The sequence below is a fragment of the Phytobacter sp. V91 genome, from assembly GCF_965644225.1.
In the GTDB taxonomy this organism is placed as follows: domain Bacteria; phylum Pseudomonadota; class Gammaproteobacteria; order Enterobacterales; family Enterobacteriaceae; genus CBFFRJ01.
Genome location: NZ_CBFFRJ010000018.1, coordinates 1 through 53,080, shown reverse-complemented (window position 1 = coordinate 53,080; position 53,080 = coordinate 1). Strand labels below are relative to the sequence as shown.

The 53,080-nt window shown below is 50.3% G+C and carries 46 protein-coding genes and 1 riboswitch; of the genes, 20 read left to right on the top strand and 26 right to left on the bottom strand.

The annotated features are described in order from the left end of the window. Positions 1 to 213: 213 nt before the first annotated feature. On the top strand, positions 214 to 1,617 hold the full coding sequence (gene uxaC / locus ACSZO4_RS05910) for a glucuronate isomerase (RefSeq protein ID WP_437887936.1): 1,404 nt from the start codon (positions 214 to 216) through the stop codon (positions 1,615 to 1,617). A gap of 23 nt (positions 1,618 to 1,640) precedes the next feature. Beyond that, positions 1,641 to 3,173, top strand: a complete 1,533-nt coding sequence (locus tag ACSZO4_RS05905) for an MFS transporter (RefSeq protein WP_437887935.1) — start codon at positions 1,641 to 1,643, stop codon at positions 3,171 to 3,173. A gap of 49 nt (positions 3,174 to 3,222) precedes the next feature. On the opposite strand, the gene parE is transcribed toward ACSZO4_RS05905, so the two are convergent. Genes parE through nudF form a run of 5 tightly spaced genes read right to left on the bottom strand, consistent with a single transcriptional unit; the run spans position 3,223 to position 7,636 of the window. Then, on the bottom strand, positions 3,223 to 5,115 hold the full coding sequence (gene parE / locus ACSZO4_RS05900; RefSeq protein ID WP_437887941.1) for a DNA topoisomerase IV subunit B: 1,893 nt from the start codon (positions 5,113 to 5,115) through the stop codon (positions 3,223 to 3,225). Positions 5,116 to 5,156: 41 nt separating this feature from the next. Continuing rightward, on the bottom strand, positions 5,157 to 5,732 hold the full coding sequence (yqiA, locus tag ACSZO4_RS05895; protein ID WP_437887934.1) for an esterase YqiA: 576 nt from the start codon (positions 5,730 to 5,732) through the stop codon (positions 5,157 to 5,159). After that, positions 5,732 to 6,559 carry a 3',5'-cyclic-AMP phosphodiesterase gene (cpdA, locus tag ACSZO4_RS05890; protein WP_437887933.1) on the bottom strand — a complete coding sequence of 276 codons (828 nt, stop codon included), beginning with the start codon at positions 6,557 to 6,559 and terminating at the stop codon, positions 5,732 to 5,734. Before cpdA ends, yqiA begins: the two co-directional genes overlap by 1 nt. Positions 6,560 to 6,584: 25 nt before the next feature. Beyond that, complete coding sequence (locus tag ACSZO4_RS05885) at positions 6,585 to 7,007, bottom strand: DUF1249 family protein (protein ID WP_437887932.1); 423 nt, start codon at positions 7,005 to 7,007, stop codon at positions 6,585 to 6,587. After that, complete coding sequence (gene nudF / locus ACSZO4_RS05880; protein WP_437887931.1) at positions 7,004 to 7,636, bottom strand: ADP-ribose diphosphatase; 633 nt, start codon at positions 7,634 to 7,636, stop codon at positions 7,004 to 7,006. Before nudF ends, ACSZO4_RS05885 begins: the two co-directional genes overlap by 4 nt. A 204-nt stretch (positions 7,637 to 7,840) precedes the next feature. On the opposite strand from nudF, the gene tolC reads away from it, so the two are divergent. The 3 genes from tolC (at position 7,841) to ACSZO4_RS05865 (ending at position 11,259) form a co-directional block, all read left to right on the top strand. Then, positions 7,841 to 9,262 (top strand): outer membrane channel protein TolC, encoded by a 1,422-nt coding sequence (gene tolC, locus ACSZO4_RS05875; RefSeq protein WP_437887930.1) that lies wholly within the window; start codon positions 7,841 to 7,843, stop codon positions 9,260 to 9,262. Between the two features lie 153 nt (positions 9,263 to 9,415). After that, the gene (locus ACSZO4_RS05870) at positions 9,416 to 10,093 is read left to right on the top strand and encodes a DUF1190 family protein (protein ID WP_437887929.1); all 678 of its coding nucleotides are present in this window, start codon (positions 9,416 to 9,418) and stop codon (positions 10,091 to 10,093) included. A 5-nt stretch (positions 10,094 to 10,098) separates the two neighbouring features. Then, positions 10,099 to 11,259, top strand: a complete 1,161-nt coding sequence (locus ACSZO4_RS05865; protein ID WP_437887928.1) for a glutathionylspermidine synthase family protein — start codon at positions 10,099 to 10,101, stop codon at positions 11,257 to 11,259. 60 nt (positions 11,260 to 11,319) lie between these two features. On the opposite strand, the gene ACSZO4_RS05860 is transcribed toward ACSZO4_RS05865, so the two are convergent. From ACSZO4_RS05860 to ygiD, 4 genes are all read right to left on the bottom strand, one after another. Next, a complete protein-coding gene (locus ACSZO4_RS05860; RefSeq protein ID WP_437887927.1) occupies positions 11,320 to 12,606 on the bottom strand; it encodes a TRAP transporter large permease in 1,287 nt (428 codons plus the stop codon). A 26-nt stretch (positions 12,607 to 12,632) separates the two neighbouring features. Further along, on the bottom strand, positions 12,633 to 13,142 hold the full coding sequence (locus tag ACSZO4_RS05855) for a TRAP transporter small permease (RefSeq protein ID WP_437887926.1): 510 nt from the start codon (positions 13,140 to 13,142) through the stop codon (positions 12,633 to 12,635). Positions 13,143 to 13,227: 85 nt separating this feature from the next. Beyond that, positions 13,228 to 14,205: a TRAP transporter substrate-binding protein gene (locus ACSZO4_RS05850; RefSeq protein ID WP_437887925.1), complete on the bottom strand. Its 978-nt coding sequence runs from the start codon at positions 14,203 to 14,205 to the stop codon at positions 13,228 to 13,230. Between the two features lie 319 nt (positions 14,206 to 14,524). Next, positions 14,525 to 15,313, bottom strand: a complete 789-nt coding sequence (ygiD, locus tag ACSZO4_RS05845) for a 4,5-DOPA dioxygenase extradiol (protein WP_437887924.1) — start codon at positions 15,311 to 15,313, stop codon at positions 14,525 to 14,527. 196 nt (positions 15,314 to 15,509) lie between these two features. Here ygiD and zupT point away from each other — a divergent pair, with 196 nt between their 5' ends. After that, entirely contained in the window at positions 15,510 to 16,289 is a 780-nt protein-coding gene (zupT, locus tag ACSZO4_RS05840) for a zinc transporter ZupT (RefSeq protein ID WP_437887923.1), read from the top strand. On the opposite strand, the gene ACSZO4_RS05835 is transcribed toward zupT, so the two are convergent. After that, complete coding sequence (locus ACSZO4_RS05835) at positions 16,286 to 16,468, bottom strand: hypothetical protein (protein ID WP_437887922.1); 183 nt, start codon at positions 16,466 to 16,468, stop codon at positions 16,286 to 16,288. The genes zupT and ACSZO4_RS05835 overlap by 4 nt on opposite strands. A 202-nt stretch (positions 16,469 to 16,670) precedes the next feature. Further along, positions 16,671 to 17,324: a 3,4-dihydroxy-2-butanone-4-phosphate synthase gene (gene ribB, locus ACSZO4_RS05830; protein WP_437887921.1), complete on the bottom strand. Its 654-nt coding sequence runs from the start codon at positions 17,322 to 17,324 to the stop codon at positions 16,671 to 16,673. A 95-nt stretch (positions 17,325 to 17,419) separates the two neighbouring features. Beyond that, positions 17,420 to 17,569: riboswitch (FMN riboswitch) on the bottom strand. Between the two features lie 122 nt (positions 17,570 to 17,691). Here ribB and ubiK point away from each other — a divergent pair. The 3 genes from ubiK (at position 17,692) to ACSZO4_RS05815 (ending at position 20,468) form a co-directional block, all read left to right on the top strand. Then, positions 17,692 to 17,997, top strand: coding sequence for a ubiquinone biosynthesis accessory factor UbiK (gene ubiK, locus ACSZO4_RS05825; RefSeq protein ID WP_437887920.1), 306 nt, complete (start codon positions 17,692 to 17,694; stop codon positions 17,995 to 17,997). A 164-nt stretch (positions 17,998 to 18,161) separates the two neighbouring features. Beyond that, positions 18,162 to 18,791: an OB-fold-containig protein gene (locus ACSZO4_RS05820; RefSeq protein ID WP_437887919.1), complete on the top strand. Its 630-nt coding sequence runs from the start codon at positions 18,162 to 18,164 to the stop codon at positions 18,789 to 18,791. An 18-nt stretch (positions 18,792 to 18,809) separates the two neighbouring features. Next, positions 18,810 to 20,468 (top strand): flotillin domain-containing protein, encoded by a 1,659-nt coding sequence (locus tag ACSZO4_RS05815; RefSeq protein WP_437887918.1) that lies wholly within the window; start codon positions 18,810 to 18,812, stop codon positions 20,466 to 20,468. A 55-nt stretch (positions 20,469 to 20,523) separates the two neighbouring features. Here ACSZO4_RS05815 and hldE read toward each other — a convergent pair whose 3' ends face one another. Genes hldE through ACSZO4_RS05800 form a run of 3 tightly spaced genes read right to left on the bottom strand, consistent with a single transcriptional unit; the run spans position 20,524 to position 26,178 of the window. Then, a complete protein-coding gene (hldE, locus tag ACSZO4_RS05810) occupies positions 20,524 to 21,957 on the bottom strand; it encodes a bifunctional D-glycero-beta-D-manno-heptose-7-phosphate kinase/D-glycero-beta-D-manno-heptose 1-phosphate adenylyltransferase HldE (protein ID WP_437887917.1) in 1,434 nt (477 codons plus the stop codon). Positions 21,958 to 22,003: 46 nt separating this feature from the next. Further along, positions 22,004 to 24,856: a bifunctional [glutamate--ammonia ligase]-adenylyl-L-tyrosine phosphorylase/[glutamate--ammonia-ligase] adenylyltransferase gene (gene glnE / locus ACSZO4_RS05805; RefSeq protein ID WP_437887916.1), complete on the bottom strand. Its 2,853-nt coding sequence runs from the start codon at positions 24,854 to 24,856 to the stop codon at positions 22,004 to 22,006. Between the two features lie 20 nt (positions 24,857 to 24,876). Next, on the bottom strand, positions 24,877 to 26,178 hold the full coding sequence (locus ACSZO4_RS05800; protein ID WP_437887915.1) for a CYTH domain-containing protein: 1,302 nt from the start codon (positions 26,176 to 26,178) through the stop codon (positions 24,877 to 24,879). Positions 26,179 to 26,417: 239 nt separating this feature from the next. Here ACSZO4_RS05800 and ACSZO4_RS05795 point away from each other — a divergent pair, with 239 nt between their 5' ends. After that, a complete protein-coding gene (locus ACSZO4_RS05795) occupies positions 26,418 to 27,038 on the top strand; it encodes a TIGR04211 family SH3 domain-containing protein (protein ID WP_437887914.1) in 621 nt (206 codons plus the stop codon). Between the two features lie 117 nt (positions 27,039 to 27,155). Next, positions 27,156 to 28,397 (top strand): multifunctional CCA addition/repair protein, encoded by a 1,242-nt coding sequence (locus ACSZO4_RS05790; protein ID WP_437887913.1) that lies wholly within the window; start codon positions 27,156 to 27,158, stop codon positions 28,395 to 28,397. A gap of 11 nt (positions 28,398 to 28,408) precedes the next feature. Here the strand turns inward: ACSZO4_RS05790 and bacA are convergent, their stop codons facing one another. Both bacA and folB read right to left on the bottom strand, forming a co-directional pair. Next, positions 28,409 to 29,227 carry an undecaprenyl-diphosphate phosphatase gene (gene bacA / locus ACSZO4_RS05785; protein WP_437887912.1) on the bottom strand — a complete coding sequence of 273 codons (819 nt, stop codon included), beginning with the start codon at positions 29,225 to 29,227 and terminating at the stop codon, positions 28,409 to 28,411. A gap of 104 nt (positions 29,228 to 29,331) precedes the next feature. Beyond that, complete coding sequence (gene folB, locus ACSZO4_RS05780) at positions 29,332 to 29,700, bottom strand: bifunctional dihydroneopterin aldolase/7,8-dihydroneopterin epimerase (RefSeq protein ID WP_437887911.1); 369 nt, start codon at positions 29,698 to 29,700, stop codon at positions 29,332 to 29,334. Between the two features lie 107 nt (positions 29,701 to 29,807). Here folB and plsY point away from each other — a divergent pair, with 107 nt between their 5' ends. Then, the gene (gene plsY, locus ACSZO4_RS05775) at positions 29,808 to 30,422 is read left to right on the top strand and encodes a glycerol-3-phosphate 1-O-acyltransferase PlsY (protein WP_437887910.1); all 615 of its coding nucleotides are present in this window, start codon (positions 29,808 to 29,810) and stop codon (positions 30,420 to 30,422) included. Positions 30,423 to 30,473: 51 nt separating this feature from the next. Here the strand turns inward: plsY and tsaD are convergent, their stop codons facing one another. Next, entirely contained in the window at positions 30,474 to 31,487 is a 1,014-nt protein-coding gene (gene tsaD / locus ACSZO4_RS05770) for a tRNA (adenosine(37)-N6)-threonylcarbamoyltransferase complex transferase subunit TsaD (protein ID WP_437887909.1), read from the bottom strand. Between the two features lie 237 nt (positions 31,488 to 31,724). On the opposite strand from tsaD, the gene rpsU reads away from it, so the two are divergent. The 8 genes from rpsU (at position 31,725) to ACSZO4_RS05730 (ending at position 43,667) form a co-directional block, all read left to right on the top strand. After that, positions 31,725 to 31,940, top strand: a complete 216-nt coding sequence (gene rpsU, locus ACSZO4_RS05765) for a 30S ribosomal protein S21 (protein ID WP_001144069.1) — start codon at positions 31,725 to 31,727, stop codon at positions 31,938 to 31,940. Positions 31,941 to 32,054: 114 nt separating this feature from the next. Beyond that, positions 32,055 to 33,800, top strand: a complete 1,746-nt coding sequence (dnaG, locus tag ACSZO4_RS05760; RefSeq protein WP_437887908.1) for a DNA primase — start codon at positions 32,055 to 32,057, stop codon at positions 33,798 to 33,800. A 158-nt stretch (positions 33,801 to 33,958) separates the two neighbouring features. Next, positions 33,959 to 35,797, top strand: coding sequence for an RNA polymerase sigma factor RpoD (rpoD, locus tag ACSZO4_RS05755; protein ID WP_437887907.1), 1,839 nt, complete (start codon positions 33,959 to 33,961; stop codon positions 35,795 to 35,797). Between the two features lie 563 nt (positions 35,798 to 36,360). Next, the gene (locus tag ACSZO4_RS05750; RefSeq protein ID WP_437887906.1) at positions 36,361 to 37,329 is read left to right on the top strand and encodes a KpsF/GutQ family sugar-phosphate isomerase; all 969 of its coding nucleotides are present in this window, start codon (positions 36,361 to 36,363) and stop codon (positions 37,327 to 37,329) included. Between the two features lie 73 nt (positions 37,330 to 37,402). Next, positions 37,403 to 38,554, top strand: a complete 1,152-nt coding sequence (locus ACSZO4_RS05745) for a capsule biosynthesis protein (protein WP_437887905.1) — start codon at positions 37,403 to 37,405, stop codon at positions 38,552 to 38,554. A gap of 33 nt (positions 38,555 to 38,587) precedes the next feature. Then, a complete protein-coding gene (locus tag ACSZO4_RS05740; RefSeq protein WP_437887904.1) occupies positions 38,588 to 40,264 on the top strand; it encodes a polysaccharide biosynthesis/export family protein in 1,677 nt (558 codons plus the stop codon). Between the two features lie 108 nt (positions 40,265 to 40,372). Beyond that, complete coding sequence (locus ACSZO4_RS05735; protein ID WP_437887940.1) at positions 40,373 to 42,397, top strand: capsular polysaccharide biosynthesis protein; 2,025 nt, start codon at positions 40,373 to 40,375, stop codon at positions 42,395 to 42,397. A 16-nt stretch (positions 42,398 to 42,413) separates the two neighbouring features. Next, positions 42,414 to 43,667: a capsule biosynthesis protein gene (locus ACSZO4_RS05730; RefSeq protein WP_437887939.1), complete on the top strand. Its 1,254-nt coding sequence runs from the start codon at positions 42,414 to 42,416 to the stop codon at positions 43,665 to 43,667. Between the two features lie 161 nt (positions 43,668 to 43,828). Here the strand turns inward: ACSZO4_RS05730 and ACSZO4_RS05725 are convergent, their stop codons facing one another. From ACSZO4_RS05725 to ACSZO4_RS05685, 9 genes are all read right to left on the bottom strand, one after another. Further along, positions 43,829 to 44,926, bottom strand: a complete 1,098-nt coding sequence (locus ACSZO4_RS05725) for a glycosyltransferase family 61 protein (protein ID WP_437887903.1) — start codon at positions 44,924 to 44,926, stop codon at positions 43,829 to 43,831. Between the two features lie 148 nt (positions 44,927 to 45,074). After that, a complete protein-coding gene (rfbC, locus tag ACSZO4_RS05720) occupies positions 45,075 to 45,623 on the bottom strand; it encodes a dTDP-4-dehydrorhamnose 3,5-epimerase (protein WP_437887902.1) in 549 nt (182 codons plus the stop codon). Between the two features lie 15 nt (positions 45,624 to 45,638). Next, the gene (gene rfbD / locus ACSZO4_RS05715) at positions 45,639 to 46,529 is read right to left on the bottom strand and encodes a dTDP-4-dehydrorhamnose reductase (protein ID WP_437887901.1); all 891 of its coding nucleotides are present in this window, start codon (positions 46,527 to 46,529) and stop codon (positions 45,639 to 45,641) included. Positions 46,530 to 46,556: 27 nt separating this feature from the next. Beyond that, positions 46,557 to 47,423 carry a glucose-1-phosphate thymidylyltransferase RfbA gene (gene rfbA, locus ACSZO4_RS05710; protein ID WP_437887938.1) on the bottom strand — a complete coding sequence of 289 codons (867 nt, stop codon included), beginning with the start codon at positions 47,421 to 47,423 and terminating at the stop codon, positions 46,557 to 46,559. Between the two features lie 14 nt (positions 47,424 to 47,437). After that, complete coding sequence (rfbB, locus tag ACSZO4_RS05705; protein WP_437887900.1) at positions 47,438 to 48,526, bottom strand: dTDP-glucose 4,6-dehydratase; 1,089 nt, start codon at positions 48,524 to 48,526, stop codon at positions 47,438 to 47,440. Positions 48,527 to 48,639: 113 nt separating this feature from the next. Beyond that, positions 48,640 to 50,163 (bottom strand): stealth conserved region 3 domain-containing protein, encoded by a 1,524-nt coding sequence (locus tag ACSZO4_RS05700; protein WP_437887899.1) that lies wholly within the window; start codon positions 50,161 to 50,163, stop codon positions 48,640 to 48,642. A gap of 8 nt (positions 50,164 to 50,171) precedes the next feature. Continuing rightward, positions 50,172 to 51,179, bottom strand: coding sequence for a galactosyltransferase-related protein (locus ACSZO4_RS05695; RefSeq protein WP_437887898.1), 1,008 nt, complete (start codon positions 51,177 to 51,179; stop codon positions 50,172 to 50,174). Next, positions 51,176 to 51,841 (bottom strand): ABC transporter ATP-binding protein, encoded by a 666-nt coding sequence (locus tag ACSZO4_RS05690; RefSeq protein WP_437887897.1) that lies wholly within the window; start codon positions 51,839 to 51,841, stop codon positions 51,176 to 51,178. Before ACSZO4_RS05690 ends, ACSZO4_RS05695 begins: the two co-directional genes overlap by 4 nt. Continuing rightward, positions 51,838 to 52,614, bottom strand: a complete 777-nt coding sequence (locus ACSZO4_RS05685) for an ABC transporter permease (RefSeq protein WP_437887937.1) — start codon at positions 52,612 to 52,614, stop codon at positions 51,838 to 51,840. Before ACSZO4_RS05685 ends, ACSZO4_RS05690 begins: the two co-directional genes overlap by 4 nt. Positions 52,615 to 53,080 lie beyond the last annotated feature (466 nt).

Sequence of the window (53,080 nt, the reverse complement as noted above, 5' to 3'; positions counted from 1 at the left end):
ATACAGCTCAGCTAAGGTAAGGCTAATACAGATAAGGACTCCACTGAACCCCACCGATTAAATCGCACCTTCCTTAATACACGATCTTTCTCACATTATTAAAAATAAACATTGTATGGTAGTAGACTAATATTTTTATAGATATACCGTAAAAACTCCAAGGTCATTTCAATCATTAAAAATGGACAAGCAAAAATTCAGGAGAGAATCGAAATGTCACTGATTAATGACAATTTTATGCTTACCAGCAAAGCAGGTCAGACCCTTTACAGGTGTTATGCGAAGAACCAACCCATCATTGATTACCATTGTCACCTGGAAGCCAAAGATATATTTGAAAACAAACCTTTTCGCGATATAACTCAACTTTGGCTCGCAGGCGATCATTACAAATGGCGGGCAATGCGTGCTAATGGTATTCATGAAAAATATATAACAGGCACGGAATCCGCTGAAGAAAAATTTGCCGCCTGGGCCAAAACCGTTGAGTCGAGCTTTGGCAATCCATTATATCACTGGACACATCTTGAACTTGAGGCTTATTTCGGAATTCATCAAACACTTAGCCATAAAAACTGGCGGGAAGTGATGGATGAATGTAATGAAAAAATAGCCAGTGATGATTTCCTACCAAGAGCATTAATAACGCGCTCACGCGTTGAAGTAATTTGCACCACTGATAAACCCCTGGATGATTTAAAATATCATCAACTTCTTCAGCAGGAAGAAGGGTTTAAGACCAAAGTACTTCCCACGTTTCGCCCGGATGAACTCTTTGAAGCTGACCCTACGCGCTTTAGTCAATTCGTCTCTCAGCTTGCTCAGGCCACAGAAATTCCTGTCAGGAATCTGGCTTCGTTTATCGCCGCTATCAGCCTGCGCATTGACTACTTCCATGACGCTGGCTGCCGTATCTCGGATCATGGCCCGGTAGAGATAGTTTACCGCCCGCTGACTGATGAGCAGGCCAATGCCCTGTTTGTCGCACGACTGGAGCGTGAACTCACCCATACTGAAATGCAGGCATGGAACAGCGTGATACTCATAAAACTTGCTGCGTTGTACAAACAAAAAGCGTGGGCGATGCAAATTCATTTTGGCGCGCTACGTAATAACAATGTTCGCCAGTATCACGCCATCGGTATTAATAGCGGATTCGACTCCATTGCCGATCAGGAAAATCTGGCGGCCAGTCTTAATGCTCTGCTTAATACTATGGCAGAAAATAACGGGCTACCTAAAACGATTATTTATAACCTGAATGCAAGCTACAACGATATTGTGGCATCCGCACTGGCTAATTTCCAGAATGGCGATGACGGTATTAAATCCCCGATGCAATTAGGTTCCGGATGGTGGTTTAACGATACTCATCGAGGCATGGTCAATCAGCTCATTACGCTCGCCGACCAGGGTTTGCTTTCTAATTTTATTGGCATGCTGACAGACTCACGAAGTTTTGTCTCTTATACCCGCCATGATTATTTCAGAAGAATACTTTGCAACCTTATTGGAAGCTGGGTTGACAGAGGTGAATTGCCAGAAGATATGGATATTTTATCCAGCATGATCAAAGGGATTTGTGTCAACAACGCCCGCTCTTATTTCAATTTCTGATTAATTTAATCGTGAGAGAAAATATGACAGGTACAAAGAGAAAAATTACTATTCCCGTCAGCATCGGCTATGGCCTGACTGACATTATGGGTGGCGGCGCCTTTACGGTTATTGGCGCATGGTTATTGTTTTATTACACTACATTTGTCGGTTTGTCTCCGCTTGAAGCGGCATCCATCGTGGCCATAGCGCGAATCGTCGATGCCATTATCAGCTTGTTTGTGGGAACCTTCACCGATCACTTTTATAAAAATACCCTCGGAAAGAAATTTGGTCGCCGACGCTTTTTCTTACTGATTGGCTCACCATTGATGCTGGTTTATGCCCTGCTTTGGCTCAACGGGATGAACTACTGGTTCTATTTAAGCGTGTATCTCGCCTTCGAAATTATCGCCGCAATGGTGCTCATTCCCTGGGAAACCTTGCCTTCAGAGATGACCAAAGATTTCAATGCCAGGACAAAACTCTCCACCGGACGTATGTTTCTCTCCGCGACTGGTACGTTTTTAGCCACCTTTATACCAGGGCTCCTGATTGGCTATCTGGGCGAAGATAGCGCAGAAGCCTATCTGATCAACGGTATCGTCTTCGCCGTAGTCTTTATGATTTGCGTACTGATCTCCTGGAAGGTCACCTGGGAACGTGAATTAACCCCGGAAATGCTCGCGGAACTGGAACAGGCTCGCTCCGCTTCACGCATCAATATCCTCGGGCTGTTTAAAGAATATCTCTCAACGCTGAAAGTCCGGGCATTTCGTAAACATCTGGCTATCTACCTGCTCTCTTTTACTGCCAAAGATATCTACAACACCGTTTTCGTTTTCTTCTGTGTTTACTGCCTGCAGGTTTCGTCTGCATTTGCCGGCAGCCTGCTCTCAATGAGTATTATCGGTCTGCCGGTCACCCTGGTCGCCGGGTTTGCCATCATCAAGTTTGGTCCGTCCAAATTGTATGTGTTTGCCTACAGTCTGATGATGCTTTGTCTGGGTGGATTCCTGCTGATTTATCTCTTCCCTAGCGAACAAAAAGCCCTGTTGCTTATTATCCTTGCCGGGATTTACCAGATCGGGCGCTGTGTTCTGGAGTTCACGCCGTGGAACGTTTTCCCATTCATTCCGGACATTGACGAGATGATCACCCGCGAACGTCGTGAGGGGCTGTTCGCTGCCGTCATGACCTTCTCCCGGAAAACGACCGTGGCGATTGCTACCTTTGTTGTCGGTTTTATCCTCCAGGAAGGCGGCTTTGTGAAGGGCAGCCAAATCCAGCCGCAGGAAGCGGTGCAGACCATCGCCATGACATTGTTTATTGGCACCGCAGGTTTGTTGATCCTGGCGCTCTGGCAGGCTCTGACCTTCCATCTGAACAAGCAGACGCACAAAATCTTTGTCGATGAAATCGAGAGACTGAAAAACAAAGGGGCACGTGAAGCCGTTACGCCTGAAACACGCAAAATTGTGGAAGACCTGACGGGCGTAAGTTATGAGAAGCTATGGCCGGACATGGACGCGCAAAATGCGAAAAGCCCGCGCGCAACGCATCCATTAGCAGAGTAAACAGTAAGACACACGCTTCAGGCTTTGCGGCCTGAAGCGTTTCGCAACATCAGGCCTCAATATCCGCCATATCGCCCTTATCCTGTAGCCAGTTACGCCTGTCTTCAGAGCGTTTCTTGGCCAGCAGCATATCCATCATGGCATTTGTCTGCTGTTCATCTTCGTCGCTGATAATCAGCTGCACCAGGCGGCGAGTGTTAGGATCGAGCGTTGTCTCGCGCAGTTGCAGCGGGTTCATCTCACCCAGACCTTTAAAGCGCTGCACGTTCGGTTTGCCTTTCTTGCGCTTGAGCTGCTCCAACACACCGGTTTTCTCTTCTTCTGTCAGCGCGTAATAGACCTCTTTACCCAGATCGATACGGTACAACGGCGGCAGCGCAACATAGACGTGGCCCTGTTTTACCAGCGCGCGGAAATGTTTGACGAACAGTGCGCACAACAAAGTGGCAATGTGCAGACCATCGGAATCCGCATCCGCCAGGATACAGATCTTGCCGTAACGAAGCTGACTCAGATCTGCGCTGTCCGGATCGATGCCGATCGCCACCGAAATGTCATGCACTTCCTGCGAGGCCAGCACTTCATCGGAGGAGACTTCCCAGGTGTTAAGGATCTTGCCTTTTAACGGCATGATCGCCTGATACTCACGATCGCGGGCCTGTTTGGCGGATCCGCCTGCGGAGTCCCCTTCCACCAGGAAGAGTTCCGTGCGGTTAAGATCCTGCGCGGTACAATCTGCCAGCTTGCCAGGCAGCGCCGGGCCGCTGGTCAGTTTTTTACGTACCACTTTTTTAGCTGCGCGCAGACGGCGCTGGGCGCTGGAGATCGCCATTTCGGCCAGCATCTCTGCGGCCTGAACGTTCTGATTGAGCCACAGGCTGAAGGCATCTTTCACCACGCCCGACACAAAGGCCGCGCACTGACGGGACGACAGGCGCTCTTTGGTTTGCCCGGCAAACTGCGGATCCTGCATTTTAACCGACAGCACATAGGCGCAGCGTTCCCAGATATCTTCCGCAGAAAGCTTCACGCCACGCGGCAGAATATTGCGGTATTCGCAGAACTCACGCATGGCATCCAGCAGCCCCTGACGCAAGCCGTTAACGTGTGTACCGCCCTGCATGGTGGGGATCAGGTTGACGTAGCTTTCGGTCAGCATCTCTCCGCCTTCCGGCAGCCAGAGCAGCGCCCAGTCCACCGCTTCAGTTTCAGCAGCGAAATTACCGACAAAGGGTTTTTCCGGCAGCGTCGGCAGGCCATTCACCGTTTCCATCAGGTAATCGGTCAGACCGTCCTGATAGCACCAGCGCTGCTCGGTGTTATTCACTTCATCTTTGAAGGTGATTTCCACACCCGGGCACAGCACCGCTTTGGCTTTCAGCAGGTGTGAAAGACGTGACACTGAAAAGCGTGGGCTGTCGAAGAACTGTTCATCCGGCCAGAAGTGGACGCTGGTGCCAGTGGTGCGTTTTCCACATGTACCGACGACGTTCAGATCCTGGACCTTATCGCCATTTTCAAAGGCAATGTTATAGATTTGTCCGTCACGCTTAACGTTGACTTCAACACGACGCGAGAGCGCATTCACAACTGAAATGCCCACACCGTGCAGACCGCCAGAGAACTGGTAGTTTTTATTGGAGAATTTGCCGCCCGCATGCAGGCGACAAAGGATCAGTTCTACCGCAGGTACGCCCTCTTCCGGGTGAATATCCACCGGCATGCCGCGACCGTCATCGATGACTTCCAGCGACTGATCGGCATGGAGAATGACATCCACACGTTTGGCATGGCCTGCCAGCGCTTCATCGACGCTGTTATCAATAACTTCCTGACCAAGGTGGTTAGGGCGGGTGGTATCGGTATACATCCCCGGACGGCGGCGAACCGGCTCAAGCCCGGTGAGTACCTCTATGGCATCAGCGTTATAGGATTGCGTCATGGTTTGTTCGTAGATAGTGATCGGGTCTTTTCCCTGTCGGCTCAACGAAGCCCAAGGAAATCGACAATCTGTGTGAAATGATTCTCAAAGCCCACAAAAGCATGATTACCGCCTTCTTCGACCGTCTGGCGGCACGCATCGTAATACGCCACGGCCTGACGATAATCCAGCACTTCATCGCCCGTCTGTTGCAGAAGCCAGATTAAATCCGGTGATTCCAGCGGGTCGACCTGCATCACTTTGAGATCGTAAATATGGCGAGACTCTAGCACATATTGCTGCCCCGTCCAGGGGTTCTCGTTATGCCCGAGGAAATCGGCCAGCAATTCAAACGGGCGAACTGCCGGATTGACAACCACCGCAGGCAAAGTGAAGCATTGTGAAAGCCATGTGGCGTAATAGCCGCCCAGCGACGATCCGACAATCCCCAGAGGCTGCCCGCCGTTTTCCAGCACCAGCAGCTCCAGCAGTTCAGCGGCCTGGGCCGGATACGGCGGTAACTCTGGCACCACCACGTTAATGTCAGGGTGATTGAACGCCAGCCATTCCCGAAACTGCGTCGCTTTGGCGGAACGCGGTGAGCTATTAAATCCATGTAAATACAGGAGCGTGGACATCAGTATCCTTCTGACGCGGTATCGGGGTTAAACCTGGCGCTTTGCAAACGGCAGACTTCAGTATGCATATTGCCATCAGCATAAAGCTCCAGCCAACGCCAGCCAGGGGCAATGGTGTCGAGCGTAAAGTTGGCGCAATAAGGCTTAAACTGAACGCAGGTCGATGGCGTTGCCAGCATTCTGCGGCCATTCCAGTTGAGATCCAGTTCCTGGTGAATGTGGCCGCAGAGCATATTTTTGACGTTGGGAAAACGCACCAGCACGTTATCCAGCTCCGCGGCATTACGCAGACTGTGCTGATCGAGCCAACTGCAGCCGGAAGGCACCGGATGATGATGCAGAAGCAGTAACGTATGGCGGGCAGCCGCATCAGCCAGCTTTCTTTCAAGCCAGTCGAGCTGGAACTCGCTGAGTTCACCGTGCGGTACGCCAAACACCTGGCTGTCCAGTAACAGAACCTGCCACTGTTCGCCCACAAAGACGCGCTTAGCCGGGGAGATCCCCGCCTCCTGCAAGGCATTATACATCGCAGGCTGAAAATCATGGTTGCCAGGTAGCCATACGCAGGGCACGCCAAACCTTGCGATGCCTTCAGCGAAATGCTGATAGGCCGCAGCCGTCTGGTCCTGTGCCAGGTCGCCGGTGGCGACGATTAAATCACAATCGCGCTGCTGGGCCTCAATGGCATCCAGTACGGCCTGATAGCTTTCCCAGGTATTAACCCCTAACAACGTTTCGTGCTTTTCGGCAAACAGATGAGTATCAGTAATTTTTAAGATCCTGACTCTGGACTCATCAGCCAGATTCAGGTTTAACAGGCTTTCCAAATGGTGTCCTTAGGTTTCACTTACGCTAACAAACCGGAATCGCCATTGCTCCATGTGCCAGGCAGTAACGTAGCCAGTCGGCCAGAAACTGATTAATTTGATGCTTTTCGTCGCGTTGATGCAACTTTTTATTAGGATAATCATAACGCGCCTTAAAACGAAAGATCTGTTGGCTTGAACACACTTCAGCCACCATCGCGTCGTGATACAAACGTACCGTCATCGACGGCAAGCTCCAGTAGCTCACTGCGGGCACGGTTTGTTTGATTTCCACAAGCGTAGTGTAGCGGGTGGATTCAACAATCGTTAACCGGTATTGCGCATTGCTCACCTGATAGCTCACCGTTTCACCTGCCACATCATTACGCGGCAACAGGCGACGCAACTGGGCGAAATTGGTCTCGCACAGGCGCATCATTTCAGGGAAGTCAGGTGTATAACGCTTCATTTTTTCCACTCTTTTCGTAAGCTCTCATGATGCAGTTGCAGCCATTGCAAGGCGATGACAGACGCCGCGTTGTCGATTATCCCCTCTTCAACCCACTGATAAGCCTGTTCCCGGCTCACCACATGAACACGAATATCTTCGTTTTCATCCACCAGACCATGTATACCTTCGGCATTCGTGGCGTCCACTTCCCCCACCAGCAAAGATAAACGCTCACTGGTGCCGCCAGGACTGGCAAGATAGCTTAAAAACTTCTTCACCCGTCCAACGCTAAGCCCGGCTTCTTCTTCGGCTTCACGACGGGCAACATCCTCCACCGTTTCGCCTTCTTCAATCATCCCGGCCACCAGCTCCAGCAACCATGGGCTCTCACTGGTATCAAACGCAGCAATCCGGATTTGCTCGATCAGTACCACTTCATCACGTACTGGGTCAAAGGGTAGCAAGACTGCGGCATGCCCGCGTTCAAAAATTTCTCGCCGCACTTCACCGCTCATCTCGCCATTGAACAGGCGATGGCGAAAACGGTAAAGATCCAGCGAAAAAAAACCGCTGTAGAGTTTTTCCCGTGCAATAATTTCAACATCGTTTTTAGAGAAAGTCACTGCAGGCGCGTTCGGCTTACTCATGGGGGTATCCTGTTCGTTACAAAGGTGATTTCGTGGATTTCAAGCCTGTTTGACTGTCGTTTCAAGCGCTATGTGGTAGATTGGAGCAAATTTACGCCGGATGGCACGTAACGCCAATCTTAAGCGATGGCAGTCTCTGTTAGAATCGGCGATTATTTCTGAATTAAGATCAGCGCTATTCATGCTTCACAACAAGGAATGCAAATGAAGAAATTGCTCCCCATCCTTATCGGCCTGAGCCTGACGGCTTTCAGTGCTATGAGCCAGGCCGAGAACCTGTTGCAGGTGTATCAGCAGGCGCGTTCAGGCAACCCGGAACTGCGTAAATCCGCCGCAGATCGTGATGCTGCTTTCGAGAAAATCAACGAAGCGCGCAGCCCGTTACTGCCTCAGTTGGGTTTGGGTGCTGATTACGCATATGGCAACGGTTTTCGCGACAGCAACGGCGTAAACTCGAACGCGACCAGCGCTTCTTTGCAACTGACCCAAACACTGTTTGATATGTCTAAATGGCGTGCATTGACGTTACAGGAAAAAACCGCAGGTATCCAGGATGTGACCTGGCAAACCGACCAGCAGACGTTAATCCTCAATACCGCAACAGCCTATTTTAACGTATTGAGCGCAATTGATTCCCTGTCTTATACCGAAGCGCAGAAACAAGCGATTTACCGCCAGTTGGATCAGACCACCCAGCGCTTTAACGTTGGCCTGGTGGCGATCACCGACGTGCAAAACGCCCGTTCGCAATACGATACCGTCCTTGCAAATGAAGTGACCGCACGTAACAACCTGGATAACGCCGTGGAGTCACTGCGCCAGGTCACCGGTAACTACTACCCGCAGCTGGCGTCGTTAAACGTTGACGGCTTCAAGACTGACAAACCGCAAGCGGTCAATGCTCTGCTGAAGGAAGCGGAATCACGCAACCTGTCGCTGTTGCAGGCACGTCTGTCTCAGGACCTGGCGCGTGAGCAAATCCGCCAGGCGCAGGACGGCCATCTGCCAACCCTGAGTTTGACGGCATCCTCAACGGTTTCTGATACCACCTACAGCGGTTCACGCACCAGCGGCGCGCAGTATAGCGACAGCAACATTGGTCAAAACAAAGTGGGTCTGAGCTTCTCTCTGCCGCTGTATCAGGGCGGAATGGTTAACTCTCAGGTTAAACAATCGCAGTACAACTTTGTCGGCGCCAGCGAACAGCTCGAAACAGCTCACCGCAGCGTGGTACAAACCGTACGCTCATCGTTTAACAACGTGAATGCCTCAATCAGCAGCGTCAACGCTTATAAACAAGCGGTCGTGTCTGCACAAAGCTCCCTTGATGCGATGGAAGCGGGTTACTCCGTCGGCACACGTACCATTGTTGATGTGCTGGACGCCACCACCACGCTGTATAACGCCAAACAGCAGCTTTCAAGCGCTCGCTATAACTACCTGATCAATCAGCTGAACATCAAATCAGCGTTAGGTACCCTGAACGAGCAGGATCTGGTGGCGCTGAACAATACGCTGGGCAAAGCCATCCCAACAACCGCTGATAGCGTTGCCCCGGAAAATCCGGAGCAGGAAGCGCGCGTGAACAGTATGACCAACGGCGGTCAGGCTGCGACCACTCGCTAACCATCACTATTTTTACCACGGGGGCATACAGCCCCCGTTTTTACGTAAGGCAACGTAAAGATCTCCCCTTCCAGCCCGCCCCCTGCTTCATTTTCAGACACTCATCCTCTATCCTGTCCTTTTATACATACCTTTGGGTCCAGGAAGACAACGATGAAACGGACAAAAAGCATTAATCACGCAATGTTTCGCAAAAGCTGGGGCGCACGTCATTTGACGCCGGTTGCGCTGGCGGTGACGGCCGTCTTTATGCTGGCGGGCTGCGAGCAAAGCGATGAAACAGTCTCTATGTATCAAAACGCCAATGACTGCTCTTCAGCCAACCCAGGCAAAAGTGCGGAGTGTACCGCGACTTATAATAATGCGCTGAAAGAAGCCGAGCGCACCGCTCCGAAATATGCCAGCCGTGAAGACTGTGTGGCCGAATTTGGCGAAGGCCAGTGCCAGCAAACTCCGGCCCCGGCTCAGGCCGGAATGGCAACAGAAAACCAGGCGCAGGCTCAGCAATCCGGTGGAAGTATGTGGATGCCGTTGATGGCTGGTTACATGATGGGCCGAATGATGGGTGGCGGCGCAGGTTTTGCTCAGCAACCGCTGTTTAGCTCACGTAATCCGGCAAGCCCGGCCTACGGTCAGTACACCGATGCAGGCGGCAAGAGCTACGGCGCAGCCCAGCCGGGCCGTACAGCAACCGTCTCTAAAACCGCGATGGCGCCAAAACCGGCAACCACTTCGACCGTTACCCGCGGCGGGTTTGGTGAGTCGGTGGCCAAACAGAACACCATGCAGCGTAGCGCCAGCGGTACAACGACTCGCTCTATGGGCGGCTGATCATAATGGAAAGAATCAGCATTACCGAACGCCCGGACTGGCGTGAAAAAGCGACAGAGTTTGGTTTCAATTTTCACACCATGTACGGCGAGCCGTACTGGTGTGAAGAGGCCTACTACAAGCTGACGCTGGCTCAGGTTGAAAAGCTCGAAGAGACCACCGCGCAGTTACATCAGATGTGCCTGCAGGTGGTGGAAAAGGTTATCGCCAGCGATGAACTGCTGGCGAAATTCCGTATCCCAAAACACACCTGGGAGTTTGTTCGTCAGTCCTGGAAAACCCGGCAGCCATCGCTCTATTCCCGCCTTGATCTGGCGTGGGATGGCACCGGTGAACCTAAGCTGCTGGAGAACAACGCCGACACGCCAACCTCGCTGTACGAAGCCGCTTTTTTCCAGTGGATCTGGCTGGAAGACCAGCTTAATGCGGGCCAGTTGCCACAAGACAGCGATCAGTTCAACAGCCTGCAGGAAAAGCTTATCGAGCGCTTTGCGCAATTGCGCGAACAGCACGGCTTTAATCTGCTGCACTTCGCCTGCTGTCGCGATACGGTAGAAGATCGTGGCACCGTTCAGTATTTGCAGGATTGCGCAGCGGAAGCAGAACTGGCCAGCGAGTTTCTCTATATCGAAGAGATCGGTTTAGGCGAAAAAGGCCAGTTCACTGACCTGCAGGATCAGGTTATCAGCAACCTGTTCAAGCTCTATCCCTGGGAATACATGCTACGCGAGATGTTCTCCACCAAGCTGGAAGATGCTGGCGTACGCTGGCTGGAACCGGCATGGAAAAGCATTATCTCCAATAAAGCGCTGCTGCCGATGCTGTGGGAAATGTTCCCGGACCATCCAAATCTGCTGCCGGCTTATTTTGCCGAGGATGCCCATCCGGAGATGGAAAAGTATGTTGTTAAGCCCATCTTCTCCCGCGAAGGGGCAAACGTGTCGATCGTGGAAAACGGCAAAACCGTTGAGCAAGTGGAAGGCCCCTACGGTGAAGAAGGGATGATTGTGCAGCAGTTCTGTCAGCTACCGAAGTTTGGCGACAGCTATATGCTGATTGGCAGCTGGCTTATTAACGATCAGCCTGCCGGTATCGGTATTCGTGAAGACAGGGCATTGATCACCCAGGATCTGTCACGTTTCTACCCGCATATTTTTGTTGAATAAGCGTGATGACAACAAAAAACCCGGCTCGCCAGAACCGGGTTTTTTTATGCCTGCTTTTCGCTACATCACGCCAAAGAATTTAGGCAGGAACAGTGAAATAGCCGGAATATAGGTGACCAGTAGCAGCACAACAAACAGCACCATATAGAACGGCAGCATCGCTTTCACCACCTGCTCTATCTTCTGCTTACTGACGGCGCTGGCGACAAACAGCACCGATCCCACCGGCGGAGTAATCAGCCCGATGCCAAGATTCACCAACATGATCATCCCGAAATGCACCGGATCGACCCCTAAGGAGTTGGTGACCGGCAACAGCACCGGCGTGAGGATCAGGATCAGCGGTGCCATGTCCATCAAGGTGCCGATTAACAGCAGCATGATGTTGATGCACATCAGGATCACGTACTTGTTATCGGAGATGCTGGTAAAAGCTTCCGTTATCCGCATCGGTAACTGCATATAGGTCATGATGGCCCCAAACGCGGCGGCAAATCCTATCAGGATCATCACGATCGTAACCGTCTTGACGGTGCGGTACATCAGCTTAGGCAGCTCGGACCATTTATAGTCACGATAGATAAACATGGTGACGAAGAAGGCCCACAGGCAGGCGATTGCCGCCGATTCAGTGGCGGTGAAAATCCCGGACAGGATCCCGCCCATAATGATGACCACCGTCATCAGACCCCAAAGGGTATCAACGAAGATCTTCAGCGCCTGTTTAAAGGGCACCCTTTCGCCCTTCGGATAGCCGCGTTTATGGGCGAACAGTACGCACATGACCATCAACGTAAAGCTCAGCAACAGGCCAGGCAGGATCCCGGCGATAAACAATGCGGCAATAGATACCGTTCCGCCGGTCGCCAGGGAATAGATTACCGAGTTATGACTTGGCGGCGTCAAAATAGCCTGCACCGAGCCGCTGGCCGTCACTGCCGCAGCAAAATCACGCGGGTAGCCCTTTTTATCCATCTCCGGGATCATCACCGAGCCAATGGAGGCGGTATCCGCCACTGACGAACCGGAAATCGCGCCAAAGAAGGTCGACGCGACGATATCCACCAGCGATAAGCCGCCGCGAATGAAGCCCACGAAAATATAGGCAAAGTTGACCAGCCGTCGGGCGATCCCTCCTTCAGCCATAATCGCTCCGGCCAGAATAAAGAACGGGATAGCCAGCAGGGAGAATTTGTTTACGCCGTTGGTGAGCTGGATCATCACCGCTTCCAGCGGAATATCGATATACCAGGCGCCAAGGATCGCGCTGATGCCAACGGCATAAGCAACCGGCACCCCAATCACCAGCATAATGGCCAGCGTGAAAAGCAGAACAAAAGCATCCATAAACTTTCCTTAGCAGGGGTAGGTGATTAGCTTGTCGAGCCCAGCATGACCACCGGACGGTGGTGTTGCGGTCCACGAAACAGTTTCTCGATAATAAACAGAATGGTAATCGCAGAGCCTATTGGTAATGGCAGGTAGCTCTCCCCGGCGGTAAACACCGGGAACTCGGCGACTGGTTGCTCCCAGAGCTCAGCGCACAGCGCCGCGCCGTACCAGAAGATAAACAGGCTGATCGCCATCAGCATCAGGTCGGCCAGAATCAGGCACCACCTGCGCGCATTCTCCCCTAATCTGTCTGTCACCATACTGACGGCAATATGCGACCCGGCGCGGTAACTCACCGCCGCCCCGACAAAGGTAAAAGTCACCATGCAGATAATGGCCACGGGTTCCGGCCAGGATAAGGCACTGTTCAGAACGTAACGGGCAAAGATCCCCACCGGTATAACGGCCACCATCACCAGTAACCCCAGTCCGGCAACCCACATCGATATTCGGTACAAAACATCCATTAATAATGAATAACGCTCACCCATAACATTTGCCCCGGCAATAATATTTAGGAAACGTAAAAAGAGCGGCAGGCAGCAGCGGGCAGATAATTTCTGCCCGCCATGTTGTTTATTGCACTTCCTGAATACGGGTAATCAGTTCCTGGTGATCTTTACCGTATTTATCACGCACGGACTGAGTCGCCTGATAAAATGGCGCAGTATCCATTTCGTGGAACTGTACGCCGCCGGTTTTCATCGCTTCCAGTGATTTAGTGTTATAGGTTTTCCACAACTCACGCTGTTCTGCCTGGGCCTCTTTGGCAAGCTTAAGAATTAATGCCTGATCTTCTTTTTTCAGCTTATCCCATTTGGCTTTTGAGAATAAAAACAGCTCAGGAATAATGAAGTGTTTACTCCAGGTGTAATTCTTCACGACCGGTAAATAGTTGTGGGCGACAAAGGTCGGCGGGTTATTTTCGGTGCCGTCGATAACGCCGGTTTGCATCCCGCTAAAGACTTCGCTGACCCCCATCGCCACCGAGTTGGCCCCCATCGCTTTCAGCGTATCGAGTGCTATCGGGCTGCCCTGTACGCGGATCTTCATGCCTTTTAAATCTTCCGCTTTGGTCACCGGATCTTTGGTTATCAGGTTGCGGGTGCCCGCATCCATCCAGCCGAGAAAGATCAGCCGCGATTTGCTGCTTGCCGACAGGCGATCGCCAATTTCTTTGCCGATCATACCGTCGAGCACTTTGTGCATATGATCTTCATCACGAAAAATATAGGGCAAGGTGAAGACGTTGATTTCCGGCAGAATGGCGGCAACAGGCGTCATTGAGACGCGAATAATATCAATAGCGCCGATTTGCGCCTGTTCGATAATCTGTTTTTCATCCCCTAATACACCGCCGGGAAAGGTTTTAATATCGAGCCGGCCATCGGTCGCCGCGCTGAGCTTCTCGCCCATATGCTGTACCGCCACGACGTTCGGGTAATCTGCCGGATGAACGTCGGCAGCACGAAATGTTTGAGCCTGGATGGAATGAGAAATAAACAGTAATGCAGAGCCAATACAGACGTTGAGCAGTGTTTTCGCAGATCTCATATTTCTGTCTCTCCAGAGGTTTTATTTTTTCGGAATAATGCTTACCCCGAGAGATGACCCAGGGTACAACAGCAAATAAGGCTTAAAGAGTGTGTTAAGAATAGAGTCAGGAAGAAGAGTAGTCAGTCGGGGAAATTATTGCGATGATAACCTTCACAAAAACGCACGTTTTCAGCACGGCGTTTCATTTTTGCAGTGAGGCTCTTTTTATTTTAAAAAAAACGCCATTTCAGCGGTTTTTTTTGCGATCTATCTCTTATTTCTTTATTTACACCGGTTTGTGCAGACGCAAAAAATGGCGCATTGCGCGCCATTTTTTTTAACCTACCAGCACCGACAGCATGCTTAGGCTGCCCATTTCAATACCGTCCACCGGTATCGAAATCGCCTCTTCACCATCCCATGCGCCCAGTACGTACAACAGCGGCAGGAAATGATCCGGCGTCGGGTTAGAAAGCGAACCGCCCTCATGATCCATAAAGTTCACCAGCGGATGCTGCTCAGTTGGCCCTTTCCAGGTCAGATTTTCCTTCACAAAATCATTGAAGGAAGTTGCCCATGGGTAGGGTGAGCTGTCGCCATGCCAGCGTACCGTCCGCAGGTTATGCACCACGTTACCACTCGCCACCAGCATGATGCCTTCGTCACGCAGGCTTGCCAGCTTACGCCCGATCTCCAGGTGCCAGGCCGCGGGTTTTGTACTGTCGATGCTAAGCTGCACCATCGGAATATCCGCATCCGGGTACATCTTGATCAGTACGCCCCATGAGCCGTGGTCGAAGCCCCAGGCTTCTTTATCCAGTCCAACCGGCACGGGTGCGAGTAATTCAACCAATTTTTCAGCCAGTTCCGGCGAGCCGGGCGCCGGGTAATGGGTATCGTATAACGCCTGCGGAAAACCGCCGAAATCATGGATAGTTTTTGGCGCTTCCATTGCCGTCACCCCGGTGCCACGAGTAAACCAGTGAGCGGAGACCACCACGATGGCTTTCGGACGTGGCAGCGTTGCGCCAAGCTGAGCCCAGGCGCGGGTATAAATGTTATCTTCCAGAACATTCATCGGGCTGCCGTGGCCCAAAAACAGTGCTGGCATACGAGGTGCAGACATGATGATATCCTTACTGAGTGTGTCGATTTGTTGAAAACAGATTACGCTTTTTTAACCGCGGATAAACTCAGATAAGCATGATGAAGATATTCAGAATTTTTGAATGTAAGTATTAAGTAAAGGTCGTTAGGGACTCTCGCTTTGGCAACCATTAATATTTAGCATAAATGAGAATAATTATCATAAGGAGTGACAGATGTCAGCACCGCTGATTCTGACGTTGTTAGCTGGCGCCGCAACCTTTATTGGCGCCATTCTGGGCGTAATGGGCCAGAAACCGTCAAACCGCGTACTGGCTTTTTCATTGGGATTTGCCGCCGGGATCATGCTGCTTATCTCACTCATGGAGATGCTACCAGCCGCACTTGCCACCAAAGGAATGTCGCCACTGCTCGGCTATGGGATGTTTGTGGTTGGACTTCTGGGCTATTTTGCCCTTGATCGCCTGTTGCCCCACGCTCATCCGCAGGATTTAATCCAGGGAACCGGCGAGCGGCGTCCTGCTACCCGAAAGCTCCAGCGAACCGCCATTCTTCTGACGCTCGGCATCAGCCTGCACAACTTCCCGGAAGGGATCGCCACCTTTGTAACCGCCAGTAATGATCTGGATCTGGGGATTGGTATCGCGCTGGCGGTGGCATTGCACAATATTCCTGAAGGACTTGCCGTTGCAGGCCCGGTCTATGCAGCAACAGGTTCAAAACGGACGGCTGTTTTCTGGGCAGGCATCTCAGGGCTGGCTGAAATCCTCGGCGGGGTGCTGGCGTGGTTGATACTGGGAACTCTGGTGTCGCCGGTGGTCATGGCGGCGATTATGGCAACCGTGGCGGGGATAATGGTCTCGCTCTCCGTCGATGAACTGATGCCACTGGCGAAAGAGATCGACCCGAACAACAACCCAAGCTACGGCGTACTGTGTGGGATGTCGGTGATGGGTCTTAGCCTGGTGGCGTTGCAGTCGATGGGCTTTGGCTAAGCCTTTTCCTCACTTTTCTCGCCGCTTTGCAGGTGATGAATGACCTGCAAAGCCCGCTGATAGCCTTCCTGCAACGCGTCACGATCCTGACGATAGGCCCGGCAATTTCGCTTCAGGCACAGGATATGAGCGAACATCACGAGCACAACCACCGCAAAACCACACCAGTAAATCAGCATCTCCCTTCCTCATCAAATCACACAATTGATTGTGCTAATAATTCAGCAATGAATACCACTTTATAAGTAGCGAGGGAATCTATCCATCAGTGAGATCAACAAAGGTGATAAATGCCCGATTTTGCTGGGCGGCATAAAAAACAGGCATAAAAAAATCCGCAGTCAGTTACCCGGCTGCGGATTTTTTGCACAGGATTCGCGCTTAGCTGGCTTTACGCTCATGCGCCTGGCGATACGCAACCAGATCTTCGATGGTCACAACAGCCATATCGTGCTGGCGGGCAAATTCGATGCACTCAGGCGCACGTCCCATGGAACCGTCGTCGTTGGTCAGTTCACACAGAACGCCTGCCGGTTTGAAACCCGCGAGAGTGACCAGGTCGATAGTGGCTTCAGTGTGACCGCCACGGGTTAACACGCCGCCCGGCTGCGCGCGCAGTGGGAAAACGTGGCCAGGACGGTTCAGATCGGAAGGTTTAGCGCCATCGGCAATGGCAGCACGAACGGTGGTGAGGCGGTCAGCGGCGGAAACGCCAGTGGTGACGCCTGCTGCCGCTTCGATGGTGACGGTAAAACCGGTGCCATACGCACTGGTGTTGTTCTCAACCATCATCGGCAGATCGAGCTGTTTACGACGATCTTCAGTCAGGCACAGGCACACAATGCCGCTACCGTGACGAATAGTCAGCGCCATCTGTTCAACGGTCATGGTTTCAGCGGCAAAAATCATGTCGCCCTCGTTTTCACGATCTTCATCGTCGAGCACCATCACACCGCGACCTTCGCGCAGAGCAGTTAAAGCGTTTTCAATACGTTCGAATGGCGTGCCAAAAGAAGAAAGCAGCGTCTGATTCATGGTAAAAGACCTCAATAAAGTTATGGTTACCAGAATCAGGGCAGTCTTAGGAGTATAAAAAAATAACGCGAGCGGGCCTCCAGGCCCAACTGAATCGTTACTCTCTCCCATCCGGACTCTAACCGTCGGCCCCGGAATTACACCGGATCTGCTGACCTTCAAAGTTACCTCTGAAGCGCTCGCGGGCTTTCAGCGTAAGCTGATTTACCGCCGGTGGGGAATTTCGCCCCGCCCTGAGAATAAGCGCGATAACTATAACTCCATTGAGTACCTTCGGCAACGCATAACCTTCAAACAAATCTGGTTTATCGTCACGGCATATCACACTACAATCATTGTCAGAATCTATCCGAACAGGGAACACAAAATGATTGACCCGAAAAAAATTGAACAAATTGCGCGTCAGGTTCACGAATCCATGCCAAAAGGGATCCGTGAGTTCGGGGAAGATGTGGAAAAGAAAATCCGTCAGACCCTGCAATCACAACTGACACGTCTGGATCTGGTGAGCCGCGAAGAATTTGATGTGCAAACCCAGGTTCTGCTGCGCACGCGTGAAAAGCTGGCCCTGCTGGAGCAACGCCTGAGCGAGCTGGAAAATCGTAGCCAGCCGGCAGAAGTAAAACCGGCTCCGGCGATCCCATCGGTTGACGCGCCAGACGCTAACGCCTGAGTCTTCCCCGGTGAACTCGATATTTAAAAGTGTATTATATTGAGTTCACCTACCATCTTTTGTCTTCAAACACATCCCTGTGGCTTTGCCATCTGTGATATTATTCCCCGCGTAATATGAGAGGGATGCCTCTGATTTAAGTATTAATAAACCAAGGAGAATATATGGATATTTTTCCTGAATACTACTCCCCTTACCTTTTTGCGCTCGCGTTCGTGGCGCTTATAGGTGCTCTGGAAATTATATCCTTGCTCTTTGGCAATGTTATTTCCGGTATATTTGATTCACATTTAGGTGATTATGATGCCGTTGCTTCGGGTCATCTGAGTCAATTTTTCCATTACCTTAACATCGGTCGAATTCCTGCTCTGGTGGTTATCTGCCTTATTGCCGGATGCTTCGGCCTGTCTGGCCTTTTTTTACAACACCTCAGCAGTACCTTGCTGCACAACCCGTTACCCAATTTACTCCTGGCCCCGGTGTGCATGCTGTTCGCCGTGGTGAGCACCCACTACTGCGGTCGCCTGCTCAGGCGCTGGCTGCCGACGGATGAAACCAGCGCCATTACCGAAGATGATTTTATTGGCGTGATGGCAACGATCACCGGCCATCACGCAACCGCACAAACCCCGTGTGAGGGCAAATTTAAAGACAAATTTGGCCAGCTTCATTATGTGCTGCTGGAGCCGGAAAAGGGACAAACCTTTAGCAAAGGCGATAAGGTTCTTATTATTTGTCGATTATCCGCCAGCCGTTATTTAGCAGAGTTGAATCCCTGGCCGAATGAATTGTAATAAACCAAAGGACGAATTATGGAAAGTATATTGAATTTATTCCCCTCATGGATGAACTATGCCCTGGCAATTGTTTTTATCTTTTTGGTTATTGGCATCATATTTGCGCGATTATATCGCCGTGCCTCTGCCGAGCAGGCATTTGTTCGTACCGGGTTGGGTGGGCAAAAAGTGGTGATGAGCGGCGGCGCAATTGTGATGCCCATCTTCCATGAAATCATTCCCATCAATATGAACACCCTCAAACTTGAGGTCAGCCGTTCAACCTTTGACAGCCTCATCACCAAAGACCGTATGCGCGTTGATGTGGTTGTTGCCTTTTTCGTCCGGGTGAAGCCTTCCGTTGAAGGCATTGCCACCGCCGCTCAGACCCTGGGCCAGCGGACACTCTCTCCTGAAGATTTACGCATGTTGATTGAAGATAAGTTTGTTGATGCGTTACGCGCAACGGCAGCCCAGATGACCATGCATGAACTGCAGGACACCCGCGAAAACTTCGTCCAGGGCGTGCAGAACACCGTGGCGGAAGACCTGACCAAGAACGGGCTGGAGCTGGAGAGCGTCTCGCTCACCAATTTTAATCAGACTGCCAAAGAGCATTTCAATCCCAACAATGCCTTTGACGCCGAAGGCCTGACCAAGCTCACCCAGGAAACAGAACGCCGCCGCCGTGAACGTAACGAAGTCGAACAGGACGTGGAAGTAGCAGTGCGTGAGAAAAACCGTGATGCGCTGTCGCGGAAGCTGGAGATCGAGCAGCAAGAAGCCTTTATGACCCTTGAGCAGGAACAGCAGGTCAAAACGCGTACCGCCGAGCAGAACGCCAAAATCGCCGCTTTCGAGGCCGAACGTCATCGTGAAGCCGAGCAAACACGTATTCTCGCGGAACGCCAGATCCAGGAAAGCGAGATTGAACGTGAACAGGCCGTTCGTTCCAGAAAGGTCGAAGCCGAGCGTGAAGTTCGCATTAAAGAGATTGAACAGCAGCAGGTGACGGAAATCGCTAACCAGACGAAATCCATCGCCATTGCCGCCAAGTCCGAGCAGCAGTCGCAGGCAGAAGCTCGCGCCAACGACGCGCTGGCCGATGCGGTTCGCGCCCAACAGAACGTTGAAACCACTCGTCAGACCGCGGAAGCCGATCGTGCCAAGCAGGTAGCATTAATTGCCGCCGCTCAGGATGCGGAAACCCAGGCAGTGGAACTGACAGTGCGCGCCAAAGCCGAAAAAGAAGCAGCAGAAATGCAGGCCGCGGCTATCGTCGAGCTGGCAGAAGCCACGCGCAAAAAAGGGCTGGCGGAAGCAGAGGCCCAGCGCGCAATCAATGATGCTATCAACGTGCTGTCCAATGAACAGACCAGCCTCAAGTTCAAACTGGCGCTGTTGCAGTCCTTACCGGCGGTGATCGAGAAATCCGCTGAACCGATGAAAGCCATAGAGGGTATTAAGATTATCCAGGTCGATGGTCTGAATCGTTCAGGCGCCTCAGGTGAAGCGGCATCGGGGGCTGCGGGTAGCGGGAATCTGGCAGAACAGGCGTTATCAGCTGCCTTGTCCTACCGCACTCAGGCGCCGCTGATTGATTCACTGCTTAATGAGATTGGCCTTGCCGGCGGGTCGCTGACAGCAATGACTGAGCCGCTGAAAACAGTGGAGAAAAACGTTCCAGCTGAATAAGAAATAAGTACCGGATGGTAACGCTTCTCGCTGCCATCCGGCCTCTGCACAGCTCTTACTTGTCGCTGTCTTTCTGGATTTTTTTGATGATGTTGGTGGTCGAACAACCGTCTTCGAAGTTGAGCACCAGCACATCGCCGCCGTTGGCCCACACCTCTTTGCTGCCGGCGATATCTTCCGGTTTGTAGTCACCGCCCTTAACCAGCAGATCCGGCAACACACCGGCGATCAGCCGCTGCGGCGTATCTTCTTCAAAAGAGACAACCCAGTCGACAGCTTCCAGTGCGCCCAGCACAATCATGCGCTGCTCCAGCGGGTTCACCGGACGGGTTTCGCCTTTCAGACGTTTGGTTGAGGCATCGCTGTTCACCGCCACAATCAGACGATCGCCAAGCTTACGGGCATTCGCCAGATAGGAGACATGCCCGGCATGCAGGATGTCGAACACACCGTTGGTCATCACCACTTTCTCGCCGCGTTTACGCGCTGCAGCCACCGCATTACGCAGCTCTTCTTCGCTCATCACGCCAAAGCCGGTCTCAGCGCGACCACGTACCGCATTTTCCAGTTCGATAGGCGAAACGGTTGAGGTGCCCAGCTTGCCAACCACCACACCTGCCGCCGCATTGGCAAAGAAGCAGGCTTCTTCCAGCGAATTCCCCGCCGCAAGCGTTGCCGCCAGCACGCCAATCACCGTGTCACCGGCGCCGGTCACGTCATACACTTCCTGCGCCTGGGTCGGCATATGCAGGGGAGCCTTGCCCGGTTGCAACAGCGTCATGCCCTGCTCGGAGCGGGTCACCAGCAGCGCTGACAGCTCAAAATCAGCAATCAGCTGCATGCCGCGCTCGACAATTTCAGCTTCGCTTTTGCATTTTCCGGCAACCGCTTCAAATTCGGAGAGGTTCGGCGTCAGTAAGGTCGCACCGCGGTAGCGTTCAAAATCGGTCCCTTTCGGATCGATCAGCACCGGAACCCTGGCCTCGCGGGCCAGCTTAATCATCTGCTGAACGCTGACCAGCGCCCCTTTCGCATAGTCGGAGAGCACCAGCGCGCCAATGCTGCCCAGCGCCTGGCTGATTCTGTCATGCATCGGCTGCGGATCAACGCCGTCAAAACCTTCTTCGAAATCAAGACGGATCAGCTGCTGGTTGCGGGACAGAACGCGCAGCTTGGTAATGGTCGGGTGGGTCGGAACAGAAACGAAGTCGCATTTCACATTGACGTCGGCCAGCGCTTTACTCAGGGCACGGGCTGCATCATCGATACCGGTTAAACCGACCAGGCGAGCGGTGGCGCCAAGTGAGGCGATATTCATCGCCACGTTCGCAGCGCCGCCCGGGCGCTCCTCGATAGTATCCACTTTCACAACCGGCACCGGCGCTTCCGGGGAAATACGGCTGGTTGGGCCATACCAGTAGCGATCCAGCATCACATCGCCCACAACCAGCACACCTGCTTGATTAAACTCTGGCAGCGTTACTTTCATTCCTGTCTCCTGAGAGATACAAAATTTGCGCGCGATAATATCACACTTAGGCTTCCACGCACGGCTCCACCAGCCACTTGTTCCAGCAGGCGCGCACCCTTTCCCGCTCAGCGGCAAAGCAGGTCTCCGCCACATGCCCCGGCAGCTCCTGTAGCGCCAGATGGTGTAACTCATCGCGCAGCGTGGTGTAAGCCTGAGTTAAGGCGCGCGCTTCCTGCTCATCCATAATATCGTTTTGCGCCAACAGCTCGAGAATGCGCACATTATCGGACCAGCGCGTCAGCTTCGGTTTTAAATGTGCATAGCGCAGTACCAGATACTGGGTGATGAATTCGATATCGGTGATCCCCCCTTCATCGGCCTTAATATCAAAGCGATCGCGGTGTTTATTGCCCAGATGAGCGCGCATTTTCTCACGCATCTCACGCACATCGGTTTGCAGCCGACTGCCGTCACGCACGTTCATCACGATATCGCGGCGGATTGCGTCAAACTGACTGGTTAATTGCGGGTCGCCGTACACCACCCGAGCCCGCACCAGTGCCTGATGCTCCCAGGTCCAGGCTTCGTTTTGCTGATAATCGGCAAATGCCTGCGTCGAGGTGACCAGCATTCCTGCCGCGCCGGACGGACGCAAACGCGCATCAACTTCATACAGAATGCCGGACGACGTGCGGGTACTGAACAGGTGCATTACGCGCTGCGCCAGACGCAAATAGAACTGGCGGCCGTCGATTTCACGTTCGCCATCGGTCATCACATCCGACGGGCAGTCATGCAGGAATATCAGATCGAGATCGGAACTGTAGCCCAGCTCCCAGCCGCCCAGTTTACCGTACCCCACCACCGCAAAGCCGCGGCCCTGACGGTCGTGCAAATGTTTCGGTTGCCCGTAGCGGGAGACCATCAGGCTCCACGCCTGCTGAACAACCGCATCGATCATCGCCTCTGCCAGCCAGGTTAAGTGGTCGCTAACTTTCATGACGGGCAGCGTCCCGGCAATGTCTGCCGCCGCCACACGCAGCATTTGCGCCTGCTTAAACTGGCGCAGGGCCTCCAGTTGCTGCTCTTCGTCATCATCCGGAACGCGCAGCAGATACTGGCGCAATTCGTCGCGATAAGCTTCCATTGCCGTGGGCTGATAGAGGGTATTCGGGTCAAGCAGTTCATCGAGCAGCAGCGGATAACGCGCAAGTTTGCCCGCCACCATCGGCGACGCGGCACAGAGCGAGATCAGATGCTTACGCGCCCCCGGAAACTCACTCAACAGCTCTAAATAGGTGGTACGGGTCACAACACCGGTGAGCAAGGGAATGACGCGAGAGAGCGGCACCGGCGCGTCTTCGCGCGAGCAGACATCGGCCAGCAAATGCGGCATCAGATGGTCAAGCACCTGACGACCACGCGGACCGATGGTGCGTTTATCCAGCTCCTTGCGGAAGTCGGCAATCAGCGCCAGCACCTGATGGCGATCGTCATCAGAAAGGTGCATCAGCGCAGGCGTGGTGTCATCTTCCTGCAACGCATCCTGCCACAGTTCGCGCCAGTATTCTGGCAGGGCATCGTCCTGAGCATCAGGATCATCCTCGCCAATCAACGCGTTAAAGATCTGCCGCACGCCCGCCATCTGCTCGGCCAGGATGCGGGTTAAGGTCTCCCAGTCCGCCCCCCCCATGCCCCAGGCCAGACGCGCGCGGTTAAGCTCATCGCCAGGCAGGGTTTGCGTCTGCTCATCGTTGATACTTTGCAGCAGGTTTTCCAGTCGGCGCAGGAACAGATAAGCGGCTCGCAGCCGGGACGCATCATCGCCGGGCAACAGACCCAGTTGCTTAATAGCCTCAAGGGTTGGCAGCAATGCCCTGGATTGCAACGAAGGTTCTCGCCCGCCGCGGATCAACTGGAAGACCTGAACGATAAACTCGATCTCGCGGATCCCGCCGGCGCCAAGTTTAATATTGTCGACCAGCCCCCGACGGCGCACTTCACGGGCAATCATCCCTTTCATATTGCGCAGGGACTGGATCACGCTGAAATCAATATAGCGACGGAAGACAAAGGGCCGCAGCATGGCGCGTAACTCGCTGGCATAGACATCGTCTTTATCGCCCATAATGCGCGCTTTCACCATCGCATAGCGTTCCCAGTCGCGTCCCTGCTCCTGGTAATAATCTTCCAGCGCGGCAAAACTGAGCACCAGCGGCCCACTCTCGCCAAAGGGACGCAGACGCATGTCCACCCGATAGACAAAACCGTCCTGGGTCGGCTGATCAAGCACCTTGATCAGCCGCTGCCCGAGACGGGTAAAGAACTGGGCATTATCCAGTTCGCGCCGCCCGCCATGGGTAACGCCATTTTCCGGCCAGGCAAAAATCAGGTCGATATCGGAGGAAAAGTTAAGCTCCCCACCACCCAGTTTCCCCATACCGAGGATCAGCAGCGGCTGAGGTTCGCCCTGCTGATTGCCCGGCGTGCCCCACTCTTTGCAGCAGGCCTCATACAACCAGTCACGGGCGGCAACAATCAGGGTTTCCGCCAGCACGCTGAGCTGTTGCAGGGTATCTTCTTCAGCCACCAGCGACAGCGACTGCGCCCAGGCAATCCGCACCATGATGCGACGGCGAAACAGGCGCAGGGCGCGCATTAATGATGCCTCATCCACCGCGGACTCCAGCAACTGGCGCAATGTTGACGCATAGGTCCGCCATTCATCAGCCTGCGGCGGCGCACTTTCAAGTTCCTCCAGCCAGTCAGGATGGGCCACCAGGCTTTCCTGAACGAAATCACTAAAAGTGAGCACTGACTGCGCCTGTTCGCTAAGTGTTTTCTCACTTAAGGATTCCGGCAGTCGCGCCAGTACGCTTTGCCAGTGCTGCTGTAATTGCGAAGATTGCGGCATCATTGGGGGTGTCCTTTACCGGGTTAGCGTTTTCCGCTGTGCAGCCAGAACGGCGGCTGACAGATTGCTTCATTGCGAAAATGTTCGATCTCAATCGGCTGGCGAGTGGCGATCGCATGGCGCAATCCCTGCCAGTTCTCCAGCCAGGCATTGGCCTGCGCGGCATCGTAATACCCCGCCAGCAACAGGACGCTGTCAATGTCTCGCGACAGGCGCGGCAACTGGTCGCGGTAGCTGTCACCCAACGGATGGGCAAAGGTCTTCTTCAGTTCTGAGGCGCTACGCGACAGGTGGGTATCCGCAAAGCGTTTAAAAGAGTCGGCAAATTTGGCCTGCGCTTTCTCATCAAGGAACAGCCGCCAGCCCTCGGTAACCAGCCACTCGGTCAACATAAGTTTTGCGCTGGCGGCTTCGGCGCTCCATGCTGCCGTCGAGGCTGAAACATCGGAGGTGAGCGTCGCTTCCGCCAGGGTCAGTAAGTCACGCAGATGCGCACTGGCTTTGCGCGGCACGATGCCGCCAAAAAGCATCAGCGTATGGCGAATCAGCATAATGGCTGCCTGCACATCCTCTTTCGCCCGCTTTTCACCACGAACCCATAGTTCTTCATGGTACTGCCAGTGGGAAAGCGCCGCTTCCAGGGCCGTGGCAAAGCCCAGCTCCGTCGAGGCTTTCGCAGGTACTTTTACCTCATTGATTGCCCGGCGTTGACGGGCCGCATTTCCCTGCGCCAGGTGATAGCCCCTTGCCGCTTTACTCAGACTGCCCTGACGCAAACCAGAGCTGGTGACGAGCTGGCGGGCCAGTTTGAGGATGTCAGTCGGCGTGCCGCTCAGCAGCTCCAGCTCAATTTCACAAATCGGCTCCACATGTTCACCGGCTTTCACTTCACCGAGGTCGAGGGCAATCTCAATGCGGCTTTCGCCTGACGTGACCAGCCATTTTTCACGGCAGAAATCGGTGCTGAATAGCGGTTGCACCTGCGAGGCCAGATCGTCCGGTAAATGCCCGTCAGGCCACACTTCCGCAGGGAAAAGCGGCAGTTCCAGTTCGGGTTTTTGCAGGTCAATGTTATATTCCGGGCGCTGATGTAACCCGCCGATCACGCGACCAGCAATTTTCATCGTCATTTCGTATTTGCCGTCGAACCCGCGAATACGTAGTCCCATATCATGACGACGCAACCAGTTATCCGGGGTTTCGTAATAGATATTGACCAGCTGGGTGGCATCCACATGTTCAGTGGTAAGGGTATGAAGGTGATGACGCAGCGCGTCGACGCTATCGGGGTGAACGTAAAACTTTAATTCGATTTCCTGGGCCATGGCTTTGCACTTATGGTTATGTCACATCAGTAGAATTTTCGGCGAACTAACACGCCAGATGTTTGTCAGTAGATAGTATTTTGTGTCAGATTGCCATGCAATGCGCTTTCTTCCAGGTGTAAAAGTTCACAAAAGTGTTCTGTTTGACCCGGAAGATTCTGATTGCTGCCGCCTGCCAGCTGTCGTCAGACTGTTGGCATTATTACCGTTCACGTTGAAAAGATAATAACGACTGCCTGATGCTTAAATTACGCCTGATTGGATTAACCTTCTTTGCACTTAGCGTTTCGACCCTGGCTCATGCTGAAGAAAAACGTTACGTTTCCGATGAACTCAGTACCTGGGTACGCAGTGGCCCGGGTGACAGTTACCGCCTTGTTGGCACCCTTAATGCGGGTGAACAAGTGGAGTTGCTGCAAACCAACGAAGACAGCAACTATGCGCAGATCCGCGACAATACCGGTCGCACCGCCTGGATCCCGCTCAAAGAATTAAACACCCAGCCAAGTCTGCGCATCCGCGTGCCCGATCTGGAAAACCAGGTCAAAACGCTGACCGATAAGCTCAGCAATATCGACAACACCTGGAACCAGCGCACCGCAGAGATGCAGCAGAAAGTCTCCGGAAGCGATAAAACGATCGACGAGCTGAAGGCTGAAAATCAGAAGCTCAAAAATGAGCTGATCGTGGCCCAGAAGAAAGTCAACGCCGCGAACCTGCAACTGGATGACAAACAGCGCGCCATTATTATGCAGTGGCTTGTGTACGGCGGCGGCGTGCTGGGAGCCGGGCTGTTACTGGGTCTGGTACTGCCGTATATGATCCCGCGTCGTAAACGTAAAGATCGCTGGATGAGCTAAGTGGATTAGCCATCTTCTACACTCTTACGTATTATCTGTCGGCAAAAATGAGAACCTGTCTCAACTCCATCGGACAGGTTCATGTAAAGAGTCGGACGACGTAAGGAGTATGAGGGCGTGAAGAGTTATCTGGTCGGCGGTGCCGTGCGTGATGCGTTATTAGGGCTGCCGGTCAAAGACAAAGATTGGGTGGTGGTTGGCGCTACGCCCGCAGAGATGCTTGACGCGGGCTACCAGCAGGTGGGTCGCGATTTTCCCGTCTTCCTCCATCCCCAAAGCCGTGAAGAGTACGCCCTCGCACGCACCGAACGAAAATCCGGGTTTGGCTACACCGGCTTTACCTGCTATGCCGCTCCTGACGTCACGCTTGAACAGGATCTGTTGCGCCGTGACCTGACGGTCAATGCCCTGGCCCAGGATGAAAGCGGTACGATTATCGATCCCTATGGCGGACAGAACGATCTGCATCACCGTCTGCTGCGCCATGTCTCTCCGGCGTTTGCCGAAGATCCTCTGCGGGTACTGCGTGTGGCCCGTTTTGCAGCCCGCTACGCACACCTCAGTTTTCGGATTGCCGATGAAACCATGGCGCTGATGAGCGAGATGACCGCCGCGGGGGAGCTGGCGCATCTGACGCCCGAGCGGGTGTGGAAAGAGACCGAAAACGCCCTCAGCAGCCGCAATCCTCAGGTCTTTTTCCAGGTATTACGCGACTGTGGCGCGCTGAAAGTGCTTTTCCCGGAAGTGGACGTGTTGTTCGGCATCCCTGCACCGGCAAAATGGCACCCGGAGATCGACACCGGCGTGCACACGCTGATGACGGTCACCCTGGCGGCCATGCTCAGCCCGGAGGTCAGCATTCGCTTTGCCACCCTCTGCCACGATCTGGGCAAAGGGTTAACGCCGCCCGAGCTCTGGCCTCGTCACCATGGTCATGGCCCCGCCGGCGTGAAGCTGGTGGAACAGGTCTGCCAGCGTCTTCGCGTGCCCAATGATATTCGCGACCTTGCGAAGCTGGTGGCCGAGTTTCATGATCTGATCCACACCTTCCCCATTTTGCAGCCGAAAACCATCGTCAGGCTGTTCGATTCCATTGATGCCTGGCGCAAACCTGAACGGGTGGAGCAAATTGCCCTGACCAGTGAAGCCGATGTCCGCGGTCGGGCAGGTTTTGAAGCCTGTGACTACCCGCAGGGTCGCCTGCTGCGCGAAGCCTGGAATATCGCCAGAGCGGTGCCGACTAAAGCAGTTATCGAGGCAGGTTTTAAAGGGGCTGAAGTACGTGAAGAGCTGACGCGTCGCCGTATTGAGGCGGTAGCGAACTGGAAGGAACATCGCTGCCCTCAGCCCAAAGACTGAGGGCCCGGACATTACATAAAGACCATATACACGGCGGCTGCGACGATAAACCGGTAGATAGCAAACGGGATAAACGAGATACGTTTAATCAGTTGCAGGAAGGTTTTGATCGCCACCAGCGCCACAACGAAGGCGGTCACAAAACCGACGGCAAACATCGGAATATCGCCCGTCGTCAGGAACTTCATGCTTTTGTACAGATCCAGCGCCGTTGCTCCCATCATCATGGGTACCGCCAGCAGGAATGAGAATTCCGAAGCGGCATAACGGCTTACGCCCACCAGCATACCGCCGGAAATGGTGGCGCCCGAACGAGAAAAACCCGGCCATAATGCCAGGCACTGGAAACAGCCAATCATAAACGCCTGGCCGTAAGTCATATCATCCAGGCCCGGCGCACGCGGCTCTTTTGGCTTCAGCAATTCAGCGGCAATCAGCAGAACGCCGCCGACGACCAGGGCATACATGACGTTAATCGGATTAAACAGCGATTTAATCGCGTCATGGAGCAGCAGGCCCAGCACCACCGCAGGAAGCATGCCTAACAGAATATGGATAAGCGTGAGTCGCCCTTTTCCCATCCCTTCATGAGGCGGATGGCCGAAATGAATGCCGATCAAACCAAACAGGCGTCGCCAGAACATCACCACGACGGCCAGAATTGACCCTAACTGAATCACCACTTCAAAGGTTTTTGCGGTTTCTCCCTCAAATCCCAGCAGGTGCCCCACGATTATCATGTGGCCCGTACTGGAGACCGGTAAAAACTCCGTCAATCCCTCGACAACACCCAAAATTGCCGCTATCAGCAGCGAGTGCATATCGCTCATTAAAATTACCCCTAAACATAAAAAAACGGCTGCCCCAGCGGGGAGCCGTGAACTGGCCACCAGATATGACCAGAAGACTAGCCTTTGGTTTAACGATTATGAATTTAAATAATTTTTTTCGGATTATTGCCACGCTCTATAACTACGCCGACACTGGCGGCACGCGCAACCGCACCAGGCTTACTCAATTTGATACGCACCCACGGGGAGTTAAAACGGCTTAACAGTAGCTCAGCTACCTCTTCCGCCACGCGCTCAACCAGCGCAAAGCGCCCGCCTTCAACATGGTCGATAACCGTTTGCGCGATATCGGCATAACTCAGACAGTCGTTAACGTCATCACTTTTAGCTGAACGGCGGTTATCCCATGCCATTTCGATATCGAACAGCAGCTTCTGTTTGATGGTTTGTTCCCAGTCATAAACACCAATGGTGGTGATTACCGAAAGTTGCTCTATAAATACAATGTCCATCACGCCCCGCCTGCTTTTTGACTTACCTGGATACCACTTTCCATAAATTGTGCGTATTATCCACTGATGCAGAGAATAAAACGACATTTTCACAATGGAACAGCGTTATGAGTGCCATCGCGCCTGGAATGATCCTCCTCGCGTACCTTTGTGGCTCAATATCCAGCGCCATTCTGGTCTGCCGTATTGCCGGTCTGCCTGACCCTCGCGAGAGTGGTTCCGGTAACCCTGGCGCGACCAACGTGTTAAGAATTGGCGGCAAAGGAGCAGCCGTAACGGTACTGATTTTCGACGTACTAAAAGGTATGTTGCCGGTCTGGGGCGCTTACGCTCTGGGCGTTAGCCCCTTCTGGCTGGGGCTTATTGCCATTGCAGCCTGTCTTGGCCACATCTGGCCTGTTTTCTTCCATTTTCAGGGCGGTAAAGGCGTCGCCACCGCATTTGGGGCAATTGCGCCTATCGGCTGGGATTTGACGGGCGTGATGGCGGGAACCTGGCTGCTTTCGGTATTGCTGAGTGGATACTCGTCGCTTGGCGCGATTGTCAGCGCATTGATTGCGCCCTTTTACGTCTGGTGGTTTAAGCCGCAATTTACCTTCCCGGTCGCCATGCTCTCCTGCCTGATTTTACTTCGTCATCACGACAATATTCAGCGCCTTTGGCGGCGTCAGGAAAGCAAAATCTGGCATAAGCTGAAGAAGAAAAAAGAGGGCGGCGAGTAGCAGCTGGATAACCCCGGAAGCGCAGCGCCTCCGGGGAAAAGGCATGATGCTTTATGTCGCAGGCAATTCGGACAGCGGCCAGCGCGGACGCACTGTCACCCCTAATCCCGCAGGCTCCCCTACTTTCAGACGAACCATTCCGGCATAGGCGATCATCGCCCCGTTATCGGTACAAAACTCAGGACGGGCGTAAAACACCTCGCCGCGACGCTTTTTAATCATTTCCGCAAGTTTCGCCCGCAGAGTGCGGTTAGCGCTGACGCCACCGGCCATCACCAGGCGGCTAAACCCGGTTTGATCGAGGGCGCGTTTGCATTTGATCATCAGCGTATCCACCACCGCGTCTTCAAAAGCGCGGGCGATATTAGCGCGGGTCTGGTCGTCATTACCGTTATTACGAATGGTATTTGCCGCAAAGGTTTTCAGGCCCGAGAAGCTGAAATCCAGCCCTGGCCGGTCGGTCATCGGACGCGGAAAAACATAGTGACCTTCTTCACCCTGCGAGGCGAGTTTTGACAACATCGGGCCGCCAGGATAATCCAGTCCTAAAAGTTTCGCTGTTTTATCAAAAGCTTCACCGGCTGCGTCATCAATAGACTCACCCAGCAGCTCATACTGGCCGATCCCGGTCACGCTGATAAGCTGAGTATGCCCACCCGAAACCAGCAGCGCCACAAAGGGAAACTCAGGCGGGTTATCTTCCAGCATAGGGGCAAGCAGATGGCCTTCCATATGATGAACCGGGATCGCCGGCACATTCCAGGCGAATGCCAGCGCACGTCCGACTGTCGCCCCAACCAGCAATGCGCCAACCAGGCCAGGACCCGCAGTGTAAGCCACCGCATCAATTTCTTTGGCCGTCAGACCCGCTTCTTTTATTGCGGCCTGAATCAGCGGTACGGTTTTACGCACGTGATCGCGTGAGGCCAGTTCGGGCACCACTCCGCCGTAATCGGCATGCAGTTTTACCTGACTATACAGTTGGTTGGCGATAAGGCCTTTTTCGTCGTCATAAATCGCGATGCCAGTTTCATCGCAGGATGTTTCAATGCCCAGTACACGCATGGCTATTTTTACCTCGCTTCAATGCCGCGCAGTGTAGGTCCAATGAGCCCTGTTGTAAAACTTTACTCTCCCTGCGTAAGGAGTTCGTGTATACTCCTCTCCCTTACAAAAGTCCCTTTCAAAAACGGTACTGGTGCTTTACAAAGCAGCAACTGTTGAAGTAAAATTCCGCACCATTTTGAAATAAGCTGGCGTTGATGCCAGCGGCAAACCGAATTTATTAAAGGTGAGAGTTACATGCCGGTAATTAAAGTACGTGAAAACGAGCCGTTCGACGTAGCACTGCGTCGCTTCAAACGTTCCTGCGAGAAAGCAGGTGTTCTGGCGGAAGTTCGTCGTCGTGAGTTCTATGAAAAACCGACTACTGAACGTAAACGCGCCAAAGCATCCGCAGTGAAACGTCACGCGAAGAAACTGGCTCGCGAAAACGCACGCCGTACTCGTCTGTACTAATATCCTGAGGGCTTAATCCCTCAGAACAGACAGAGTAGTAGTAGAAAGGCCGTGCTTCCGAAAGGAAAGCGCGGCTTATTTTCGTTTATGAATTGCTAAAAATGAATGGGGCATATGGCTGGACGAATCCCACGTGTTTTTATCAATGACCTGCTGGCTCGCACCGACATCATCGACCTGATTGATGCGCGGGTGAAGCTGAAAAAGCAGGGCAAGAATTGGCACGCTTGCTGTCCATTCCATAACGAAAAGAGTCCTTCCTTCACCGTAAACGGTGAAAAACAGTTTTATCACTGCTTCGGCTGTGGGGCGCACGGCAACGCGATCGATTTTCTGATGAACTACGACAAGCTCGAGTTCGTGGAAACCGTCGAAGAACTGGCGGCCATGCATAACCTGGAAGTGCCTTTTGAAGCAGGCAGCGGGCCAAGTCAGATAGAGCGCCACCAGCGGCAAAGTCTCTATCAACTGATGGATGGCCTGAATGCGTTTTATCAGCAATCCCTGACGCATCCTGCGGCAGAACCTGCGCGCCAGTATCTGGAAAGACGCGGTTTAAGCAGCGATGTCATCGCGCGTTTTGCGATTGGTTACGCCCCTCCCGGCTGGGACAACGTTTTAAAGCGTTTTGGTGCAAACCAGGAAAACCGTCAATCTCTGATTGATGCGGGCATGCTGGTCACTAACGATCAGGGACGCAGTTACGACCGCTTTCGTGAACGTGTGATGTTCCCCATCCGCGATAAACGTGGTCGGGTGATGGGTTTTGGTGGACGCGTGCTGGGCAATGATACGCCGAAATACCTGAACTCACCGGAAACGGACATTTTCCATAAAGGCCGCCAGTTGTATGGTCTTTATGAAGCGCAGCAGGATAACGATGAACCTCTGCGTCTTTTGGTCGTCGAAGGCTACATGGACGTGGTGGCGCTGGCGCAATACGACATTAACTATGCGGTTGCCTCGCTTGGCACCTCAACCACAGCGGATCATATCCAGCTGTTGTTCCGGGTGACCAAAAACGTCATCTGCTGTTATGACGGCGATCGCGCAGGGCGTGACGCGGCCTGGCGAGCACTGGAAACGGCGCTGCCGTACATGAGTGACGGTCGCCAGTTGCGTTTTATGTTTCTGCCCGATGGCGAAGATCCGGACACGCTGGTGCGTAAAGAAGGCAAAGCCGCGTTTGAAGCACGAATGGAGCAGGCTCTGCCGCTCTCCACGTTTTTGTTTAACAGTCTGATGCCGCAAGCGGATCTGACAACGCCCGATGGCACAACGCAGCTTGCAGCGCTGGCATTACCCTTAATCAGCCAGGTGCCGGGTGAAACACTGCGTATTCAGCTACGTCAGTTGCTGGGTAACAAAATTGGTATTTTCGATGATGCGCAGCTTGATCGTTTAATGCCGAAACAGGCTGAAAATGCCACGCCGCGCCCCGGTCCTCAGCTAAAACGCACAACCATGCGTATACTGATAGGACTGCTGGTGCAGAGTCCGGAGCTGGCCCCGCTGGTGCCGCCATTAGGGGCGCTGGATGACTCCAGAATGCCTGGACTTGGCTTATTTGCAGAACTGGTCAACACTTGTTTGTCACAGCCGGGTCTGACGACCGGGCAACTGCTGGAGCAGTATCGTGGCACAAAAGAAGCGGCGACCCTTGAAAAACTGGCGACGTGGGACGATATAGCAGATAAGGACATTGCAGAAAAAACGTTCACCGATGCGCTCAACCATATGTTTGATTCGATGCTTGAACGGCGGCAGGAAGAGTTGATAGCCCGCGACCGCACACACGGTTTAAGCAGCGAAGAACGCCGGGAGCTCTGGCAGTTAAACCAGGAGCTGGCAAAAAAGTAAATTCAACGGCTTAAGTGCCGATAATCGTTCGGGAAGCGCCCGACAGCCGCACTGATGGGCAGCGGCAAAAATATAAGTAAGCCCTCGTTACACCAAGTTGGCGGTTTCATTTCGCTGACCGACACCAACCCTCTTGAATTAAGTGTGGATACCGTCTTATGGAGCAAAACCCGCAGTCACAGCTGAAACTTCTTGTCCAACGTGGTAAGGAGCAAGGCTATCTGACCTATGCCGAGGTCAATGACCATCTGCCGGAAGATATCGTCGACTCCGATCAGATCGAAGACATCATCCAAATGATCAACGACATGGGCATTCAGGTGATGGAAGAAGCACCGGATGCCGATGATCTGCTGCTTGCCGAAACCTCCAACAACACTGATGAAGATGCAGAAGAAGCTGCTGCCCAGGTTCTTTCCAGTGTTGAATCTGAAATCGGTCGTACGACTGACCCGGTTCGCATGTACATGCGTGAAATGGGCACCGTTGAACTCTTGACCCGCGAAGGCGAAATCGACATCGCTAAACGCATCGAAGACGGGATCAACCAGGTTCAGTGTTCCGTTGCCGAATATCCGGAAGCCATTACTTATCTGCTCGAACAGTACGATCGCGTTGAAGCTGAAGAAGCTCGCCTGTCCGATCTTATTACTGGTTTCGTCGATCCTAACGCCGAAGAAGATCTCGCCCCGACCGCGACCCACGTTGGCTCTGAACTGTCTGAAGAAGAAAGAGATGACGACGAAGACGAAGATGAGGACGAGGAAGAAGAGGAAGATGACAACAGTATCGACCCTGAGCTGGCCCGCGAGAAGTTTTCTGAATTGCGCGCGCAGTACGAAAAAACGCGTGACACTATCAAAGCCAAAGGTCGCAGCCATGCTGATGCCGCTGCCGAAATCCTGCAACTGTCTGAAGTCTTCAAACAGTTCCGCCTGGTGCCGAAGCAGTTCGACTACCTGGTAAACAGCATGCGTGTCATGATGGATCGCGTTCGTACCCAGGAACGTATCATCATGAAGATGTGTGTTGAACAGTGCAAAATGCCGAAGAAAAACTTCATTACGCTGTTCACCGGTAATGAAACCAGCGAAACCTGGTTCAATGCCGCACTGGCGATGAACAAGCCGTGGTCAGAAAAACTGCACGATGTCGCGGAAGACGTTCAGCGTGGTTTGCAGAAGTTACAGCAAATTGAAGAAGAGACCGGCCTGACTATTGAGCAGGTTAAAGATATCAACCGTCGTATGTCCATCGGTGAAGCGAAAGCCCGCCGTGCGAAAAAAGAGATGGTTGAAGCGAACTTGCGTCTGGTTATCTCCATTGCCAAGAAGTACACCAACCGTGGTCTGCAATTCCTCGATCTGATTCAGGAAGGCAACATCGGTCTGATGAAAGCGGTAGATAAGTTTGAATACCGTCGTGGCTATAAGTTCTCCACCTACGCAACCTGGTGGATCCGTCAGGCGATCACGCGCTCCATCGCGGATCAGGCGCGCACCATCCGTATTCCGGTGCATATGATTGAGACCATCAACAAGCTCAACCGTATTTCTCGCCAGATGCTGCAAGAAATGGGTCGCGAACCGACGCCGGAAGAGCTGGCTGAGCGTATGCTGATGCCGGAAGACAAAATCCGTAAGGTGCTGAAAATCGCCAAAGAGCCAATCTCCATGGAAACGCCAATCGGCGACGATGAAGATTCGCATCTGGGGGATTTCATCGAGGATACCACCCTCGAGCTGCCGCTGGACTCTGCCACCACCGAGAGCCTGCGCGCCGCCACCCACGATGTTCTGGCAGGGCTCACCGCCCGTGAAGCCAAAGTCCTGCGTATGCGTTTCGGTATCGATATGAACACCGACCATACCCTGGAAGAAGTGGGCAAACAGTTCGACGTTACCCGCGAACGTATCCGTCAGATCGAAGCCAAGGCGCTGCGTAAACTGCGCCACCCGAGCCGCTCTGAAGTACTGCGTAGCTTCCTGGACGATTAATTCTGCTGCATGATGTGAAACGCCACCCTCTGCGGTGGCGTTTTTTTTTGCGTTAACACCGGGACCAAAATCATAAAAATTAAATAGTTAGCAATAAAAACGATTTTTTATATCGTTATATATTAATAATTTCTATATTCATGCTGATTTAGAAACTGAGCAAATAAAGGCCCGTCCACACACCGCCATAATTAACCGCCTGTAACGGCTCAATATATATTGAGAATTATGCTTCTCATTATTCACAATATCGCCACGTCTCTTATCAGGGTTGCTTACCATTTCAGTCAATTATGTACAAGCTCTGAATTCTGGTGACCCCTTCCTCGCTGTGGTTGTGTATAAATGCCGCCTGTGCTAAAAAGCAGGGAAAATAAAATCAGTCCCCAATATCCATAGCTCAACGAATCCAGACAACGGCCACCCGCGGTGGCAGGTTTTTTTTTGCGTTTTTATAATACGGCTGGCAACTGATGAGTGGATGCTGAATCAGTTGCGGTGACGGCGTATCTGTTAGCAGTGATTGGGTTACCGTCACGTTGAAAAAATCAACAGGAAGAACGATGGATTTCAATTTGAAAACAGAAACAGGAGAGCAGGCGCTGATTGCCAGCGTTCGCAACACGCTCGCTGAACAAGGTGACGCCTTACGTCACTTGTCTGACGTGATCGATGCAGAAGAGTACAGCACCGCATTACGCCTGATGGTCGGTTGCAAAGGCCATGTCATCGTCTCAGGCATGGGTAAATCAGGCCACGTAGGGCGCAAAATATCAGCCACTCTGGCTTCTACCGGTACGCCAAGCTTCTTTATTCATCCCGCGGAAGCGTTCCACGGCGATCTGGGCATGATAACCCCGTATGATGTGCTTATTCTGATCTCCGCCAGCGGTGAAACAGATGAAGTCCTCAAACTGGTGCCTTCATTACAGAATTTTGGCAATAAGATCATTGCCATCACCAATAATGCGCATTCAACGCTGGCAAAACATGCCGATGCGACGCTTGAGTTAAATATGGCGAGCGAAAGTTGCCCGAATAATCTGGCCCCCACCACCTCGACCACCCTGACGATGGCAATTGGTGATGCGCTGGCTATTGCCCTGATCCGTGAGCGTCATTTTAAACCTGACGATTTCGCCCGCTATCATCCAGGAGGCTCTCTTGGACGTCGTTTGCTGACCCGGGTGGCTGACGTGATGCAGGCCCATGTGCCCAATGTGGAGATTAACGCCTCATTCCGCCAAATCATCCAGGAATTGACCAGCGGCTGTCAGGGTATGGTGGCGGTAAAAGATAACGGTAAACTGGCGGGGATCATTACCGACGGTGATTTACGTCGCTATATGGAAAAATGCGAAGACTTCGTTGCTGCCACCGCAGAATCGATGATGACGCGCAATCCGATTACCATGCAACAGACCGCAATGATCACTGAAGCAGAAGAGAAGATGACCAAACACCGTATCTCAACGCTGCTGATCACCGATAGCAACCAGGATGTGATTGGTTTAGTGCGTATTTTCGACTAACTCACCCTGGCCGTACAGAAATTATCAGTACCCCCTCAGCGGATAATCTGAGGGGAATAACGTTGAAAGTGATATGTCTACACAAAAAGTAAAATTGCTGGCTTCCTCATTACGTGCGCGTACGGCCAAAATTAATCTCGCCTGGATCCAGCAACACCTTGCATGGATTGTTATTGGTGCTCCGATGGCGTTGCTGATCATCTATCTGGTGATTTTCAGCCAACCCCGTTACATGAGTGAATCCAAAGTTGCGGTAAAACGCCCCAGTGACATAGAAGGCTCCAGCCTGAACGTCGGCTTACTGCTTGGCGCCTCAAACCCCAGTTCTGCCGAAGACTCACTCTATTTAAAAGAGTACGTCAACTCAGCTGACATGCTGAAAGTGCTTGATAAACAGCTTAACTTCCATGATGCCTGGAGCAAAAGCGGACTGGATTTTATCTACCATTTATCAAAAGATACCACCGCAGAACAGTTCCTGAATTACTACCGCGACCGCATTTCAGTCACCTTTGATGATAAAACCGGTTTGCTGGACATTCAGACCCAGGGCTTTGACCCGGAGTTCGCCCAGCGCTTTAACCAGGCTGTACTGAAAGAGTCCGAACGCTTTATTAACGAACTGTCGCACAGCATTGCCCGCGATCAGCTGAATTTTGCTCAGGAAGAGCTGCAACAGGCACGCATTCGCCTGGATAAAAGTAAAAAGGAGTTACTGACTTACCAGAACCAGAACAATATTCTCGATCCGGAAGCCTCGGCGACGGCGGCAAGCTCACTGGTTATGACGTTACAGAGCAAAAAAATCGAACTGGAAGCCGAGCTGCGCAATTTGCTGAGTTATTTACGTGACGATGCCCCGCAGGTCATCACCACACAGAATGCCATCAAAGCCTTACAGGCGCAGATAGATGCGGAACAGAGCAAAATCACCGCACCGGGCAGTAACAAGCTCAATAGCATGGCGGCAGATTTTGAAGAAATTAAAGCCCGTGTGACCTTTGATACCGAGATCTACACAATGGCCATCAAAGCCATTGAAAAAACCCGTCTCGAAAGTGCCCGCAAGCTGAAGGTACTGTCGGTCATCAGTTCGCCGCAGCGTCCGGAAGAGTCAACCTTCCCGAACAGCGGCTACCTGTTAGCAAGCTGGCTGTTAGTCTGCTGCCTGCTGTTCGGCACCATTAAATTGCTGCTGGCCGTAATTGAAGATCATAAAGATTAATTTTGACGCATGGTTGAGTTTACAGAGTTGAAAATGAAATTACTGAAATCGGTACTGCTTCTTTTAGCCTGCCAGGCGGCATACGCTGCGGGCCCAACGGGCATTACCGCCGACCCAAATCTGACAGGGGCCGCGCCTCTGCCGTCGATCATCTCCGGTAAAACGGAAGAGACCCAGGTGGCCTCCGGCTTTGATGATACGCCGCCACCGGTAGCGGCTGGCCTGCCAAGCCGTATGTTTGGCGCCCAGCTGTTCACTTCGATCAGCGCGGCTGCCGGTGCAGGCCTGGGTTTCAACCCCAGCTATGTAATTGGCCTGGGTGACACCATCCAGCTTCGCCTGTGGGGCGCATTCCAGTACGATGGCGCGTTAACGGTCGATCCTAAGGGTAATATCTTCCTGCCGAACATCGGGCCGTTGAAAGTATCCGGAATGACCAATGCGGAGCTCAACAACACGGTCACCGCACGAATCAAACAGGTCTATACCTCCAACGTGAACGTCTATGCCTCACTGCTGCAAGCCCAGCCGGTAAAAGTCTTTGTGACCGGCTATGTGCGTAGCCCTGGCCTGTACGGCGGCGTTGCTTCAGACTCCCTGCTCTCTTACCTGAGCAAAGCCGGTGGCGTCGACAGCGAACGTGGCAGCTATGTCGACATTACCGTGAAGCGCGGCAAAACCGTCCGCTCACGGGTAAACCTGTATGACTTCCTGCTGAACGGCCAGCTGAGTCTGACCCAGTTTGTCGATGGCGATACCATCGTCGTTGGTCCGCGTCAGCATACCTTCAGCGTTGAAGGCGACGTCTTCAACAGCTACGACTTTGAATTTGCCAATGGCTCCCTTCCCATTCCGGAAGCCCTGAGCTGGGCGCGTCCGAAACCGGGCGCTACCCATATGACGATTATTCGTCAGCAGGGCTCCATTAAACGCAGTGAATATTATCCGCTGAGTTCTGCGCCTGGCCGCTCCCTGCAGGATGGCGACCGCTTGATCGTGAGCTCTGACCGCTACGCCGGCACCATCCAGGTGCGTATCGATGGCGCACACTCCGGCGAACATGCCATTGTGCTGCCGTACGGCTCGACCATGCGTCAGGTACTGACAAAGATTCGCCCGAACAGCATGTCGCAGATGGATGCTATTCAGTTGTACAGAACCTCGGTCGCTCAGCGGCAGAAAGAGATGCTGGATCTGGCGCTGCAAAAACTGGAAGAAGCCTCACTCTCGGCGCAATCTTCCACTCAGGAAGAAGCCCGTCTGCGTATGCAGGAGGCACAGCTGGTCAGCCGCTTTGTTAACAAAGCGCGCAATGTGGTGCCGAAAGGGGAAGTGGTGCTTAACGAGAGCAATATCGACTCCGTACTGCTGGAAGACGGCGACGTTATCATGATCCCGGAAAAAACCTCGCTGGTTATGGTACATGGCGAAGTTCTGTTCCCCAATGCCGTCAGCTGGCAGAAAGGGATGGACGCCGAGGACTACATCAAGAAATGCGGTGGCCTGACACAAAAATCCGGCAATTCAAAAATCATCGTGATCCATCAGAATGGCGAGTCGGTTGATGCAAGCGATGCTGGCGACCTGCGTGCCGGCGATGAAATTATGGTTCTGCCGAAGTACGAATCGAAAAATATCGAAGTCACACGTGGTATCTCAACTATTCTGTACCAGCTGGCAGTTGCTGCCAAAGTGGTGCTGACTATCTAGTGACTCACCATCAGGCCTTCTCCTGGCGAAACCGGGAGAAGGCCTGAAGCCCCTTACGGGATAACTTTTCTTATATCTATTCGTGTATTAATGGAGCAGATGAACAGCGTGCTGGGCATTTTTTCTGGGGGCATCTGGCGCATTCCCCATTTAAGCAGTTTCCTGCCTGGTGAACACGTGCGTTTATCGACGTTGAAAGCCATGCCTGAAAATATCAGTGCTGTTGCCGTCTGGGGTTATCGCCCCAGCGCTGAAAAGCCCGTGGCACTGGCGATAAAAGCCGGGCTGCCGGTTATTCGCCTGGAAGATGGTTTTATTCGCTCGCAGGGCCTGGGCGTACAGGGCTGCCCGCCGCTCTCGATGGTGGTTGACGCTCTGGGCATCTATTACGACGCCTCCACACCCAGCACCCTTGAACAGCTGATCCAGGACCACGACGGCAACCAGATACTGGCCGATGAAGCCCACGCGATGATGCGCGCTATCGTCGACGAAGACCTGTCGAAGTATAACCAGGCTCCACCCTTTGTTGCCCCTTCCCCGATGCCCAACGCCGTGCTGGTAATTGACCAGACTTACGGTGATGTGTCGGTGAGCAAAGGCAATGCCAGCGCCGACAGCTTCCGGCTGATGCTCGAGGCGGCGAAACAGGAAAACCCGGATGCTGAAATCTGGGTGAAAGTGCACCCGGACGTGCTGTGCGGTAAAAAAAGCGGCTATTTCAAAGCATTGCAACAGGATACACGCGTGCACCTGTTTGCCGAAGATGTCAGCCCGCACTCTTTGCTGCGCCATATGCAAAAGGTGTACGTGGTCACCTCACAGTACGGTTTCGAAGCCATGATGGCAGGCAAGCCGGTGGTCTGTTTTGGGCAACCCTGGTACGCCGGTTGGGGATTAACCGACGATCGCCACCCGCAGGCCCGGGAACTCGCCGCACGCCGCCAGAATGCAGCACTCAGCGATTTATTTGCCGCGGCTTATCTGCGTTATACCCGTTATCGCCACCCGGTAAGCGGAGAGCCGACAACTCTCGGTTGCGTTGTCGACTGGCTGGCTTTACAGCGCCGTCATACCCTTGCCCGGCCTGGCACCCTGTGGGCACCGGGTTTGAGCCTGTGGAAAACCGCCGTTCTCAAACCCTACCTGAAAACGGCGGAGAACGAAGTGCGCTTTGCAAGAGCCTGCCCGCACGCCACCACTCTGGTTGCCTGGGGAACGCGAGGTGAAGAAAAGTGGCAGGCGCAGGCTGATGCGCAGGGGATTCCACTGTGGCGCATGGAAGACGGGTTTATCCGCTCTTCCGGTCTGGGATCCGATCTGCTGGCGCCTTTATCGCTGGTACTCGACAAAAGTGGGATCTATTATGATGCGTCCCGCCCGAGCGATCTTGAGAATTTACTTAACGCCAGCGAGTTAAGCGATCGGCAGCGCGAACGTGCGAACGCGTTGCATTTGCAACTCGTCAAACACAAAGTGAGTAAGTACAATCTCGGCCAGGACTGGCAACGACCTGCTGAAGCGGCAGGCAAGCGCGTTCTCCTCGTTCCCGGCCAGGTGGAAGATGATGCGTCAATCGCCACCGGCACGTTATCGATCAATACCAATTCCGAGCTTCTGCGTACAGTGCGCGAGCGTAACCCGGACGCCTTTATTGTCTTTAAACCACACCCGGACGTGCTGGTGGGTAACCGCAAAGGAATGGTAGCGGCGGAAGATGTAGCCCAATGGGCAGACTGCCAGGCTCTGGATGCCGATATTATCCAGTGCATTCAGCAAGCCGATGAACTGCATACCATGACGTCGCTGTCTGGTTTTGAAGCGCTGATGCACGGTAAGAAAGTTTATTGCTACGGCATGCCTTTTTATGCCGGTTGGGGGTTAACGCACGACGAGCACCGGCTTTCCCGTCGCACCCGTCAACTCAGCCTGGATGACCTGGTCTGGCAGACGTTAATTGCCTACCCAACTTATATTCATCCACAGCGTTTAGCGCCCATGTCAGCAGAAGAAGCTGCACAATGGTTGAGTACTGCGCCTCGCGGTGAAATGAAAATTACACAGAAAAATATTGGTCGCCTGGCCAGGCAGTACCGCAAATTAAAAATGTTCTACAAAGTCAGATTTGGATAGGACGCAACGGAAGATGATGCAAAACAACACCGTCAAAACACTGCTCGCCGGGAAAAAATACCTGCTGCTGCAAGGACCAATGGGGCCTTTCTTTAGTGACGTGGCGAGCTGGCTGGAGACGCTGGAGCGCGAGGCGGTGAATGTTGTCTTTAACGGGGGCGATCGTTTCTATTGCCGTAAACGCAGCTATCTGACGTATACCCGGACGCCAAAAGAGTTTCCCGGCTGGCTGAAAGAGACCTGGAAAGACTATCCGTTCGACACCATCTTATGCTTTGGTGACTGCCGCCCGTTGCACCAGGCCGCACGAGTGTGGGCGAAAGCCAAAGGCATTCGTTTCCTCGCCTTTGAAGAGGGTTATCTGCGCCCGCACTTTATTACCCTGGAAGAAGGTGGCGTTAACGCCTACTCTCCACTGCCCCGCGACCCGGAGTTTTACCGTAGTCTGCCGGAGATGCCGCCTGCTGAAATCCAGAAACTCAAACCCTCTTCAGGCCGTCGCTATCTGCATGCGATGTGGTATTACGCCGTAGGCTGGCGCTACCGCCATGAGTTTGCGAAGTATCGGCACCATAAGTCCTTCTCTCCGTGGTATGAGGCAAAATGCTGGACCCGCGCCTGGTGGCGTAAACAGTGGTATGGCTTTAAGCAACGTGATGTGATGCAGACATTACAAACGACGCTGGATAATCGTTATTACCTCGCCATTTTGCAGGTCTATAACGACAGCCAGATCCGCAACCACAGCCCTTACGAAGACGTGCGTGATTATATTAATGACGTGATGTTCTCGTTTTCCCGCAAAGCGCCGTTAGGCCATGTGCTGGTGATTAAACATCATCCGATGGATCGCGGCCATCGCCTGTACGGACCGTTGATTAAGCAACTGAGTAAGAAGTATGGCATCACCCGCCGGGTGATTTACGTGCATGACCTGCCCATGCCTGAGCTGCTGACCCATGCAAAAGCGGTGGTGACGATTAACAGTACGGCGGGGATTTCAGCGCTGGTTCATAACAAACCGCTGAAGGTGATGGGCAATGCCCTGTACGACATCAAAGGGATGACATACCAGGGACATTTGCACCAGTTCTGGACGGCAGATTTCAAGCCGGATATGAAGCTGTTTAAGAAGTTTCGTGGGTACTTGCTGGCAAATACCCAGATTAATGCGGTGTATTATGGGGATAATGGTCAAACAACTTTAAAATTTAAAGAGGTAACATCTAATCATATAAATAATGATATTTATAAGATTATAAAGCATTAATGTGATATTAATTAAATAGGTGCCAAATTTCTATAAAATATAAAAAAAACACCAAGAACGAAAAAGTTAGCATACATGGAATGAAAAGTCATAATAAAAATTGACAACATGTAAATAATAAAAACCTATAAAATCAAAAAAACATCGATACCATTCATGATCTACAAATCAAAATGTTGCTTAATAGCACCTCTAACTTCATCTATATTTACCGACCACCTCCCTTGAGTTCTATGAGTATTCTCAAGGTCAACGAGTGGTGAGCCAAATATATACCCTAATTGCCCTTCATTTTGGCAAATGAGTGAATCAGCCACAACTAACCAACCACGTGAACAAACAATAAGAATTTTTGTATCGGAAGCTGAAAAAAGAGTATTATGCATCGCTGAACCACCAACCCCAGCGATTAACTTAGCAGATGAAAAAATATTTATCTGATCATAAATGCTTAATTCCTGGGGGTGAATTATCGCAAATCCTTTAGAACGAAAAAGCTCTTCAACTTCAAGTTCATTTACAAGCTCTCGTCCTGGCACCCTAGAGCGAGAAATATAAACCCTTTCAGGAGAGAATATTCTCGATTCAATAACTAGTCTATTTTTTACCCTTTCAAAGAGATTTTTTGATATAGGGTCAATGTATTTTCTTCGTTGAATTATTTTTGATGGCACAAAGGTTTTATCAGATTTAACTGGAGTATCAAGATAACAAATATCTTTATCTTTGATATCCAAAGCTTGAAACATTGAAGCGTAGGATTTATTCATTTTTACAGAGGTGGCGATTTTAATATTTTTCTCACCAATAAGATCTCTTGCCCAGAGTGCAGGAATTGCTTCAAGTAACACATGTCCAAACACTTCCGGATGGTCAGTATCAGCATGATAAATGGGTTCGTTTATTTCACGAACTGGAGCTGAAAATGAAGAATTTGGTAAAGTATATACATCATCACCTATGTGTTTTATTCCACCATGGTGGTGCTTTCTATTACGCATGAACGAAGCACTTAATACTTTCCCATCTTTATTCATTATTACATGTCTAGGATAAATATAGCAGCCAAAATAAACCTCCAGCTTTTTATCTGGAAACTGCATACAATCCGGATATGCAGTGTCGGCCAAAGGAATAATACCATCTCCATAGACTATTGGCTTTATAAAATGAGCACTTTCCGATGGGGCACCACTAAATATTTCCGTACGTTCTTGAAAGTCTTCTAAATATGAAAATTTGTTCTCATCGAACTTCATTTTATCCCTCTTCAAACTTTGTTACATTAACGATCAATTAAAAACAACACTAAACATAGCATGCATATTAAAAAACCTAATAAATTATTTTTATAAATGCATTTTCGTCTCAAAAGGCAGCTAACTCGTAATTATTGACAAACACCGATTAAAGTAAAACACTATCTTTAAAATTTAAACCTGCCTGATCTTTTTCAGATAAAATTAAAAGATCATCTTTTATCGGCCAATTAATATCTAATTCAATATCGTTCCATAAAATTGAGTGCTCAGCATGAGGATTATAATAATCTGTACATTTGTATACAAACTCAGCCTCTTCGCTTGTTACGTAGAATCCATGAGCAAAGCCTTTAGGGACCCAAAGCTGGCGTTTATTTTCGGCAGAAAGTAATACCCCGACCCATGCACCAAAAGTTACAGAATCTCTGCGGATATCAACAGCAACATCATAAACTTCACCATTGATTACCCGAACAAGCTTGCCTTGCGTGTTTTCAGTTTGATAATGCAACCCGCGTAAAATTCCTTTTTTTGATTTTGAATGGTTATCCTGTACAAAGTTACAGTTCTCTAGAGTTACAAGCTCTTCGAATTTTTTCTGACTCCAGGTTTCCATAAAAAAACCACGTTCATCTCCAAAGACAACAGGTTCGATAATTTTCACATCGGGAATTTTTGTATCAATAATATTCATTATTTCTTCTCTGTCTTATTTTCCAAGCGCTTCAATAACTACTCGTTTTACGCCAATTTTCCAGTCGGGTAGTTTTACTGCGAAGGCTTGCTGGAATTTTTGATTCGACAAACGAGAATTATGCGGACGTTTTGCAGGCGTTGGGTATTCCGTCGTTTCAACCCCTTTAGCTTCTTTAATCGCCAGTGACTCACCTAACTCTTTTGCAATATCAAAGATATATTGCGCATAGTCGTACCAGGTTGTTTCACCACTTGCGACCAAGTGGTAAGTGCCGTAAAGCGCTTTATTCGTGACTTCTGTGCGAATGGCAATGGCGGTAGCATCAGCGAGCAATTCAGCTCCTGTCGGTGCGCCATGCTGGTCATTAATAATAGAAAGCGTATCTTTTTCTTTCGACAGCCGTAACATTGTTTTCACAAAATTCGCGCCACGGGTGGCGTAAACCCAGCTGGTACGAAAAATAAAATGGCGTGGATTATACGTTGCGGCGGCAATCTCGCCTGCCAGCTTCGTCTCGCCATAGACATTGAGCGGCGCAGGCTGTTCATCTTCCAGACGGTAATGCTCTCCACCGCCATTAAAGACATAGTCAGTTGAATAATGGATAAGCAGTGCGCCTAATTTCGCCGTCTCTTTGGCAATAACTTCGACACTGTCTGCATTAAGTAATTGTGAAAGCTCTCTTTCACTTTCTGCTTTATCCACCGCCGTATGTGCTGCCGCATTGACAACCACATCGGGCTTGACGCTGCGAATGGTCTGCGCAACACCTTGCGGATTAGTCAGATCGCCACAAAGTTCGGTGTCGAAAAAATCGACCGCAACCAGCTCACCTAAAGTAGAAAGGGAGCGTTGCAGCTCCCAGCCAACCTGACCATTTTTGCCAATCAGTAAAATTTTCATTTATTCACCGCTAACTCATTATCAGAATTATTCGCTAATCAGGCTTTTCAAATAGCGACCGTAGTCAGTTTTCGACAGAATCTTAATCTGCTCTGAAACCTGCTCTTTGCTCAACCAGCCTTTACGGAAAGCGATCTCTTCCAGGCACGCCACTTTCATGCCCTGACGTTTCTCGATGGTGTGAATAAACTGTGATGCTTCGATCAGACTGTCATGCGTACCGGTATCAAGCCAGGCAAAGCCACGCCCCAGCAATTCGACCTGTAGTTCACCGCGCTCAAGGTACATCTGATTCAGCGTAGTAATTTCCAGTTCGCCACGGGCAGAAGGTTTAACTTGCTTCGCCATTTCCACAACATTTTTGTCGTAGAAATAAAGCCCGGTTACCGCCCAGTTGGATTTTGGTTTCAGTGGTTTTTCTTCAATGGACAGAGCTTTATAGTTGTCATCAAATTCCACGACACCAAAGCGTTCCGGATCCTGAACCTGATAACCAAAGACCATCGCCCCCTGCGTTAAACTCGCAGCAGCTTCCAGTTTTTTACCGAAGCTTTGCCCAAAATAGATATTGTCACCCAATACCAGCGCGCAAGGTTCATTATTGATAAACTCTTCGCCGATGATAAAAGCCTGCGCCAGACCATCAGGCGAGGGCTGAACTTCATAGCTCAAGCGAATACCAAACTGCGAACCATCACCTAACAGGCGTTGGAACGCAGGCATATCCTCAGGCGTGGTGATAATCAAAATGTCACGGATACCCGCTAACATCAGCACCGAGATTGGATAAAAAATCATCGGCTTGTCGTAAACAGGCAGAAGCTGTTTAGACACGCCTTGTGTAATAGGGTAAAGACGGGTGCCTGAGCCCCCAGCGAGAACGATGCCTTTCATCATTATTTCCTTAATTAATCCGCCAGACCAAGACGTTCGCCCGCATAGGAGCCATCCATCACACGCAGCCACCAGGCCTGGTGAGTTAAATACCAGTTAACGGTTTTTCTGATCCCGGATTCAAATGTTTCTTCAGGCACCCAACCCAGCTCATTCTTAATTTTGCTGGCATCAATGGCGTAGCGTAAGTCATGGCCAGGACGATCGGTCACGTAGGTAATTAATTGTGAGAACTGTCTGATACCCTCAGGTTTATTATCGATGACCTCATCAAGAATCACGCAGATAGTTGTAACAACATCGATATTTTTGCGCTCATTGTGGCCGCCGATATTGTACGTTTCACCTGCAATACCTTCGGTCATCACTTTGTATAATGCACGAGCATGATCCTCGACATATAACCAGTCACGGATCTGCTCACCATTGCCATACACAGGTAATGGTTTTCCTGCCAGAGCATTTAGTATAATTAGCGGGATAAGTTTTTCCGGGAAATGATAAGGACCGTAATTATTAGAACAGTTAGTGACGATGGTCGGAAAACCATAAGTACGACGCCATGCACGAACTAAGTGATCGCTGGAGGCTTTAGAAGAGGAATAAGGACTGCTGGGAGAATAAGGCGTAGTTTCAGTAAAGAGTGGTAAGGGTTCACCTGCCGGCACTTCATCAGGATGCGGCAAATCACCATAGACCTCATCAGTGGATATATGATGGAAACGGAACACTGTTTTACGTTGTTCATCGAGTTGCGACCAGTATTTACGCGCAGCTTCCAGTAGCACATAGGTGCCAACGATGTTAGTTTCAATAAATGCCGCCGGCCCCGTAATAGAGCGATCAACGTGGCTTTCAGCAGCTAAATGCATAACAGCATCTGGCTGATGGTCAGCAAAAATCCGCGCCATTGCTTCACCGTCACAGATATCTGCTTGCTCAAAAACATAGCGTGGGTTGTTTTCAACCTCAGTCAATGATTCAAGATTACCCGCGTAGGTCAATTTATCGACGTTAACTACCGCATCTTGCGTATTATTAATGATGTGACGAATAACAGCAGACCCAATAAAACCTGCCCCACCAGTGACCAATATTTTCACGAAATTAATTCCATTTGTTATCTAATATCTTTCTACCGCAATCAATTAAACTTATAAAAATCAAAGCTTAACCAACTCAACCAAAAATATACAAACGATGCAGGTGCGTTAACTCATACCACTTCCCACCCAGCCTTTTCACCCAGCCTTTCGTTGAAAAAATTCATTGTAAGATTTTTATAATTCTCATCGCCAGAACTACCATTTCCATCATTGAAACAAAGCACTTTATATTTATATGAGTCCCGAGCAATTAAATTCTTAATATTTTCTGGTCGAACAATAATACCACTTAAATCGGAGCGAACAGACTGTCCGGTCACAAATGCAAAATGATGATAGAAGAAAGACGTTAAGTTAATATCACTGCCTGAACGACACTTAGCATTGCGTGTCAATCTAATAGCTTCTGGGAATGAATTTTCAATCTCTTCAAGAACTGATTTTTTTAGGGCATAAGGTACATGACGATGTAAATTTCTTGCACTATAGTTGCTAAATTTTTCTTTTAACAGATTATTGGAGTTAATAGCAGCTTGTAAGTAATCAGGAATAATATCTCTAGTCGTTTTATCGTAGACCATTCCATACGTTTCAAAATATGAGATTGAGCGGCCTGCTTCGTCGAAGAAATCACTCGGTAACGTAGGTTGAGCCAAAATGAAATCGTCATTTAAGTAAATAAATGATTCAGCTAACCCCGGAATCTTATGTAGGCAGCATTCAATTGCATGCGAATTGAAAGATGGCAACATCTCAGTTTCTGGAAATATTTCGCTATGATCTACCCAAATTACTTTGTCAGTTAGTTCAAGCCAGGCTGGCTTTTCACAATTCGAAACAATATATATATGATTTAACCAAGGAGCATATTTATTTAAAGAGCGTAGAGAATATTTAAGCTCATCATTACTAGTATAACGATCAGGATCAAATGAATCCTCTGGGAAAGTTTGAAGCCATTTTTTTTGCCATTCTACATCAGCATGATTTACCCAAGTATAAACAGCATCAATTTTTGGATACGATTTATTATCTACGCTGAAAATATCAAACAACTCATTGAGTGCACATTTTTTAATCAAAGCTTTGCTGGAGCGAATCTGTGCCAATCCCTCAGCATTAATATCATACAAATAAAAGTGAGTGACATACAAATCACCAATATCATTACTCATTTCAACTACAAAATCTGGGCGGTTAGCAAGTTTAGATTGTAGCAATCTCAAGTCAATAATATCTTCTTTTTTACATTTATAATTAAAACCGCCGCCCATAGTATAAATGGTAACATTCATAGACATTGCTAACTTCATATCACATAAAAAATTAACAAGCCCATTTAAATATCCACTCCATAACAAAAAACTATTTTTGTCTATACCATCCTCTGGAGCAAACCCACAATTTAAGTTTGTTTTTAAATAATTAGCCAACCCTGATCTCTGGATCTCAAATATATCGATATTTGAAACATACCCATTGCTTGCTTTAACTTCTTTTGTTTTACTTTCGTTAGATCTATCTTTTTTTAACTCAATATTTAAAGATATATTTTTGAATACTCTCTTCCGAAACATGTCATAGAAAAACAAATTAGGATTAGTGATTAATTTTTTAATTTTTTTGTTTACCATTTGAACACTCATTTTAATAAAAACCTCAATTTCCTTTTTAAAGTATCATATCTATCAATATGCCCCGGCTTATTTTCAAACAAAACCGAATAATCTCTTAAATCAAGCCCCTTACAACTACAATACTCTATGAAATGACTCAAAAGAAATATTTCCACAGGATTTTCTATGCCATAATCATGAAATTTTGACATAAAATAGGTTTTATTTCTTCTTCTTGAAAGCGAATATTCAAACTCATTATTCTTTTCATGAAACAAATGAAAAAATATATCTTTTTTAACCAAACTTTCAATGCATAACAACCCAAGATGCTTTCTAAAACCAACACTAAATAAAGGTGAACGGGAAGTTTTATCAATTAGTAAATCTTGTGTATTGACCAGTAATCCGTGCAGTTCACATAATCTGATTAGAAAGTCAAAATCCTCATAGCCATGCCCTTCATAGTAAGTATCAAAACCGTGCAAAGCTACAAAATCGCTACTATGCATAATTGTTAAAGAGGATGGACTTGCTAAGTGCAGGAATTCTTTACGAGAAAAAGAAAAATATCTATTTTTTAAAAACTCACTGCTTATCCTAGACTTCATAAGTGCGTTGCTAGCACTTTTAGTCAAATATAGACATGGCAGTATAAAAAATGGCTTAACACCATTCTTTAACATGTCAAGATACTTTAGAATGATATTAAAATCAGGATAAATATCTACATCAAAAAAAGCAACGTATTTAGTTTTGCATTTATCAAAAGCTACATTCCTCAGCAATGAACTATTAACACCGATGCTTTTTTTATAAGAAAAAACAACTTCAACATTTTTATACCCACCCAACTTTCTTAAGAAAATTGCATTAGCTTTAATATTACCTGGGTCTATACCAAATATAACATTCACATTGTTATCAAATGCATGCGAGGAAAACTGCATTGCTTTTTCAATAATATTCTTAGCTCTATACCTTAAATCAATAGGTATAATTACTGATAATTCATGCTGAAAAATATCATTCATAAACCTTCTTCTATTTTATACTGTTCAATAGCACTCTGGATATCTTCACAATACACCAGAACATTATTACGACCTAAAAACAAAGCTGAGTCACAATATTCAGAGAGTGAACTAAGGCTATGAGATACCATAAGTATATTCGATTGTTGTCTCTTTGTATTAAACAGTTCAGAACATTTCCTTTTGAATCGAGCATCTCCAACGGCAGTTACTTCATCGACTAAATAATAATCAAAAGTGAAAGCCATACTCAATCCAAAACCAAGCCTGGAACGCATACCCGATGAATATGTTTTAATTGGCATATCAAAATATTTACCCAGCTCAGCAAAGTCTTCGACAAACGCAACCTTTTCAGCCAATTCATTTTTTTTTGCATATAGCCTAGAAACAAATTTGACATTCTCGCGCCCCGTAAGACTCCCCTGAAATCCACCCGATAATCCGACTGGCCAAGAAATACTTTGACCTGTGATTATACGTCCGCTATCAGGGCGATCAATTCCGCCAATCATCCTGAGCAATGTTGATTTACCGGCCCCATTACGGCCGATAAGAGCCACACTCTTATTTTGGGGAAGTATGACATTTAAATTCTTAAATACGAAATGCCGCCCCTGAGGAGTACGATATGACTTTGTTAGGTTTTCAATAGTAATCACGATGTTAGCATAGCCTTCTCTTGAGAACGGTAAAGCGCTAACCCAATAAACAAAACAACCAAAGAGCACAATGCCAGGTAACTGAGGCTCACTCCTTGACTTACATACCCCCTAACAACCGATTCTCTACTAATTTCAACCACATGGACAATAGGGTTCCATAATAAATAGGGCCAGTAGTCTTTAGGAATTGAATGTAAAGGCAACATTATACAAGATATAAAATAAAGCGGTTTTATGATGATAGGTAAAAACTTTTCAGACTCAGGGAAAGTCTTTCCTAAAACCATAAAAATTAAACCAACGCCACAGGATAATAATACAAGCAAACCCCATGCTAAAGACAATGACAGTATGTCATCAAGACTAAATTTCTCACCTGCGAGCCCTATCATTGTCATTAGTATTGTGTATACACACACATAAATTACAGTTTCAAGTAAAGCTCGTGCGATAATAGTATCGACTGGTTTTACTGGTTTATAATAAAATAACCCTTGATTTGCTTCTATGGCACCTACAGAGCGAACTGCAATATTACTAAAAAGGAAATAAGGAATAATACCGTTTAGCAAGAATACAGGGAATGAAATATCAGGCATGGTCCGATGCATGATAAATCCAAAAATTGCTAATAAAATCAACATATGAGCTGCTGGCTCTAGTATTGCCCATAAATACCCCAATCGATACTTCCCAAAACGCGTCTTTATTTCGCGCAGGAACAAAGCCTTTACGGCTGCCTGTTGTACTTCTAAACCACTTCTGGCCATAAGTGATGTAACCCTGATGTGTTCAGGCACGCTACCGCCCCTGGCTTTAGCTACCAGAATGCTCGACACGTGCAAACGCAAAGCAATCAAATGATTAGCTTGCTAATAATAAGCGAGAGACAAACGCATGTCTTTCGAGGCAACGCTGTGTAGAAAGGTACAAAAGAACTTCAAAAAGTGCGGTTATCTTCCTGATCTGGTCTTCCCTGGACTGCAAACAGCTATAAATGTAGCGGGGTATTAAGCTAAATCATATAAGTTAAAAACTATCAATATCTACAAATTAATCCGCCAAAACTATAGTAGCATTTTATCAACAAGCTTTCATGCTAAAATGATTTTTTAGATAGTTATCATTAAGCATTATTTAGAATTAGAGAGAATGAACACTAAATAGCTGTTCCAAATAGTAGATCACCTGAAGGGAACTCAGTCCGGGTTGAGCGATCTGATCAACCGCTAAATA

Coding starts and splice junctions, on each gene's coding strand:
- plsY (WP_437887910.1), top strand. CDS start 29,808: ATGAGTGCCATCGCGCCTGGAATGATCCTCCTCGCGTACCTTTGTGGC.
- ACSZO4_RS05800 (WP_437887915.1), bottom strand. CDS start 26,178: ATGGCCCAGGAAATCGAATTAAAGTTTTACGTTCACCCCGATAGCGTC.
- rfbD (WP_437887901.1), bottom strand. CDS start 46,529: ATGAAAATTTTACTGATTGGCAAAAATGGTCAGGTTGGCTGGGAGCTG.
- rfbC (WP_437887902.1), bottom strand. CDS start 45,623: ATGAATATTATTGATACAAAAATTCCCGATGTGAAAATTATCGAACCT.
- dnaG (WP_437887908.1), top strand. CDS start 32,055: ATGGCTGGACGAATCCCACGTGTTTTTATCAATGACCTGCTGGCTCGC.
- folB (WP_437887911.1), bottom strand. CDS start 29,700: ATGGACATTGTATTTATAGAGCAACTTTCGGTAATCACCACCATTGGT.
- ACSZO4_RS05745 (WP_437887905.1), top strand. CDS start 37,403: ATGTCTACACAAAAAGTAAAATTGCTGGCTTCCTCATTACGTGCGCGT.
- ACSZO4_RS05860 (WP_437887927.1), bottom strand. CDS start 12,606: ATGGATGCTTTTGTTCTGCTTTTCACGCTGGCCATTATGCTGGTGATT.
- ACSZO4_RS05865 (WP_437887928.1), top strand. CDS start 10,099: ATGGAAAGAATCAGCATTACCGAACGCCCGGACTGGCGTGAAAAAGCG.
- uxaC (WP_437887936.1), top strand. CDS start 214: ATGTCACTGATTAATGACAATTTTATGCTTACCAGCAAAGCAGGTCAG.
- ACSZO4_RS05730 (WP_437887939.1), top strand. CDS start 42,414: ATGCAAAACAACACCGTCAAAACACTGCTCGCCGGGAAAAAATACCTG.
- zupT (WP_437887923.1), top strand. CDS start 15,510: ATGTCAGCACCGCTGATTCTGACGTTGTTAGCTGGCGCCGCAACCTTT.
- ACSZO4_RS05850 (WP_437887925.1), bottom strand. CDS start 14,205: ATGAGATCTGCGAAAACACTGCTCAACGTCTGTATTGGCTCTGCATTA.
- ACSZO4_RS05725 (WP_437887903.1), bottom strand. CDS start 44,926: ATGAAGTTCGATGAGAACAAATTTTCATATTTAGAAGACTTTCAAGAA.
- yqiA (WP_437887934.1), bottom strand. CDS start 5,732: ATGTCCACGCTCCTGTATTTACATGGATTTAATAGCTCACCGCGTTCC.
- ACSZO4_RS05820 (WP_437887919.1), top strand. CDS start 18,162: ATGGATATTTTTCCTGAATACTACTCCCCTTACCTTTTTGCGCTCGCG.
- rfbA (WP_437887938.1), bottom strand. CDS start 47,423: ATGAAAGGCATCGTTCTCGCTGGGGGCTCAGGCACCCGTCTTTACCCT.
- glnE (WP_437887916.1), bottom strand. CDS start 24,856: ATGATGCCGCAATCTTCGCAATTACAGCAGCACTGGCAAAGCGTACTG.
- ACSZO4_RS05815 (WP_437887918.1), top strand. CDS start 18,810: ATGGAAAGTATATTGAATTTATTCCCCTCATGGATGAACTATGCCCTG.
- ACSZO4_RS05835 (WP_437887922.1), bottom strand. CDS start 16,468: ATGCTGATTTACTGGTGTGGTTTTGCGGTGGTTGTGCTCGTGATGTTC.
- ACSZO4_RS05700 (WP_437887899.1), bottom strand. CDS start 50,163: ATGGTAAACAAAAAAATTAAAAAATTAATCACTAATCCTAATTTGTTT.
- hldE (WP_437887917.1), bottom strand. CDS start 21,957: ATGAAAGTAACGCTGCCAGAGTTTAATCAAGCAGGTGTGCTGGTTGTG.
- tsaD (WP_437887909.1), bottom strand. CDS start 31,487: ATGCGTGTACTGGGCATTGAAACATCCTGCGATGAAACTGGCATCGCG.
- ACSZO4_RS05685 (WP_437887937.1), bottom strand. CDS start 52,614: ATGGCCAGAAGTGGTTTAGAAGTACAACAGGCAGCCGTAAAGGCTTTG.
- ACSZO4_RS05740 (WP_437887904.1), top strand. CDS start 38,588: ATGAAATTACTGAAATCGGTACTGCTTCTTTTAGCCTGCCAGGCGGCA.
- ACSZO4_RS05870 (WP_437887929.1), top strand. CDS start 9,416: ATGAAACGGACAAAAAGCATTAATCACGCAATGTTTCGCAAAAGCTGG.
- ACSZO4_RS05905 (WP_437887935.1), top strand. CDS start 1,641: ATGACAGGTACAAAGAGAAAAATTACTATTCCCGTCAGCATCGGCTAT.
- ACSZO4_RS05695 (WP_437887898.1), bottom strand. CDS start 51,179: ATGAATGATATTTTTCAGCATGAATTATCAGTAATTATACCTATTGAT.
- ACSZO4_RS05750 (WP_437887906.1), top strand. CDS start 36,361: ATGGATTTCAATTTGAAAACAGAAACAGGAGAGCAGGCGCTGATTGCC.
- ribB (WP_437887921.1), bottom strand. CDS start 17,324: ATGAATCAGACGCTGCTTTCTTCTTTTGGCACGCCATTCGAACGTATT.
- ACSZO4_RS05855 (WP_437887926.1), bottom strand. CDS start 13,142: ATGGGTGAGCGTTATTCATTATTAATGGATGTTTTGTACCGAATATCG.
- rpsU (WP_001144069.1), top strand. CDS start 31,725: ATGCCGGTAATTAAAGTACGTGAAAACGAGCCGTTCGACGTAGCACTG.
- nudF (WP_437887931.1), bottom strand. CDS start 7,636: ATGAGTAAGCCGAACGCGCCTGCAGTGACTTTCTCTAAAAACGATGTT.
- parE (WP_437887941.1), bottom strand. CDS start 5,115: ATGACGCAATCCTATAACGCTGATGCCATAGAGGTACTCACCGGGCTT.
- ACSZO4_RS05795 (WP_437887914.1), top strand. CDS start 26,418: ATGCTTAAATTACGCCTGATTGGATTAACCTTCTTTGCACTTAGCGTT.
- ubiK (WP_437887920.1), top strand. CDS start 17,692: ATGATTGACCCGAAAAAAATTGAACAAATTGCGCGTCAGGTTCACGAA.
- rpoD (WP_437887907.1), top strand. CDS start 33,959: ATGGAGCAAAACCCGCAGTCACAGCTGAAACTTCTTGTCCAACGTGGT.
- ygiD (WP_437887924.1), bottom strand. CDS start 15,313: ATGTCTGCACCTCGTATGCCAGCACTGTTTTTGGGCCACGGCAGCCCG.
- bacA (WP_437887912.1), bottom strand. CDS start 29,227: ATGAGCGATATGCACTCGCTGCTGATAGCGGCAATTTTGGGTGTTGTC.
- ACSZO4_RS05885 (WP_437887932.1), bottom strand. CDS start 7,007: ATGAAGCGTTATACACCTGACTTCCCTGAAATGATGCGCCTGTGCGAG.
- tolC (WP_437887930.1), top strand. CDS start 7,841: ATGAAGAAATTGCTCCCCATCCTTATCGGCCTGAGCCTGACGGCTTTC.